Source organism: Asticcacaulis endophyticus (assembly GCF_014652575.1).
In the GTDB taxonomy this organism is placed as follows: Bacteria; Pseudomonadota; Alphaproteobacteria; order Caulobacterales; family Caulobacteraceae; genus Asticcacaulis; species Asticcacaulis endophyticus.
This window is the reverse complement of record NZ_BMZB01000001.1, coordinates 920582-978252: the sequence shown is the minus strand read 5'-3', so window position 1 is coordinate 978252 and position 57671 is coordinate 920582. Positions and strand designations below refer to the sequence as shown.

Below are 57671 nucleotides of genomic sequence, written 5' to 3'. Positions count from 1 at the left end.
TATGCCAAGGCCCACCGCCACGCAGAGACCATTGAGTTGGAAGCCGAAGCGTTTTCGATGTGCCCGTCAATCTCCATCGACTATGCGGTCATGGAAAACACCGAAAAAGCCGCGGTCGCCCCCTGCTATATCGGCTGGGCCGATGTCGGCGGCTTCAGCGAACTGTGGCGTCTGGGCGCCAAGGATGAGAGCGGCAACCACAGCATGGGGCCCAAAATCCTGATCGATGCCGAAAACTGCCTGATCCGCGCCGAAGGCCCGCCGGTGGCCGTGATCGGCATGCGTGACACCATGATTATCTCGACGCCCGCAGGGGTGCTGGTCGCACCTTTGTCGCTGGCGCAAGAGGTCAAAAAAGCCGCCGAAGCCGCCAAAAACCTTCCTCAAGTCTGAGACCACCCATGTCCGCCTTAACCGACACCCAAAGCCGCCTGAAATCCTGGTTATTCGACCATGCCTTGCCGATGTGGTGGGAGGTCGGGGGCGACACCGAAAAAGGCGGATTTTTTGAGAAGCTGGGGCTGGACGCAAAGCCGGTTGATGATCCGCGCCGCACCCGTGTTGCCGCCCGTCAGGTCTATTCTTATGCACTGGCCCAACGCATGGGCTATATGGGCGAAACGGATGCCGCCATCGATCAGGGCCTTAAGTGGCTGTCCGGCCCCGCGCGCACGCCGGAAGGCCTGCTCTATGCCGTGCTGGCCCCCGACGGCAGCGTCATCAAGGGTGAGTTTGACTTTTACGACCACGCCTTTGCGCTTTTGGCCTACGCCTCGGCCTTTAAGGTGCGCCCGCACGATACATCGCTGGAAGCCGCCGGTGTGGCCATTCGTGACCATTTGCTGACCCACTATAAGCACCCGGTGCGCGGCTTTGAAGAAGCCAATCCCCGTACCCTGCCGCTCAAGACCAACCCGCACATGCACATGTTTGAGGCCTGTCTGGCGTGGATCGAAGCCGGGGGCGATCACAAATGGCATGAGGTTGCCGCAGAGATTTCGGCCCTTTGCCTCGATAAGTTTTTGCATCCTGAAACGGGATCTCTGCGCGAATATTTCGACGGCGACTGGAACCCGATCGACGGTGAGATGGGCCAAATCATTGAACCCGGTCATCAGTTTGAATGGGCGTGGCTGCTGATCCGCTGGGCCGGAATTACCGGTGACACCCGCTTTATCGCGCCCGCCAAACGCCTGATCGAAATTGCCGAAAACCACGGCACTGACCATTACCGCAACGTCACCATTTTTGAGCTATGGGACGATTTTTCACCCAAGGATCAAAAGGCCCGTCTGTGGGCCCAGACCGAACGCATGAAGGCCTATGTCGCCCTTTATAGCGTGGCCGAAACCGACGGGGATAAAGCTTTTGCAGTTGATAAGGCGGTAACCGCCGCCAAGGGGTTGGAGCTTTATCTGAACACCGATATTGCCGGTCTTTATCTCGATAAGATGAACCCCGATGGGTCGTTTGTCGATGAACCGGCCCCGGCGTCGAGCCTTTATCACATCATCTGCGCGATCGATGAACTGCACCTTTTGGCGGATTAATCATTATTTTTAGTCCCTTGCCGGGCGGTGGCTACGCCACCTTGGCCGCCGCCTTCAGTGGCGGCTTGAGCGGAAATCGCTCCGCTCTAATCCACTCCAAACCAGCGGCTGAATATATTGCGGGCCGGCGGTGTTTCGGCGACTTGTTCAAAGATCGCCGCCGGTTTTGAGGTCGCTTTAATACCCCCCTCGCCGTGAAGTATGCGCTCGCCCCACGGCGTCAAGTGGCGGGCATTGAACTTCACCGTCATGTCCAGATTGCGTGCCTTTGGGCCATTGCCCGACCATGACCAGCCCAGATAGCCGATACCGTGCTGGTTCGTCAGGTCAAAGATCGTCGCCTCATCGACCGGATCGCCCTCATGATCGGGGCCAAATTCCCCGACCACCAGAGCCAGCCCTTGCGAACGGAACCCGTCGATATAGCCCCGGATCACGTCGGGTCGGTCGTAGACCTGATACATGTGGACGCTGAATAGGGTGTTCTTCAGCGGGTCAGCTTCAAACACTTCCCGCGCCCGCCGCAACATGGTTTGCGATCCGTCCTGCCCCCAGTTGGGACCATCGACCATGATGACGTTTTTTAAGCCCGCCGCCCGCAGGCGGACAATGGCGGCCCTATGTTCATCCACCCAATAGCTTTCCGCCACATCGTTGCCTGATGGCTCATTGGCGATGTTGAGGATGACATAATCCTCCTGACCGATCAGGGCGTCCTTGATGCCGATCCAGTAGTCCGTGGCCTGGGCGATGGTGGCGGCATCTTTGGGCGCACCGTCTCCGGTCTGGCCGTAGCCGGTCGTGTCATGGACCTCCAGCACGGCAATCAGACCGGCGGCCTTTGAGCGCGCAATCAGTTGGCGCACCGTCCGCTCAGACGTCCGGTTCCAGCGCACACCATTGCCGAGCACGATCCGCACCGTATTAGCCCCCGTTGCGGCAATATCTTTGAGCGCCCGCTCCGTCCGGTTTGGAAACCACAGATGGGCGTGATTGATGCCGCGCATGACAAACGGCGCACCTGAAGATTCCACCACCTGTCCGTCGCGGATCATCATATCGGCGTGAGCGGGCACGGCCAGAACTGCGGCCATCACTAAAGCCGTCCCACAGGATTTCAGCATTGTTTTCATTGCGGCACTGTCCATGCAGTTATTTAATAAATCAAAATATTTATTTCACATCCCGTATCTTTGGCCTGAAACCTCCTCTTTGAACAGGCGTGAATTGACGAAGCCCGTAACATGGCTTAGGCGAAAGGTACGATTTTCACAGTATTATTCAGGACTTCGCGCGTGACCACTTTTTACCATGATGGCGACCTGCCGGACGGCCTTGACCTTGGGGCGGTTGTGGCCATTGACTCTGAAACCATGGGCCTGCGCTTTCGGCGCGATGACCTGTGCGTGGTGCAACTGTCGTCCGGTGACGGCCATGCCCATGTGGTACGGATGCAGCGCCCGGCCTATCAGGCCCCGAACCTCAAAGCCCTGCTGACCGACCCGAAGGTTTTGAAGCTGTTCCACTATGGCCGCTTTGATATCGGCATGTTCCAGCTTCATCTGGGCGTCATAACCACACCTGTCTATTGCACCAAGATCGCCTCCAAACTGGCGCGCACCTATACTGACCGCCACGGTCTGAAAGATCTGGTGCGTGAATTGCTGAGCCTTGACCTATCCAAGGCCCAGCAATCGTCCGATTGGGGCGCGGATACCCTGACGCCCGAACAACTGGCCTATGCGGCTTCGGATGTGCTGCATCTGCATGCTTTGCGCACCAAGCTCGATCTGATGCTGGCCCGCGAAGGCCGCACCGAACTGGCGCAAAAATGTTTCGACTTCCTGCCGCACCGGGTCGCCCTTGATTTGGCAGGCTGGGAAGATTGCGATATCTTTGCCCATTCGTGGTCTTAAAACCCCATTTCTGATCTTAAATCTTTGAATGGTCTTAATCTAAGCTCTATATAGGCAGCATGGCTCTGAACCCGATGACATCTGCGTCTCCTGTCGCGCCGGATACCCTTGATCCGGTGATGGTGACCTATGACCCGGTTGGCGCGCTCAAAGAGCGAAGCGTTAGCGCAAATGAAGACGCGCAAGGTCAGAAACAACGTCTGCTGAAACAGGCACAGGCCTGGCGCAGCCGCTCCCGCCGTATCAAGCTGCTGCGGCTGGTGTTTCCGGGGCTGATTGTCGCCACCCTTATTGCCATTGTGGGCTGGGTCATCGTCCAGAGCATCCTGAATTCGCTCAACGTCTATCAGGCCAGTCAGGCTGATATCCGCATGACCAACCCGCGCTTTTTCGGCCAGACGACGGGCGGCGACCGCTATATCATCAGCGGCCTTGAGGCTATCCGGCGCGGCAATAGTGCGCCGGTCATTTCGGTCAATGCCCCCAGCATGGAACTGAAAAGCGACAACAGCAAACCGACCCTGCTTAAGGGCTTAAAAGGGGTCTATAACGAACCCGATAAGACCTTTACCGTCGAAGGCGATGTGGTCTTAAATGGTGGCCCGAACGATTTCAGTTTCCGCACTCAGGAAGCGATTGTCGACCTTAACACCTCGACCGTCAGGGGTAATAAACCTATTGAAGGTTTTGGCCCCACCGGTCATATTAAGGGTGAATCCTATATTATTTCTGACAATGGCCGCCATATCGCCATCAAAGGCAAGGGCTCAACTCAGGTCAGGGTTACGATTAACAATTGATGCATACGCTATTTACAAAGGCACCTGACATCATGTCACGCAAACACACCTCTACGCTTATGATCATGGCCGCCCTTAGTCTGGGGGCCGTAGCCCCGCAAGCCTGGGCGCAGTTGTCACCGAAACGCGGCCCCATCTCGATCGGCAGCGATGATTTTGCCGCCTCCGAGCCTGAGCGGTTGCAGACCTATACCGGCCGCGTCGAGATCCTGCAGGACAATACCCGCCTGCGCGCCGACAACGTCAAGATGTTCCACGGCACCAAGCCCGGCGGGACCGGCTGGGGTGAAGTCGACCGCATCGAGGCCAATGGCAATCTCTATTTCGTCAATGGCACTCAGGTCATCAAGGGCGATAAGGCCGTTTACACCAGCGCGGATGACACCATGGTCGTCACCGGAGACGTCATCGTCACTCAGGGCGAAAACGTCATGACCGGCAACCGTCTGGTCTATAATGTCGCCGCCGGTCGCACCACTATGGATGCCACACCGGGCACCCAGTCCAAGGGCCGGGTCCGCGCCGTGCTATATCCGGACAGCAAACCCGCGCAGTAGGCGGCCCTTAAGGCACAATCCCGCAAAAGATGCGGTTATTTTTCGCCTGTTTAGGGTAATTTTAAGAGGCATGAGGGATAGTGCTACCGTGATTGAACACCTGGACACCATGACGGACACTTCCGACACGACCTCTGATGGCCTCAGCGTCGACGGCATAGGCAAGACCTATGGCGAGCGTACCGTCGTCAAGAGCGTATCCTTGCGCGTCGGGCGTGGCGAGGTCGTGGGGTTGCTCGGCCCGAACGGCGCCGGGAAAACCACCTGCTTTTACATGATCACCGGTCTGGTTGAGGCCGACTACGGCACCATCATGCTGGACGGTCAGGACATCACCTCCCAGCCCATGTACCAACGCGCCCGCATGGGTGTCGGCTATCTGCCGCAAGAAGCCTCCATTTTCCGCGGCATGACGGTTGAAGAAAACCTCAAGGCCGTGCTGGAACTGAACGAAAACAATCCCTCCGTGATTGCCGATGATGTCAGCCGCCTGCTTGAGGAACTGCGCATCACCCATATCCGTACCTCTCCGGCCACAGCCCTGTCGGGCGGTGAGCGTAGGCGCGTCGAAATCGCGCGCGCCCTGGCGGGGAAGCCCTCATTTATGTTACTGGATGAACCCTTTGCGGGGATTGATCCACTGGCGATTGCCGACATCCGCGAAGTCATTACCTATCTTAAGGCGCGCGGCATCGGCATACTGATTACTGACCACAACGTCCGTGAAACGCTTGATATCATTGATCGCGCGTCGATTATCCATAGCGGCGAAGTCCTGTTCGAGGGCTCGCCGGAGGAAATCCGCAACGATCCGGAAGTCAAACGCGTTTACCTGGGCGAGGCATTTCATTAACCATTGGCGGGCATCATCACGGCATGGCACTCGGGCAAAGGTTAGAACTCAAACAGGGACAGGGGCTGGTCATCACGCCCCAGTTGCAGCAGGCGATCAAGCTGCTGCAATTGTCAAACCTCGAACTCGAAGCCGTGGTTGAGGCCGAGTTAGAAAAGAACCCCCTTCTGCAACGCGAAGACCCGGAGCCTGTAGCCGAAACCGGCCAAGACTCTGAGCGCGAAACCTTTGAAACTGATGGCCGCGAACTGGAACTGGGCGACGGCGATTCACTGCGCGCCGGCTCAGACCTTGATGCCTCAAACTCTGATCTTTACGGCGACGAAGCCCCGACCGTGCGTGAACCTGATAGCGCCGCGTCGTCTGCCGATATGTCCGACGGGCCGATGGTCGACTGGTCCAAGGCCGGTAAGGGCGGCGGCAGTTTTGACGGCGATGAGGACATGGAACGCGCCCTCACCCGCGAAAAAACCCTGCAGGAACATCTGACCGATCAGGCCCTGATCGCCGGGTTCAGCGCCCCCGAAATGGCCATCGCGCAGGTTCTGATCGACGGGGTCGATGAGGGTGGTTACCTGCGCGCTGACCTCAGCGAAATCTCCGACCGGCTGGGCTGCGATCCGGCGCTGATTGAGGCGGTGCTGGCCACCTGCCACGGCTTTGAGCCGACCGGCGTTATGGCCCGCAGCGTCCCTGAATGTCTTAAGCTGCAACTGATTGAACGCAACCGCTTCGACCCGGCTATGGAAGCGTTGATCGATAATCTTGAACTGTTGGCCAGACGTGACCTGAGCGCCCTGCGTAAGGTTTGCGGTGTCGATGACGAAGACCTGAGCGACATGATCCGTGAGCTTAAGGCCCTGACGCCGCGCCCCGGTGCGGCCTTTGGCTCCGAGCCGTCGCAGACTGTGGTGCCGGACGTGTTTGTACGTCAGGATGCGACCGGCGGCTGGCGGGTTGACCTCAATACCGACACCCTGCCGCGCGTGCTGGTCGATCAGAAGTACCATGCTCAGGTCGTGGGCGGCGCCCGCTCCAGCGAAGAAAAATCATACCTCAGCGAATGCCTCAACCAGGCCAACTGGCTGATCAAAAGCCTCGATCAACGGGCCCGCACCATCCTTAAGGTGTCGTCCGAAATCGTGCGCCAGCAGGATGCGTTTCTGGTTTACGGCGTCGAACACCTGCGTCCGCTGAACCTCAAGACCGTCGCCGATGCGGTGGGGATGCACGAATCGACCATCAGCCGGGTGACCTCAAACAAATACGTCTCGACTCCGCGCGGGGTGTTTGAGCTGAAATTCTTCTTCACCTCCTCCATCCAGTCCAATGACGGCTCCGAAGCCCATTCCGCTGAGTCGGTGCGTCATAAGATTAAGAACCTTATCGACGGGGAGAAGTCATCGGGGGAAATCCTGTCCGATGACCGGATCGTCGAAATCCTGAAAGAGGCCGGGGTCGATATCGCCCGCCGCACGGTCGCAAAATACCGCGAAGCCCTGCGCATCCCCTCATCGGTAGAGCGTAAGCGCCAACTTAAGTAGGCCCCGGCCCCAGAGCGTTTTCCCATCAAATGTACTCATTTGATGGATGAGAAAGAGCGACCACATAAAAATTAGAGCATTTCACCTGATGCAATCAGATGAAATGCTCTAACCGCGGCGCACTCTACAGGCTTACGCTTAATTTCACGTAAGGATTCAACCCTTAAGCGGCAAATCGTCGCGGTTTTAGCGCACACATTTTAGTGACTTAACAGGGCCGCCAAAGAGCGTAAGGTGAGGGTGCGCGTAACCTCCACGCGCGGTCCTCGCCCCACTCCCATGAGGTCACCATGCGGCACAAGCCCATGATCTGCAAAGAGTTTTACAACTCGCCCGGCATGTTCCCTATGGGGCCGGACAGGGGCGCGGACACCTAACCCTCTAAAAATGGAGCGTAGATCAAGCTATGCAAATACAAGTCAACGGAAAACAGGTTGAAGTGGGTGATGCGCTGCGTGAGCGCATCGAGCAGGAGCTGTCGGCGGGCATCGCTAAGTATTTCGATCGTGGCGGTGAAGCCGAGGTGACCCTGTCGAAGCAAGGCCATCTGTTCAAGGCCGACTGCTGGGTCCGCCTCGCCTCCGGCCAGACGCTCGTGTCGAGCGGCACTGGCGGCGACGCCCATTCCGCCTTTACCGGCACCCTTGATCGCATCGAGACGCGTGTACGCCGCTATAAGCGCCGCCTGAAAAACCACCATAACCCGTCGCCGTCGCAGGAACTGGCGTCCATCACCGTGCTTAGGTATGACAACACCGGTGACGACCCGCTTGAGGATTATGATGACGGTCAGGCCGTCAATGGCTGGGATCATGACGCCCCGCCGCAAGCCATGGTTATCGCCGAAACCGAAGCGCCCTTACGCACCATGACGGTATCGGGCGCCGTGCTTGAGATGGACATGTCGAACTACCCGGTGCTGATGTTCCGTAATGCCGCCCACGGTGGCCTGTCGGTCATCTATCGCCGTCCGGATGGCAATATCGGTTGGATCGATCCGGAACGCACCCGCGCCCGCTCGGTCGCCTGATCCTTGTCCGCTCTATAGCTGCCCTTATAGGGACGCCCGCGCACATTAAAGTGTAACCGCTTAGCGGTTGACGTGCCGGTGGCGTCCCTATAAGGCACATCTCGCCCGCCTTTAAGTGCGGGGGACTAAAATACCGGTGCCGTCTTTGGGGGCGCATCGTCTTCAGGTCTCTTAACATGGGGGCTTGGCCTGATAAATCCGGCGCAGGTTTTGCAGGGGAGGTTTCTCCCTGCCTCGCGCTCAACTTGGAAGTATAATGTCTCTCTTCGGGCTTTTGGATCGTCATTCGATTAACGGTCATGTCAGTGTAAATTCTAAGCGTCAGGCCTTGCAGGCGGTGGCCGAGCATGCCGCCAAGCTGTTCAAGATGGACGCCGACGTTATTTTCAATGCGCTGGTCGACCGCGAAAAGCAGGGTTCTACCGGTGTTGGCTTGGGCGTGGCTGTGCCCCATGCGGCGTTAGCGGGCCTGACCCAGATGCGCGGCATTTTCTTGCGGCTGGAAACCCCGATCGATTATGATTCGATCGACCATGTGCCGGTCGATCTGGTGTTTGCGTTGTTTGCGCCGCCGGAGGCGGGTTCCGAGCATCTGCGCGCCCTGGCCAAGGTCTCGCGCGCCCTGCGCCAGAAATCGATGCGTGAGCAACTGCGCGCACTTGATACCAATGATGCCCTCTATGCGCTTCTGGCCGACAGCGGTGCCCACGCGGCCTGATCAAGCGGGTGGCTTTGGCCTGCGCGTTTGCCCTCCCGATCATGGATTGGGAGGCGCAATTCGTATCTTCCGTGAATTTTAAGAGCCCCCACCACCACATCTCATCGCTGCGCGATTTCGTGCGGTTCCCCTCCCCGATAAGTCGGGGAGGTAAAAGTAAGAGATATCTCATTACCTTATACTCCCCTGGCTTGCCGGGGGAGGTGGCAGGGCGCGAAGCGGCCTGACGGAGGGGGGCCTTGCGGACTTTTGGGCCTTAACTGCTATCAGTGATGCCAGCGGTGATGCTATCCGGCAAGACCAGTTTCACCTCACCGCGCGCGACCCGCCAGTACATCTCGCCACCTTCGGCTTCAAACCACGGCGGATGCTGAGTGGCCAGAATCGTCCGCTCATCCAGCCACAACAGGCCGGTCTTCGGATCGAGGCGCGGCGGGCTTTTCGGCACCTCCTCTGCCTCGTCCAGCAGATCGTCATCAAGATCATCATCGAACACGTCATCAATCCCGAAATCGGGTTCCGACAAATCAAGCCTCTTGATGCGCTTGATCAACTCATCAGGCGTCAGGGTTTCCGCTTCCGAAAGAGGGGCGATTTGGGGGCTGAGTTTTGGGGCCAGTTTCGCGCTCACCGCCTCATGATTTTCGCGCAAAGCCGCCAGTTTCAGGCCGAACTCTTCGCGGCTGCGGGCGGCCTCTTCAGGGGTGAGTTGCTTTGACGCCGTGCGCTCTGACGCATCAACGCGGGCGTAGATGCGCTCGATCAGGAGCCCTGCGCGCGCCATCTGCTCAAGTTCAGGGGCATCATACGGCGATGGCAGATCACCCAGCCGCTCCAGCATCCGGTCGGCAAAGGCCCGCAACCGCGCCCGCCGCTCGTCCGGCGTGAAGCGTTCTTTTGGGTCAAAAGAGGTGGGCGCATCGGCAGTCATCTCCTCAGCATGGGGCAAAAGAGGCGTGAGGGGATAAGTTCTCTTTCTCCTCCCTGTGCCTGCGCTCAAGCAGCGAACGGGGCCGCCCGTGCGGCGGTAGCGCACTAAAATGCATGGGGAGGTGGCGCGGCGAAGCCCGCGACGGAGGGGGATGGCTGATAGATTGTCACCGCGCTGCCTTTAAGGTGTTATTCCTACTAAAGCGGGGAGGCATTAATCGCAGCGCAGTCCCCCTCCGTCATTTTCGCTTCGCTCAATGCCACCTCCCCACGCAAGCGTAGGGAGGAGGAAGGGCACCGGCCTGTCCGCTGGCTCCCAGTTCAGGGTGCAGGGGCACGCGCTCAAGCAGCGAACGGGGCCGCCCGTGCGGCGGTAGCGCACTAAAATCACCCTGCCTAGCGGCTGACGATGGGGATATTGCGCACCTTATCGTCAGGTTCAGGGCGTTTCAGGTCGATATGCAACAGGCCGTATTCCAGAATCGCCGCCGTCACTTCCATGCCGTCGCCGATGACAAAGCTGCGGGTAAAGCCGCGCTGGGCGATGCCGCGATGGAGGAAATCACGCGCCTCGGCGTCTTCGGGTTCGCCGTCCTTATGGGCAGTGAGGGTCAGCAACTGACCGGTCAGGGCCAGTTTCAGATGATCAGAGGTAAAGCCCGCCACCGCCACGCTGATGCGGATATGATGGTGAGACAGGGCCTCGACATTATAGGGCGGATAATTTTCCGAAACACGGCTCAACCGCTCGATCAAGGCACGCGTATGGTCAAAGCCTAACAGATAGGGACTATCAAAAATAACCGTGCGCGCCATCGACCCATATCCACTTGACCCATTTTTATATATGGGTTCGGCCCGCGACCTTTCAATAAAGCTACGGCAAATCCTGCAAAAATTCCAGAACGGCGGCCTTTGATGAGGCTTCGGTCAGCATAGGGGCATGGCCTACCCCCTCCACATCGACGCGCGTCAGGTCCGGTGAGATGCCCTGCATCACCTTGACCTCATGATCTTCGATCAGGTCGGACAGCGCCCCGCGCACCAGCAGCAACGGCCTGCCGGTGCTCAGCGACATATAGAGCGGCATCATGTCATAGACGGCCGGCGACGTCGGCGCAGAGACGGGAATGGTAATCGCCGGATCATAGGCCAGCTTAAGCCCGTCATCGCCCTCACGAAACAGGCGGCGGGCAAAGGCCATCCAGTCCTTATGGCCATAGTCCGGAAACGCGATTTCATTATGCAGGCGGGCGTAGTCGGCGGCCTCATGCCAGGACTTAATCTCAGAGCGGTTCTTACCGGCGTAACCGGCGATGCGCGTCAGGCCCTTAGCCGATAACACAGGACCAACATCATTGAGCACGGCGGCCTTGATCAAAGCGGGCCGCAGGGTCGACAGCACCATAGTCGTTAAGCCGCCCATCGACGTGCTAATGAAAATTGCGCGCGCGATCCCTAAGCCATCGCATAAATCCAGCACATCCTTGGCATAGGTCCACAGATGATAGTTTTTCGGGTCAGTGTCATAGTCGGATAAGCCCCGCCCGCGGATATCCGGCACAATCACGCGCCGGCCCGTAGCGGCGATATAGGGCGCCACCCCTTCGAAATCGGCGCTGTTGCGGGTCAGGCCATGCAGGCACACGACCGGCAGATGGATGCCCCCGCCCGCACCTGCATAGTCGCGCGCATAAAGGCGCAGGCTGTCATCGGATGACCACCAGCGCTCCTCGAAAGGGGGGGCGGTATTCGCAGGCGATCTGTGCAAAGACAACATTACCGGAATCCTCTCTGATGGTGGGGTCAACTGAGCCACAAATAGGCGTGGATTACGACGAAAATAATCGTTACAGCAGAAGATATGAATCTAAGACCGTCTCAGCCCCATGCGCTCACTGAACTTTACTGGAGCGGCAGCGTGCTCAACAGCTATACGATTGCGCTTTTGATCGCGTCCCCGTTTATGACTGGGCTGATGCTGGCCAAGGGACAGGGGCTGGCCATGCTGGTGATGTGGGTGGCTTTGGGCGGCATGATCGCCCTGAGCGTCATCGAAAAACCCCTGTTCGCCTATGATCCGGCGCGTAAGGTTTTCGTAGCCCCCGACGGCCAGGAAATACCGCTTGAGGCCATACATAGCATCGAAATGGACGCCCGCGATATCTATTTCATCCCCAAATCACATACGATTGAAGGCTGGCACCTGTCGCAACGTGTCTGGGTTTTGTCCCCGCGCAGGGTGCTTAAACGCGCCGCCGCCGAATATGACTGGCCGCTCAAGGACATCACCCACCCGGTCCTGCGGTTTGGATTCTGGATCGCACCTTAAGCCTGTGTTTGGGAAAAACCTTTCGCTGCACACACTCCAAATAAACCTTTATGTAGTAATGGCTATGAGCAGACTTGCCGATCTGGCACAGTCGTGTTTTAAGCCATCAACTGTCTGAAAGGGGCGTCAGGTTACCGTATATGAGACAAAACCACACGCCAAACCCTTCCGATGCTAAGCCCGCAAATACGCGCCCCGCAGCCACACTGACCGGCCGGATTAACGCCATCATTACCCGTGACCTTGGCTTATTTAAGGGTCGCTCCGGCCCGGAGGTTGCGCCTGGCTCTTTCGATGTCCGCAGTGTTCTTACCTCGGCGCGTAAGCCCTTTATCTCGGCGGCGGTATTCAGTGGTGCCATAAACATTCTGGCCCTGACCGGGTCGTTGTTCATGCTGCAGGTCTATGACCGCGTCCTGCCCAGCCGCAGCCTGCCCACCCTAATGGCGCTGGTCGTTCTGGTGGTCGTGCTTTATATGTTTATCGCAGCGCTTGAGACGGTCCGGTCGCGTTTATTTGCCCGCATTGGCCGCTATTTTGACCTCAGCCTGCGCGACGGCGTGTTTACCCTGAATACCCATTCAGGCCTGCCCGCGTCGCAGGTGAGAGGCGCCTCGCCGTTCTCTGACCTGTCGCATATCCGTAATTTTCTGGCCGGTGGTGGTCCTGCTGCAATCTTTGACCTGCCGTGGATGCCGCTCTACGTCGTTCTGCTGTTCATACTGCACCCGGCTTTGGGCCTGTGCGGGGTGGCGGGCGTACTGCTCCTGACCGGCGTTACCTGGCTCAGCGATCGCTCGACTAAGGCCTATCAGCAACAGGTGATCCGCGTGAACACTGAGGCTTCGGAATGGGCCGATGCCGCGCGCAGGGCGGCCGAAACGGTCGTCCCCATGGGGATGACCTCAGCCCTGAAACAACAGTGGCGCGTCAAAAGCGATGCCGCCGGGTTGGCCATATTGCAAAACAGCGACGTCCTGAGCTTTTACGCCAGTGTGTCGCGGTTTATCCGCATGATCCTGCAGTCTTTGGTGCTGGCTCTGGGGGCCTATCTGGTGATCGAAGGCGATGCGACTGGTGGCGTGATGATTGCGGCTTCCATTCTTTTGGGGCGCGCTCTGGCCCCGGTCGAACTGGCCATAAGCCAGTGGCGCGGGTTCGTGGCCGCGCGTCAGTCCTATCACCGGCTGGAGACGACGATGAAGACCCCGCCGGCAGAGCCAGACACTAACCTGCCCCGCCCAACGCAAAATATCACCGTTCAGGACCTGCACATCGTCTCTCCGCTGGACCCGTCAAAGCTGTTGCTGAACAACATAAACTTTGAACTGAGCGCCGGTGATGCGCTGGGTATCATCGGCCCCAGCGGCTCCGGTAAATCGACCCTGGCGCGCGCCATCATGGGGGTATGGCCCATTGCCAAGGGCGCCATCCGGCTGGATGGCTCAACCCTCAACCAATGGACTTCGGACGATCTGGGCGCATTCTGCGGCTACCTGCCGCAGGGGGTTGATCTGTTTAGCGGCACGGTGGGCCAAAACATCGCCCGCTTTGCCCCGGACGCTTCGTCAGAAGACATACTGCGCGCCGCCCGCATGTCCGGGATAGATGACTTTATCCGCCACCTGCCGCAGGGCTTTGATACCGACATAGGTCATGATGGGTCACGCCTGTCTGCCGGTCAGCGGCAGCGGCTGGCCCTGGCGCGCGCCCTGTACAAAGACCCGTTCCTGGTGGTTCTGGATGAGCCGAATTCTGCCCTTGATACGGATGGGGAGGCCGCACTGGTGCGCGCCGTCGCCCAGATCCGCAAACGCGGCGGCATTGCCATAGTCTTTGCCCACCGCCGCAGTGTGCTGCAATCGGTCAATAAGATGCTGGTTCTGGCGGATGGCGTTCAAAAAGCCTTTGGCCCACGCGACGAAGTTCTGAAACGCCGGTTGCCGCCCGCCGCCGCCAATAGCGCCACACCGTCTGATGCAACGGCTTCTGGCACACCGGCCGCCCGCATTGTGCCAACGCCTGCGGGCAATGGCGGAGGTCAGCCATGAGCGCTCAGGATATGAAACCCTTTAATTCCAGCATGGCCGCTCAGCAAAAAGCGGGCTTTGCCATCATAGCCCTGCTGGCCGTATTCATTCTGGGCTGGGGCGGACTGGCCACCCTGTCGGGGGCGGTTATCGCCACGGGGCGCGTGACCGTGGAATCCAGCCAGAAGCGGATTCAGCACCGCGAAGGCGGCATTGTCTATGATATCCTTGTGCGGGATGGCGATCAGGTCAAGACCGGTCAGGTGCTGGCCCGGCTTGACAGCACCGTCGCCGGTGCCAATGCCGCCATTGTCCAAAGCCAGATATGGCAACTCACCGCCCGTAAGTTCAGACTGGAGGCCGAGCGTGATGGCCGCACCAGCTTCAGCGTCCCCACAGGCCTCACTCAGCCCTCGGCAGAATTTGACCGGATCATCGCGGCGGAACGCGCCCTTATGACCACCCGCAGATCGGCGCGCGTTCAGAAAAAATCCCAACTGAATGAGCAGATTGCCCAAAGCGCCCATGAAATCGACGGCCTTGCGGCGCAGGTAAAGTCACAGGGCCAGCAGGCCCGGCTCATTCGCGAAGAACTGGTGTCGGTGCGTGATCTGCACGCCAAAGGCTATGCCTCAATTACCCGCCTTAACCAGCTTGAGCGCGAAGCTGAACGCCTGCAGGGCGAAAAAGGACAGTTGGAAGCCACCATCGCCCGCACCCGCACCCGCACCTCAGAGATCCGGCTGGCGATGCTTCAGATCGACTCGGAAAGCCTGAGTGAGATCATGGCTGAACTCAAAGATACCGAGACCAAGCTGTCGCAACTCAATGAGCAGCAGGTCACCACCACCGACGCCATGAACCGGGTGGAAATCAAAGCCCCGGTTGACGGCACGGTGCAACAGCTTCTGATCCATACCCGTGGCGGGGTCGTGGCGCCAGGTGAGACCCTGATGCACATCGTGCCCAAGGCTGATGATCTGGTCGTCGAAGCCCGCATCGACCCCCAACATATTGATCAGGTCGCCTCTGGCCGAGCGGCCTATATCCGCTTTACGTCTTTCGCCTCTCAGACCACGCCCGAAGCCCGCGGACGGGTGGATATGGTATCCCCTGATGTTGAAACCGATGAAAAGACTGGCATCAGCTACTATAAGGCCAGACTGACCCTGAAAAGTGTTGATCTGCCCAAATCGCTGCGTGAAGCTCTGATATCAGGCATGCCGGTTGAGGTGCATATCGAAACCACGCGCCGCAATGCGCTCAGCTACTTCATGAAGCCGCTGACCGATCAGATGAACCGCACATTTAAAGAAGACTAAAACCGCGAAATAATGCGGTGGACCTTGCCTTTTGGGCGGGCGGTCGGCAGGCGGTCGAGCTTGATCAGGCCTTCGGGTTCGCCGTAGAGGTCAAAGGCATCAGCGCGGATGACCTTGGCTCTGGCGAACTCACCGACCTTAAGACCCGTGAAACCTTTGAGAAAGATGTGACCGTCGATTTCCGGCGCATCGCCCTTCGTGCGGGCCACGCCTGTGCCATCGGCGCGGATGTTATCGACCAGCACGTCCACGACCTGACCCACTTTGGCTTGCAGCTTTTGGGCGCTGATGCGCGCCGCCACCGACATGAAGCGGGCCAGACGATCCTGCTTGACCTCTTCCGGCACATGGTCGGGCAGGTCTTTGGCGGGCGCGCCATCGACGTTCTCATAGGCAAAAGCCCCGACGCGGTCCAGTTGCGCCTCTTCCAGCCAATCCAGCAGGAAGTTAAAATCGGCTTCGGTCTCTCCCGGAAAGCCAACCACAAAGGTCGAGCGGATAGTGATATCGGGGGCAATTTCGCGCCACGACCGAATACGTTCTAACGTGCGGTCCTGATTGCCAGGCCGCTTCATGGCCTTAAGCACCTTGGGCGAGGCGTGCTGGAACGGGATATCGAGATAGGGCAGGATCTTGCCCTCGGCCATCAGCGGGATGACGCTGTTCACATGCGGATAGGGGTAGACATAGTGCATGCGCACCCAGATGCCCAGTTCGCCTAACCCACGGGCCAGATCTTCAAACGACGCATCCCATGTCTGGCCGCGCCATTCTCCTTGGGCATATTTGATATCAAGGCCGTAGGCCGAGGTGTCCTGCGACACCACCAGCAGTTCCTTGACACCGCTTTGGGCCAGAATCTCGGCCTCACGCAGCACATCCCCGATGGGCCGCGAGGCCAGATCGCCACGAAGCTGCGGGATGATGCAGAAACTACAGCGGTGATTGCAGCCTTCGGAAATCTTGAGATAGGCATAGTGTTTGGGCGTCAGGCGCACGCCCGGATCGTTGGCGGGGATCAACTCGCGGAACGGATCGGGTCTGGGCGGCACGATATTGTGGACGGCGTCCATAACCGCGTCATATTGGTGCGCGCCGGTGATGGCCGCGACATTGGGAAAGCGCGCGCGGATCATATCGGCCTCAGAACCCATGCAGCCAGTGACCACGACCTTACCGTTTTCGGCCAGAGCCTCACCGATGGCGTTCAGGCTTTCTTCCTTGGCGGAATCCAGAAACCCGCAGGTATTGACGACCACCACATCGGCACCGGCGTAAGACGCGGCGGTGTCATAGCCTTCATGGCGCAGCTTGGTCAGGATGCGCTCAGAGTCGACCAGCGCCTTGGGGCAACCCAGCGAGACAAAACCCACCTTGGGGGCATCGGTTTTTAAGGATGTGGACATTTACGTGCGTAATACAGATTTTAGCGCATAAGGCAAGACAATCACGACGGGGCATCCTATAAGCCGCGCGTCCATACAGTCCATAAAGGCCACTTATGCACGTCAGGCATTTTGATATTAAAGGCCCCGCCCTGATCCTGCCCAAACGGCACGAAGATGCGCGTGGCTATTTTTATGAGGCCTTTCGCGATGACGCGTTTCGCCAGACGGTGGCCGATGTCACCTTCGTACAGGACAATCAGGCCTTGTCGAAAGATCGCGCGACCTTGAGAGGCCTTCACTATCAACGGTCTCCCGCCGCGCAGGGCAAGCTGGTGCGTTGCCTCAAAGGCTCGATCTTTGATGTCGCGGTCGATATCCGCAAAGGCTCAGACACCTTTGGGCGCTGGCTGGGGCAAACGCTGACGGCATCAGGCGGCGAGCAGTTGTGGGTGCCTGAAGGCTTTGCCCACGGCTATGTCACGCTGGAAGACGATACCGAGGTCTTTTACAAGGTGACCCACCCCTACAGCCCCGAACATGAGGCCGGTATCGCCTTTGATGACCCTGATATCAGTGTGGCATGGCCATTTGATCCGGCTTTGGTTATATTATCTGCGAAAGACAAAGCGCAGCCCCGGCTGGCTGAGATGATTTGAGGCTTAATATGCGAATTCTGGTCACCGGCGGCGCCGGCTTTATCGGATCGGCGGTCGTAAGGTATCTGATATCGGAAATCGGCGCAGACGTGCTCAATCTCGATAAGCTGACCTATGCCGGTAATCTGGAGTCTCTGGCCCCTGTCGAAACCTCACCTCGTTACCGCTTTTTGAAAGCCGATATTTGCGACGCTCAGGCGGTGAGTGCCGCCCTCACCAGCTTTCAACCCACCCACATCCTGCATCTGGCCGCCGAGAGCCACGTTGATCGCTCGATAACCGGTTCCGGTGATTTCGTGCAAACCAATCTGGTTGGCACCTTCACCCTGCTGGAGGCGGCGCGAAACTACTGGTTGTCGCTCAAGGATGAGGCCCGGCAGCAGTTCCGCTTTTTGCATGTGTCCACCGATGAGGTGTACGGCTCACTGGGCGATGAGGGCAGCTTCACCGAAACCTCACCCTATAGCCCGTCGTCGCCCTATTCGGCCTCCAAAGCCGCGTCTGACCATCTGGCCATGGCCTGGCACCGCACCTATGGCCTGCCGGTAATTATCACGAACTGCTCCAATAATTACGGGCCCTATCATTTTCCGGAAAAGCTGATCCCGCTCAATATCCTCAACGCCATGGAGGGTAAGCCGCTTACGGTTTACGGCGATGGCTCGAACATTCGCGACTGGCTCTATGTCGAAGATCATGCCCGCGCCCTCTACCTCATCGCCATGCGCGGCCGAACGGGGCAGACCTATAATGTCGGTGGCCGCAATGAGTGGACCAATATAGACGTTATCCGCCGCGTCTGCGCGCTCATGGATCAGCGCCGCCCCCGCAGCGCCCCGCATGACCGCCTGATCAGCTTTGTGCCGGACCGGCGCGGCCACGACTACCGCTACGCCATTGACGCCACTAAGCTTGAGACCGAACTGGGCTGGCGCGCACAGGAAACCTTCGACAGCGGTATTGAGAAAACCGTCGACTGGTATCTTAACAACGAAGCGTGGTGGGGGCCGCTACGCGAACGCGTCTATGCCGGGGAACGCTTAGGCATGCTCAGGTCATAACCATGCGCATAGCCGTTACCGGAACGGGGGGTCAGGTCGTAAACGCCCTGATCGCCGCCGCACAGAGCCACAGCGATATAGAGATCATCCCCATCGGGCGGCCGCAGCTTGATCTTAGCCGTCCTGACAGTATCGCCCCGGCCATAATCGCGACCAAGCCAGATGTCGTACTTTCCGCCGCCGCCTATACGGCGGTCGATCAGGCGGAATCCGATACGAACATGGCCGAACAGATCAACGCTATGGCCCCCGCACTATTAGCGCACACCGCATCCGCCCTGAACATTCCGCTGATTCATCTGTCGACCGACTATGTCTTTGACGGCCTGAAAACCGGTGCCTACGACGAGACGGATACCCCCGGCCCCATCAATGTTTACGGGCGAACCAAGCGGGCCGGAGAGCAGGCCGTCCTTGCTGCAACGGGACATGTCGTCCTGCGCACTTCGTGGCTTTATTCGCCCTATGGCCATAATTTTGTGAAGACCATGTATTGGCTGGCCCAGACCCACGACGAGGTCAGGGTGGTGGATGACCAGTACGGCGGCCCGACCTCAGCCCTTGATCTGGCAAACGCCCTGCTGACTGTCTGCGCACGGCTGCACAACGACCGCGACCCCGCCCTGCGCGGCCTGTTTCACCTCACCGCCCCCGGCAGCGCCAGTTGGGCGGATCTGGCCGATGCCGTATTCACCGATCTGGCAGCACGGGGCATGCGCCGTCCACACCTTATCCGCATCCCAAGCGCTCAGTTTCCCACAGCCGCGCAACGGCCGCCCAATTCACGCCTTGATTGTCGTAAAATATCACAGGCTTATGGCCTTGCGCTTCCACCCTGGCGTCACAGCCTCATGACGTGTCTGGATGAAATGATGTCTGGCGAACCCCATAGAAAAGAGACGGCATGAAGGGTATTATTCTGGCAGGCGGCACGGGCACGCGTCTGCATCCGATGACACTGGCTGTCTCGAAGCAGATGATGCCGGTTTACGATAAACCCATGATCTATTATCCGCTGACGACGCTGATGCTGGCGGGTATTCGCGATATATTGATCATCACCACACCGCACGACCTGCCCCTGTTTGAAAAGCTGCTCGGCGACGGCAGCCAGTGGGGTATTAAGCTGTCCTACATCCCCCAGCCTCAGCCGCAGGGCATTGCTCAGGCCTTTGTCATTGGCGCCGATTTCATTGACGGTAAACCGTCCTGCCTAATCCTCGGCGACAACATATTCTACGGCTCAAATCTGGCCACTATTTTGGAGCAAACCACCAAGCTCACCCACGGCGCCTGCCTGTTTGCCCATCAGGTGTCTGACCCAAATCGTTATGGTGTGGTCGAGTTCGATAAGGCCATGCGCGCCGTCTCGATCGAGGAAAAGCCGCAAAATCCCAAATCCAACTGGGCGGTTACCGGGCTATATTTTTATGACCATAAGGTGTGCGATATCGCATCCACCCTAACACCTTCTGCACGCGGTGAGTATGAAATCACCGACATCAACCGCGCTTACCTTGAGCGCGGCGAGTTGGACATCAAGACCGTTGGCCGCGGCTATGCCTGGCTTGATACCGGCACCCCTGAAAGCCTGCTGGAGGCGGCGGAGTTCGTGCGTATCCTCGAAAGACGTCAGGGCTTTAAAATTGCCTGCCCCGAAGAAGTGGCCTGGCGGCGGGGCTATATCGACTCTCAGGCCCTGGCCGCACTCGCTCAAAATTTTAGCGGCAGCCTTTACGGCAAATACCTGTCCGGCCTTAAGGATGCCTTCCCGCTGTAAAGAAAACTCGATTACGTCATAAGTGCCGCGATTTGCGGCCAGTGCGGGCCATCGGGTCGAACGAAAAGATAATCACCCGCAATATCTTGCAAGATCGCATCGCGATCAAGTTTAACAATTGTAAGATCTGATCTCAGCGCCAGTGCCAGATACCCTTTGCCCGCAAACAGATCATAGATTTCAGCAATAGGATCATAGCCCAAGACCGAACAGGTCAGAGCCTTTTCATACTCTATGACGTAGCATGTCCGGTTTGATGTCCCAATCGTATCACCGGCACCTTTCAGGGCGAAAATCTCAAAGCCTTCTATGTCAATTTTGATCAGATCCGGTTCAATATCATGAGCATTGATAAGGGCCTCTATGGTGGTGGTGTTAACCTTTATCGTCTGTACATCGCCATGAAACTTTTCCAGCCGCTCTGCCGAGACCTTAAATCCTGACATGGCCGGGTGCTGGGTGAAATATTCAAAATCGAGGACCTGTCCGGCCACATCCGATACCGCCTCATCAAACAATAGAACCCGCTCCAGCAAGCCATTTATCTCCAGGTTTTCGTGGCATATGGCATAGGTCACCGGATGCGGCTCAAACGCTATGCACTTACCCGATGGCCCAACAAGATGGCCGGCATAAAGCAGATGGACGCCAATATTGGCCCCGATATCAATATAGGTGCCGCCAGGGGTGAGTATAGCGGCCATAACCCGCCGCAGATGATCCTCCCACTGGCCATGCTCCAGCAGATGCAGCGCCATGAACTTTTCCTTCATGTCGAGGATCAGTCTATGGCCATCGTTCGTATGCATGAACACACGGGCCGATTGGGTAAGCGGCAGGGCCTGCGGGCGCGCCAAAAGCCGATCAAGCTTATGATCAATATGGGCCAGAATTTCACGTTTCAGGCTATGGGAGAAATCTTCCCGAAAGGCCCGCTCACGCTCCAAAAGCCCGTCGATGTGCGCCAGAAGCTTATCGGAGGTATTGGCTTCATTTGACATTCATTGCACCCTTAAACCTGTCGCAGACCGCGACACAAACGACTATAAAATAACACCGCAGACGCCCTGACTGGCTTTGCACATCAAGACTAAAGCAATTCTGCAACTGCGAACAGACTTCGTTAAAAAGGGGTTGAACCCCACGGAAAAACATTATAATTCACTAAATTGATTTTCAATCGTAAGTTTGGGGCGCCCGGTTTGCAAAGAAAAAAACTCGCCATTATAAGTACATATAATGAAAATTGCGGCAATGCTTCATATACACACGTACTAAAAGTTGCCTTTTCTGAAATATTTGACGTTGATGTTATTCCACTCGACTTATTTCTACTGCAAAAGCCACAGCCTTTTATAAACATTCATGCTGATGCACACATTAAAAGCATTTGCGCCAAGCTGAAAAATTACGACTATGTGAACATTCAGTTCGAAGCCGGCCTTTATGGGGCTACGGCCGGGGCGATCCTGCGACGCATGAAGTGGCTTATTGACGCCGCGCCCAACCTGATCCTGACCATGCACCGCGTGGATGTGGCCGAAACGACCAGCCTCATCGAAGCGATTGGCAAATCAGTGCGCGCCTTACGCGCCGGGCCTTTGTTTCATCACTTCCGCAACAAGGAATTTTCGGTTCTTTACCACAACATCGTCCTGCATTGTAAAGAACAGTCGGCGCGCAAAAATGTGTGGATCAAGGTCCATGCCAAGCGTGAGCACCGCGTCATCCGCGACGTGTTCCGCTTTAAAAACGTCATCCATTATCCTCTGGCCTTCCTGAACAAGGAAGAGCAGAAAAAGGTCAAGGCCTTGCCCAAGGCCGATCTTGCTGCCCGTTTCGGCCTGCCGCAAGGCTCTAAGCTGTTTGGCGTGTTCGGCTATATATCAAATTACAAAGGCATCGAGACGGCCATTAAGACCGTAGCGCAACTGCCAACGGACTGGCATCTGGTCATCGCAGGCAGCCAGCACCCCCAGTCCATCAAGGCCTATAAGGATGTTGACCCTTATCTGGAAAGCATCCTTAACCTGATCGCCAATGAAGATGCCGAGCGTGAGCGTAAGCTGGCCAAGCTTGCCCGCGTCAACCATTACCTCGAAAAAACCGAAGTGGTTGATGAACGTCTGACCAAGCCGATCACCGACCGGATCAAGTTCATCGGCAGCCTGGACGATGATGATTTTGTCCACGTTCTGCGCGATATCGACGCCGTCGTTTTGCCCTATATCGAAGTGGGCCAGAGCATGTCGGGCGTGATCGTGCTGGCCATGGAGGCCGGCGGCCGCGTCCTGGGGGCCAACAACCTGTCGTTCGCCGAAACCCGCAAATATTTTGGCGACACATTTGAACGCTTTGATATCGGCAACCACATAGAACTGGCCCAAAGATTACAGGCTGAACCGCTTGAGGTTGAGGCCGCCCGTACAGCTATTTTTGAAACCTATAATATCCGCAACAGTGTCGCCTTACAGGCACAAGTATTTGAGGGAACCTATAAGAATGTCTAAGATTGCGTTGATCACCGGCGTAACCGGTCAGGATGGCGCCTATCTGGCTGAACTGTTGCTTGAGCAAGGCTACACCGTGCATGGCATGCGTCGTCGCGCCTCGCACTACAACGAATTCCGCCTAGAGCAAATCCGCAACAACCCTAAAAATGCCGGGAAATTCTTCCTTCACTATGGCGACCTGACCGACTCTATGTCGATCTTCCGTCTGGTGGAAGCTATCCGCCCGACAGAAATTTATAACCTTGCCGCCCAAAGCCATGTGTCGGTCAGCTTTGAAACGCCGGAATATACCGCCAATGCCGATGGCGTCGGCACGACACGTTTTCTGGAGGCGATCCGCCTTTTGGGCCTGATCGATACCTGCCGCTTCTATCAGGCGTCGACCTCAGAGCTTTACGGCCTGGTTCAGGAAGTCCCGCAGAGCGAAACCACGCCCTTTTATCCGCGCAGCCCCTATGCTGTCGCCAAGCTTTATGCGTACTGGATAACGGTGAACTACCGCGAAGGTTACAACCTGTTTGGTTCAAACGGCATTCTGTTCAACCATGAAAGCCCGAACCGCGGCGAAATTTTCGTGACCCGCAAGATTACCCGTGCGGTCGCCCTGATCGCCGAAGGCGAAGACATCATCCTGACGCTCGGCAACATGGACTCTCAGCGCGACTGGGGTCATGCCCGTGACTATGTCGATGGTATGCACCGCATCCTTCAGCACGATCAGGCCGATGACTTCGTGCTCGCGACCGGTGAAACCCACACCATTCGCCACTTCGTCAATCTGTCGTTCGATGCCGCCGGCATTACGGTGCGCTGGGAAGGCGAAGGCGTCAATGAGCGCGGTTACTGCGCCAAGAGCGGCAAACTGCTGGTGCAGGTCTCAGCCGATCTGTTCCGCCCCGCCGAAGTCGAACTGCTTATCGGCAATCCGGCCAAGGCCAAGGCGCTGCTGGGCTGGGAAGCCACGGTCAAGATCCATGAACTGGCATCGGAAATGGTCAACGAAGACCGCCGTCGCTATAAGGATGGTACACTGTTCTGGAACAAGCAGAGCGTACTCTGGTAACGGTTAAGGTATCACCATGTCGTCTCCCCTGTTAACGCCGGACCTGTCCGGTGAGCGAATTGTTGTTACCGGATCGGGCGGCGTGCTGGGCACGGCGGTCAAGGCACGTCTGTCTCAATTGACGCAGGCTGAAAGCTTTTTCCCCACCCGTGACGACTGCGACCTTTTGGATCGCGCTCAGGTCGAAGCCTATTTCGAACGGGTCAAGCCGACCATGGTGTTCCATCTGGCCGGACGCGTCTATGGCGTGCAGGGCAATATGGATTTCTGCGGCCTGTCCTATTTCGAAAACGCCTCGATGAACATCAATGTCATCGAAGCCGCCCGCCTTAGTGGGGTGCGCAAATTCGTCGCCGCCGGCACGACCGCGATCTATTCGGATCTGGCCACCTTGCCCATGAAAGAAGATGATTTCTGGTTGGGGGCGCCGCACGGGTCTGAGGCCGCCTATGCCCATGCCAAGCGCGGCATGCTGGCTCAGCTTGAGGCCTATAAGGTTCAGTACGGCATGGACTTCGCCTATCTGATACTGACCAATCTTTACGGGCCCAACGATCGCTTTGATCCGGTTCGCGGTCACGTTGTCCCTTCTCTGGTGCATCGTTTCTGCCAGGGCGTCATCAACGCAACCGACCGGATCGATGTGTGGGGCGATGGCTCACCGACCCGCGACTTTTTGTTCTCAAGCGATGCGGCCAATGCCTTTGTATTTGCGGCGGCCATGGGCAGTGGCGTCTACAACGTAGCCACCGGTGACGCTGTGCCGATCCGGACTTTGGTTGAAACCGTTGAGGCCGTGACCGGGTTTAAGGGCGAATTGCACTGGGATACGACCAAGCCGCTGGGTCAGCTACAGCGCAGCTATGACGTATCACGCATCAAATCTCTGGGGTGGCGTCCGGAAACGTCGCTGTTTGAGGGTATTTCGCAGACGGTCGACTGGTATCGCGCCAATCTTGCCACTATTCGCGTTTAGTCGGTTAGCGGTGAACTTTTTTAAGTGAGGATGTAATGGCGAGCATTGATGTCAATGGTTTGACCATAGATTACCCGGTATATGGCGTCAGCGCCCGCAACATACGGTCGACTGTGGCCAATCTGTTTCTGGGCGGCACTATCCTCAAGAACAAGTCCGACACGATTTTTGTCGAGTCGCTGGCCAATGTCAGTTTTTCTCTGAAGTCCGGGGATCGTCTGGGCGTCATCGGGGAAAATGGCGCGGGCAAGACGACGCTTCTGCGGGCCATTTCCGGTTTCCTGCCGCCCTCACGCGGCAGCGTGACCACCAAGGGCAGCCTCGCCAGCCTGATCAATGTCGGCGCGGGCCTAGACCCCGACCGGACCGGCCGGGAAAATGCGGTGATCATGTCCCTGATCCTGGGGGCCCGCAAAAAAGACCTTGATGCCATTATTGTGGATATTATTGCCTTTGCGGAACTGGGCGCCTTTTTCGACATGCCGGTGCGCGCCTACTCTGCCGGTATGATCCTGCGCCTCAGCTTTGCCGTATCTACCGTCATTGACCCGAATATTCTGGTGCTTGACGAAGGTATTTTGGCCGGTGACCAGCACTTCATCGGTAAGGCCAGAGACCGCATGGACCGCATCTACCGAAATACGGACATTATCGTTCTGTCTTCTCATTCCATGGAGCTGATCGACAGCGTCTGCAATAAGGTGCTTTTGCTCAATCGCGGCAAGGTGGCTTTTCTGGGCGATGTCAAGACGGGCATACAGCTCTATAATGACCGCTCCTACATTTCCGGGCACGCCGCTTAAAGTCCGGCAAACACTACCTCTCAAAGCCAAACTTACTCATGAGCTGTGCCCGCGTAAACATCTGCGGTGGCTGTTGCGGGCCACGCCCCCTCGGTGGGACATACTCGTAAAGATCAGCCCCGACAGGACGGTAATAGGCCCGCCCGCGTGTCCCCATAACCTTAAGATGGGCCAGATAGGCATCCAGAGTGTCAAACTGACGGGGGTCGGTCTGCGAAGCTTGCATTTTACCCAGCCTGGCGTTTGTCTCAGGTTCCACAGAGGCAGCCTTTGGATGTGAAGCGCCTGCGAATCCCGGCATGGCAAGGGTGCCGTAAAGCCCCAAAACCGCAGGCAACATAATGCCGCACCACTTCATATTTATCGTGGTCATTGAAACTCCCCATGCATACCCCACTCTATTTTAGCGATTATAATGCCCCGCAGCAATATTAACCACAAATGATCGTTGAACCCCGGCATGATCCAGATTATTGGATTTATGTATAGTATCAGGGGGGCTACATTATGTCGGCAACGAAATCAGATCTGGAAATATCGCGCTCAAAGCCCAATCCGATCGCGGGCGTTGATAATGTCGGCGGCGACCGCCTGACAAACAGCACGGTAACCCCCGGCACCACGACCAGTGGCGAAATCGATTCAACCACAGATGCCGACTGGTACAAAATAAATTTCACCGCCGGCCAGACTTACGAAATTTCCTTGTCGGCAACAGGATCGTCGTCAGCGCTTGACACTATTTTGTCCCTCCACAGCAGTTCCGGCTTTGTCATTGCCACCAATGACGACCGCTCACTTTTCAGTACGGACTCGTTCTTAACTTACACGGCCTCTTCAAGCGGAACTATGTTCATATCCGCCGCCAGCTATGGCGGATCGACCGGGCAATTCAGCCTGACGGTATCCGAAGGATATACCCCCACCACGGACACCGTTCCCGGTAATATCGCAACCAATGTGGGACTAAGCCTTGGCGGATCACAAAGCTCGACGATAGATAGCGCCGGGGACTTAGATTATTTCTACATCGATCTGGTTGCCGGGCAATCCTATCAGTTCACCCTGACCGGGTCGGGCGCATCCCCCATCAGCGATCCCTTTCTTCAGATCCGTAGTGCATCCGGGTTAGCCATCGGCATGGACGACGACGGCGGCGATGGCACCAATTCAGTGCTGCACTTTACCGCGGAAACGACCGGCCGATATTACCTGTCCGCAGAACAGTTCGATTCCACCGGCCGCGGCGGCTACACAATTACGGCAGCCACCGGACCGGCACCTCAGCCCGTCGACTCCATTTTGTGGGGCACAAAGATCACCCCCTCCGATGGCTACATAGATGTCTATTTTGCCGCCGCCGGTGAAGTGCACGAAACGCTCACGGCACTTGAATGGAACACTTACGAAATCGGGCGGGTTATGGCGGCCCTTGGCACCTACGCCAATGTTGCCAACATCAGATTTCGCCAGACCACCAATGCCGCAGATGCCGATTTCCGCTTTGTGGTTTCAACCAACCTCGATGAAGACGGCACGTTAGGCTATTTCAACCCGCCGGGAACTGAAAATGCCGGTCTGGCTGTTTTCGACCGCAATGGCAGTGGCTGGGATGAAGGCGGTAATGGCGGGCTGGAAGCCGGGGGCCTTGGGTTTGCGACCCTCGTGCACGAGATCGGGCACGGCCTGGGTCTGGCCCACCCGCATGATAACGGCGGCACTTCCACCATCATGCAGGGCGTAACCTCCGCTTTTGGCAGCTACGGCCGTTATAATCTCAATCAGGGCGTCTTTACGACCATGAGCTATAACGACGGCAGGCCGTCGCAGCATTACTACCCTTACGACCTCACAAACTATGGCTATCAGGCCACGCCGATGGCGCTCGATATCGGTGCCCTTCAGTCGCTATATGGTGCCAACACCAGCCATAATGCTGGGGATACGGTCTATGTCGTACCGGCCTACTCCAATCTTGGGGCGTCATTTCAGGCGATCTGGGATACGGGCGGCATCGACACCATTCAGGCGCTTATCGGGGCGGTGACTATCGATCTGCGCTCAGCGACCCTGCAATATGATGCGGGCGGCGGCGGATATGTGTCCTCGAACCCCATAGTACCGGCGGGCTTTACCATCGGTTACGGCGTCATCATCGAAAATGCCACGGGCGAGCAATATAACGATACCCTCACCGGCAATGGCTATGACAACGTCCTGACCGGCAAGGGCGGCAACGACAGTCTTTATGGCCTGAATGGTCATGACACGCTGCTGGGGGATGACGGCAACGATTTCCTGAGTGGCGACGGGGGCAATGACACCCTGCGCGGTGGCACAGGCGACGACACGCTTCAGGGCGGCGACGGTGATGATACGCTGCAAGGCGGTGCCGGCCGCGATACGGTACAGGGCGGCGCGGGTACGGACACGCTGATTCTGGAAGGTAATCGCAAATCCTACACCTTCGTCGCATCCGGAGCGGGCTATACCGTAACCGGCGCCGATGGCTTCACAGATACCATCGATGGCATCGAGTATGTGCAATTCGCCGATGGTACATGGACCATGGCCCTGGCTATGAATCAGGCTCCGGTAATAGCGGGCGACCTGATCGGCACGGTGGTCGAAAATATGTCGACCACCCTGACCCTGAACGACCTGTCTTTCAGCGACTATGACGATACCACGACCACGTTCCGCGTCAGCAACCTGTTGAACGGCGTCATTCTGCTCAATGGCGCCTTGGCGGCAAGCTTCAGCAACGCCGATGTCGCCGCGGGCAGGGTGACGTTCCAGCACGACGGATCAGGCGATACCTCGGCGGGTTTCAATGTCACCGCCTTTGATGGTCAGGCCGCGTCAACGGTGGCTAATCTGACGCTCACCCAGATACCGGGCGGGCCTGCGGACAACCTGATCGGCACCAGCGCCACAGATAGCCTTAACGGGTGGGGTGGCAATGACACCTTAAACGGCAAACGCGGCAATGACACCCTGTTTGGCGGCACGGGCAATGACACCCTGTACGGCGAAGATGATAACGATGTCCTCTATGGCGAGGCCGGACATGACACCTTAGTCGGCGGCTTTGGCAATGATACCCTTTATGGGCAGGCCGGTGTTGACGCCCTGTTCGGGGAGGGCGGCGAAGACACTCTGGTGGGGGGCGCTGGCAATGACCGCCTCTATGGGCAGGACAATATTGATGCCCTGTTCGGCGAAACCGGTGAGGATCTGCTGGTTGGTGGCCACGGCGATGACCGCCTTTATGGGCAAGACGACGCCGACCTGTTGTACGGCGAATTCGGGGATGATCTGCTGGTCGGCGGCCATGGCGATGACCGCCTTTATGGACAGGCCGGTGCGGATCGGCTGTACGGCGAATTCGGCAATGACACCCTCGAAGGCGGTGATGGCGACGACTGGCTTTATGGTCAGGACGGCCATGACCTCCTGTTTGCCGAGGCGGGCAATGACCGTCTCGAAGGCGGCACCGGCGATGACCAGCTTTACGGGCAGGATGGCAACGACGCTATATTTGGCGAAATGGGCAACGATCTGCTGTCAGGTGGTCTCGGCAATGATGCGCTCTATGGTCAGGACGGCAATGATACCCTTTATGGCGATGAGGGCGATGACGTCCTGATCGGCGGCGCGGGCAATGACGAGCTGATCGATTATGCGGGCCTCAACACATTGATGGGCGAAGGCGGCGACGATACCTTACGCAGCGGCGCGGGCGTCTCCACGCTTGATGGCGGCGACGGGGTGGATACCTTCTGGGGAGGTTCCGGCAATTCCACCTTCATGGGCGGGGCCGGTGGCGACATTATGAACGGCGGCAGCGGCCATGAGACCTTTATCGGCGGCGCAGGCAGTGACGGTATTTTCGGTGGTACTGGCAATGACACGGTCTTTGGCGAAGACGGCGATGACTATATTCTCGGCAATGACGGCGACGATGTCCTCTATGGTCAGGTTGGCGTAGATAGTATCTACGGCGGCAATGGCAACGACATCCTCGTGGGCGGTGACCAAACGGACTACCTGCGCGGAGAAGCTGGCAATGATGTGCTTCTGGGCGAAGGCGGCAACGATATGCTGCTGGGCGGTGGCGGTGTAGATTACCTGACCGGCGGCACAGGCGCGGACAACTTTTACCTGCAGCCCGGCATAAATGCCTATTCGACCATAAGCGACTTCAATCGCGCCGAAGGCGACAAGATCGTCCTTAGCGGATATTACTTTGGCACTACCGGATTAGTCGTAGGTCAGAACTTGTTTGTGGGCGCAGCCCCCGCCCCTCAGACACCGGGTGCCACGGTGTATCTGAATACAACGACCTTTAAGCTCTATTATGATCCTGACGGGGTCAACCCAACGCCAGCCACGGAACTGGCGACCCTGTCGGGTATAACGGATCTGGTCGCTTCGGATTTTCTGATCTATTAACAAGCAAATGGCGGTCATTGATAATGACCGCCATTTTATTTTGCCTATACGATCAGAAAATCCGAGGCCGCAAGCGTCGGGGTATTGAGCAAGAAGGCAATCACATGCGCATTGCCCGCACCGGTTCCGTCGGAATCAAACCATAATGCCCGCGTCTGGGTATCGAAGTAAAAGCTCGCAGTCGCGGCCACCGGCATAACGCCCGCCCCCGACAGGAAGCCCACACCCTGGGTCAACTGGAAACCCGCCGGCGCGCTAAAGCTTGAACCATTGATGATAAAACGGTCGCCTTCGGCCCGGTTGAAATCGGTGATGAAATCAGCCGGCATCAACGGCGAGTCGAACTGGAACATATCCGCCCCAGCCCCACCGGTCAGCCAGTCGCCCTCAGCGCCGCCCGACAGGAAATCATTGCCGTCACCGCCCAGCAGGGTATCAACCCCTGCCTGACCATAAAGCGCATCATTGCCCGCACCGCCACTTAGGGTATCGTCGCCAAATTCACCAAACAGGGCATCGTGGCCATCTTCGCCGTACAGGCTGTCGCGACCATGGCCACCGATCAGGCGATCATCGTCAGCACCGCCGTAAAGGCCGTCGTCGCCGTCTTCACCGCTCAAGGTATCAAAGCCCGCCTGACCGTACTGCAGATCGTTGCCACTGCCGCCGACCAGGGTGTCGTTGCCCAACTCCCCGAACAGCACATCGGCACCGTCCTGACCCAGCAAGATATCATCACCCAGCCCGCCGATCAGGGTATCGTTGCCAAACTCCCCGAACAGAGTGTCATGGCCGTCTTCGCCATAAAGCTGGTCATCACCGAACCCGCCAATCAGGCGATCATCATCCGCCCCGCCAAAAAGCCGGTCGGTGCCGTCATCACCCGTAAGCGTGTCAAAACCTTCCTGCCCGTAAAGCAGATCATCCCCGGTGCCGCCCACCAGCGTATCATGCCCGGACTCACCAAACAGGGTGTCGTTACCGTCCTGCCCCAGCAGAATGTCATCGCCCGCGCCCCCCATCAGGGTGTCGTTGCCGACCTCCCCAAATAGCGTATCGCGGCCGGTCTCTCCATAAAGCGTGTCGTCGCCGTGGCCGCCAATCAGCAGATCATTGCCCTGACCCCCATAGAGCTTGTCCCGGCCATCGCCCCCATAGAGCTGGTCATTGCCAGAGAGACCATTGAGTTCATTATCTGCGGCATTGCCGGTGATGATATTATGGCTGCGATTGCCAATCCCTACCACAGCCTGACTGCCGATCAGATTGAGGATTTCAATATTTTCGGACAGGCGGTAGCTGACATAGGCATTGACCGTGTCGTCGCCATTTTCATCATTTTCGACAATGACGTCGCCCCCATTATCGACGATATAGGTGTCACTGCCATATCCGCCGGTCATGTTATCGGCACCCTGACCGCCATCAATAACATTGTCAGCAAAGCTGCCCACCAGCGTGTCATCAAAACGTGTACCAATCACGTTTTCATTGTTGGGCCCCAGACTATAGGTATAGACCCCACGGGTCATGCGCTCATAGGTAATGGTATCAATGCCGTCTCCACCATCAAAGCCGACATTGTCAAAATAAAGATAGATCAGGTCGTTCCCGGCACCACCGTAAATCGTATCCGCACCGTCGCGGCCATCAATTATATCGTTGCCAGCGCCGCCATTTATGAAATCCTTGGCGCCGGATGTCACAATGTAATCATCGCCCGCCGTGCCATTGAAAACCACGCCCGGCGCATGGATGACCACAAAGTTCATCGAGCCGGGATAGGAGTCGGCATAGGTTATGCCGTCAAAGGCCGTAAAGCTGAAATAGGCGGTGGGATCGGTATGTCCATCATGCCTGAAGCTGACCAGCCCGGCGGCCAGTTGATCGCTGGTGAAATTGCTGCTGGCCACGCCATTCACATAGACGGCACCGTGCGTAAGGCTGGTGACGGTATAGGTCAGATAGGCGCTGTCTTCGTCAACAAAGCGGATATCCTCAGTCGTCAGGACATAGCCGCTATTTTCGAGCATGATCGCGCCGAAATCGCCCTGAAGCTGAGGCTTGGTGTTTATAAGCTGGGCGGCCGTCAGGGTGCGATCCGCAAACTGGAACACCTCAAAGGCATCAATGTAATCCGTCCCACCAGTGGAACTGACAAAAGCGAACGCACGCCCATAGGCGCTGTACTGTTCGGTAATGGCGTAATCGGCATAGTTGCCCGTCAACACCAGAGTATCATTGCCAGCCCCGCCATTGGCCCGGTTGTCGGCGTTATTCAAGCGCAATGCATCATCATGTGACGAGCCGACAAACCGCTCAATGCTGCTGAGCGCGTCAGTACCATTGCCGGTGTTTTGCGCCGTGGTCAGAGACAGGTCGACGGTTACGCCCACAGCCGAGTCAGAGTAGGAAACCGTATCGGCACCGTCTCCGCCGGAGAGGGTGTCATCGCCCTTGCCGCCCTGTAAGGTATCATCGCCGGCATTGCCAGTCAGAATATTGTTGGCGTCATTGCCGGTCAGGGTATCACCCGACACGCCGCCGGTGGCGTTTTCAATCACCGTCCCGTTAGCGATAGTGTAGCCTACGAGCGCCGAGTACCCATTGTAAGGGCCTGAAATATATCCGCCGCCTCCGGCGGTATTGGTCAGGCTGGCCGGACGCAGATCGATCGTGATCGGGCCCACGCCTGAATAGCTGATGGTATCGATGCCGCCGGTATCCCATATGCCTACATAGGTAGCCGAACCTGAGAGTAAGGCTTCAATCGTGTAGGTGGTGTCCGTGGCATTATGGGCCACCGCCCCATATTTTTGCTGGAGCAGCGCAATATCCAGCGCCATGGGCGTTACCGGCGCGCCTGAATTTGACCCCGCAAGCTGCTGATAATAGCTCATGACCGTGTAGTACGGGTTGTTCAGAGCCGCCGTACCCGAATAGGCACCAGCCCCCGGCACACCTTCCATGGCCTCACCCGTTGGTGTCCAGACATAGGTTTGTTTCAGGCCCAGCGCCAGACCGGAGGCTTGCAGGAACGCCCAGTAGGCGGATGTTCCGGCCTGAACCCCATAGCCAAGACTTGCCGAATTCATCACCACGACATCAGGTGCGCTGCCCACCCCTTCGATCCGCGTGGCTTCACCGGGGCTTGAGTCCAGCATCACCACAAGATCAGCATCCTGCGCGTTAAGAACCCGCGTAAAGCCTATATTGGCATAGTCCGACCAGGTCCCGGCCGCCGCCATGAACCCGTCGATATCGGAGCCGCGCCAGGGTACATTGCCAGCTTCGCCACTAAAGCTTTCATTGGCTCCGGCGAAATAGACCTTAACTTGCGTACCCGCGACCTGAGTGTCGCCATCAATGGTATCGAGCGGGTTTTGGGGCGCCGCGGCCATGGTGCGAAGATTATATCCGCCGGTATCGCCGCTACGGCTCGATACGGCCAGATAAAACGTGCCGGGATAGGTGCCAGAATGCGAGGCCGTATAGCGCATGGCGGCGCCATCTTCGGTCGGGCCGAGAATGGCCGTTCTTATGATATTGCCGGAGCCGTCATAAAGTTCAAGCCTGAGATCCGTAAGGCCGGAACCGGCCTGCGGATCGGCACTAAACACATAACTCTGACCTTCCGCCAGGTTCAAGCGCACCCAATCGCGGTCTGTCGCGGTATCAAGCGTGCTTTCCAGACTGCCCCCGATCGTCAGAGCGGTATGGGTTTGTGTGGAATCGAAAATATCATTCGTGGTCTGCGCACTCAGCGTATAACCACCGGTCATTTGCGAGCCCGCCCCGCGCGCCGCCAGATAATAGGTGTCCGTGGCGCTGGCGATAAACTGCAGGAACGCATTGCCGCCGGCCTCATAATAATAGGTCGGGGCACCATTATCGTTAGAGGACAGGTAGTTGCCTTCGCTGTCGTATAAGGTCAGAAACGGGTCCAGAGCCAGACCGCTGGCGGCCTTATCCAGCTTAAAGATATAGCTTTGACCAGCGACCAGATCGATCCCATACCAGTCACTGTCCGCGACATTACTAATGTTATACTCGGACGCGAAGTCTATGGTACCGTTGATCGTCTGGCCAACCCCAATGACGCCGCGGGTGGTATTATTACTGGCAATGTCATCGATCAGAGCAGACAATAGCCGGTATCCGCCCGTTGACGCATCAGCGTTTGACTCGACGCTGATATAATAGGTACCGCCAGCCGTAGCCGTGAAGCGCGTATGTATCTCGGCAGCAGAAACGCTTCCCCCGCCCACAATCGTGCCATCTGCTGACTTCATAATAAGCCGCGGATAATTGATGGCATCCGGGCCGGTGGTATAGAGGTCAAAACTGTAGGTCGCCCCTTCAGCCAGCGTCACCGCGTACCAGTCCTGATCGCCGACATGATCCAGAGCCGCCGTTACCATTTGCCCGATGGACATGCCTGCGGCAGTTTGAGTGGTCTGGCCCGCGCCATCGCTCGTCCGCGCCGCACTGAGCAGGTACGTCCCGCCCGAATTACTGAAGGCACCGGCATCAAGATAATATCTGCCGGTTTGCGTGGCTGTGTAGACGATCTGCGCGTCTTTGACATAATCGCGGACATCATTATTCGTCGCCAGCACTACCCCCGCAGCGTTAACCAGACTCAATTGCGGGTCAATGAAGCGCGATACCGCATCCATGTTAAAAATATAGGATTGGCCAGCTACCAGATCGACGGCTACCCAGTCATGGTCAGTCGACGACGACAGATAACCGTAATAATCGTCGCCCCCGACGGCAATGGCTTGAGGCGTGGTTGTATTGGCGGGCAAGTTGGCGAGTTGAGCGGAATGGAGCGTATAGCTGCCGCCCCACCCTTTTGCGGCCACCTGATAAACGCCGGTCTGCGTCGCCTGAAAGGTAATTTCAGCCAGATTATCATTATAAAGATCGCCGCTGGAGGACAGGCGCGTGCCGGACGGCGGGTAGATGAGCAGTTCACTGCTGCTGACCGGATCATTTCCCGTCGGCAGTATGTAAAAGCTATAGGTCTGTCCGGCGAGCAGGCTTACACTGAAAGTGTCAACATCCGTCGTGGTTTCAAAACGGCTTGAGACCGACTGACCCGCTGTAAGCGTCACGGCCCCCTGCGCGTCAATATCGGCGGGCAGCACATTGGCCGTAAGGGTATAACCACCAGCATAGCGGTCGACCGGATTATACTGACCGCCCGCTGCCGTCGCCATGATATAATAGGTGTCAGTTGTTGTCGGCGTAAAGGTGACGGTCGTCAGATTGGCCACCGGCGAATAGACCGTCGTGGCATACTCAGGGGCATAACTGCCCGAAGCCATATAGGCACCAGGCCCGGTCAATATATTGAGCCCGCCGAAATCCATGCCGCCATAGTCAGCACCGTCCGTACCGCTTAGCGTAAAGATGTAGCTTACGCCCGCTGTCAACTGGATGGCATACCAGTCGCTGTCGGTTGATGTATTGGCAAGCCCCGTCAGGGTCTGCCCCACCATCATGGTTGCCGTCGTGGTGCGGTCACCGGCAATCGTATCTGCAGGTGCGGCTGCGGCTTTCAGCACATAGCTGCCGGTAGTCCCTGCATAGCCAGAGGCCGCCAGATAATAACTGCCGCTCATGGTCGCGGTAAAACTTATGAAGGCATTGTTGCCGGCACCGGCATCATTATTCCCGGCAACCAAAGAATTGAATGGCCCGTAGAGCTTGAGGTAGGCATCTGCAAGGCCAGAGGCCTCGGCACTATCCAGTGAGAAGAAATAGCTCTGCCCGGCGACGAGATCAATTTTATACCAATCAGAGTCGGACGTTGTGGCCACATTGCCCTGAACAGAGCCGCCCACGCCAACACTGACTGTCGTGCTTTGGTCGCCCGCCACATCGGTCCCGTTGATATCGATGAATGCCATATAAAGCCCCCCACAATTATCTTATTACCGCTTAACCCTGGGGTGGCCTCAGCACCAGACACCCACAAAAAGCGGCCTTAAAATACCACAAACTAAGATCTTCTTATTGCATTTATACAGGGCCACTAGCCATGAATGCAACCTTTTCGTGAAGATGGATTATTTTGTATACCTTATTTTATTCAAATTTATACAAAAATAACCAAAGAAAACAATATTCAATCAAAACCCACTCACCCCCTAACCCGAAACCGTTATAGCCTAGACAGCGCAGACCTATCGGTTTATGGATTTATGACAGCCCTCACTACAGCCGGTTAATTTATTTTCTCATCCGGTTTCAATTTACCGCCCACGGGTCCACACGGATAGTCCGCGGCTTCATTGAGAGACAGAGCACAGTGCCCAAGCTTAGAACCGCTTTTTACCACATCAACAAATGTGCCGGGACCACCATCCTGAACTATCTGTTGTCCATGACAAAAAGCGATTTTTGTCTGCGGCTGGAAGATTTTCCGACCAATGATTTCGGCCTGCGCAAATTGCGCCAGCTTGATCCGGTTATCAGAGCCCGTTTTATTCACGACCCCTCCGGCATGACGGACTGGAATGCCGCCCTCGGCAATACGCTGAACCTGACCTGGCTCCGTGATCCGGTTGACCGGGCGGCCTCACAAATCAATATGATTTCCCGCTGGACCGACGAAGAAGCCAGCAACGAAAAGCTTCGCACCCTGCGGGATGCAGCTAAAGACGGCATAGCCGCCTATCTGAACGCCGGCCTCGATCTCGGATATCAGAATATTTTCAACGGCATAACGGCTTATTTCCAGTTCTCCGACCCGTCGGCACGACCGTTGTGGCTGCAGTCAAAGTCAGCCGGACTTAATGCGCTGGAATCGCGCGCACTGGAAATTGCGCTCAGCAATTTTGAGAAAATGGATTTCATCGGCATCGTAGAGTCCTTTGACGCGCATTTTCAGCATATGTGCGCCGTGATGGGCGTACAGCCGCCGCAGTCACTTCAAGCTCACAATGTGAACCCGGCCAAATCGCGCTGCACAGACGAAGACCGCGAATTATTGCTGCCCTATGTGCAGCTTGATATGCAGATCTATAACCGCGCGCTCGAAAAAACAGCCGAACTCCCCTGGGTGCCCGCACCGCCAAAGGCTGAGTACCTCACACCCCCTCGCGGATATATACTTTCGGGTGAAGACTACCTAAGCGGCGACGGCTGGCATGTGTGTGAACGCAATGGCCACAAGATTTCCCGCTGGACCGGGCCGGGAGACTCGTCCGCCCTGTCCCTTATGATTGACAAAAGCGACGGCCTGTTTATGCGCCTGCATGTTGCCGATTTCATGCATCCGGAACAGGTTAACGCGCTCTACCTCATGGTCGATGGTGTTAAAACCGGCGTCAACATCACGCCGATCAATAACAATGGCTTTATCGTTGAGGCGTGGGCCACACCAGATCAGCTTGATCATTCGACGGCGCGTCTGGATATCGCCATCCATTACGGCTTTAGTCAAAAGTCGAAAAACTCAGGCGACGATCGTATCCTGGGGTTGGAAATATCTGAATTTGAGGTTGGGCCGCTGCCTGAATATCAGCCCGATTCGATTCTTAACCTTAGCCGCTGGGTTTACTAAAAAGCCGATCGCACCTTAGAGCCAGTAAACCGACTTGCGGCCGCACAGCGTGAATACCGTAAATGCGATAAACGCCAGAACGACGGTCGAGGTCACAACCACCGTGACGCTCAGGGCTTCAATAGGCTGACCGATCAGGGACGCCTTAATGACGTGAATATAGTGATACAGCGGGTTAACGTCTGCGATCCATTTTTTGTCGTCCGGTAAAAACTCCCGGCTCCATAAGATCGGCGTGACGATCGGGACGATCTGAAGCAATGCTGTTACGGCCTGCTGCAAATCGCGAAAGCGCGTGCACAAAAAGCATAGAATAGTCACAAGACACAGGCCGCTGAACGCGTACAGCATGAAAAACGGAATCGCCAACAGCACCTGCGGCGTAAAGCTGACGCCGAGCGCTACGATCACGATTGCCGGTATGACCAGATAGTGCAGGAAAAGAGCAACATTCTTCAGCAAAGCCCTTATGATATAAAGGCTTAACGGCATGTTGGTATTAAGAATAAAACTGCCGTTTGATTGCAGGAGCGTGACCCCTTCGTTAAGCAGGCCTACCAGAAAAATCCACAGCACCATGCCGACGGCGACCTGGGTGAAATAGTCCTTGAGGTCCGCGTTAAACAGAGCCATGCCGACGAAACCGGTCATAGACACCCATAAACCAATGCCGATAACTACCCAAAACGGGCCCAGCACGGTGCGGCGGTAACGCTGCTTCAGATCGTCAACCACCAGAGCCCAGATCAGATCGAATCTGTCGATGGAGGACTTTATATCGGTAATCGCCGACTTCATCATGCCCATCTAAATCACCTTAAAATATAACGGAAATCATAGTTAAAAGACGCCGTAATTGCGGCCCGGCACGGTCTTATTAGAGCGTTTCCCGGCAAAATGCCAGTCCCTTTAACCGTGTTGGGGGCCGCTTTTCAAGCCAAAAGCGCTTGGAAGTTCAGGCGGGAACCTATATACGCCCAAGGGAATTCAGGAGCCCAGATAATGCAATTATTCGCTGATACCGCCGACACCAAAGTGCTGGCTGAACTTATGGAAACCGGTCTGATCGACGGGGTCACGACCAACCCGACCATTATCGCCAAGTCCGGCCGCAATATGTTTGAGGTCATCAAGGAAATCTGCGACCTGGTGCCCGGCCCGATCTCAGCCGAAGTGGTATCTACCGACGCTAAGAACATGATCTTAGAGGGCGAAAAGCTGGCCAAGATCGCCACCAACGTCGTGGTCAAGGTGCCGCTGACGGTTGAAGGCCTGAAGGCCACCAAGGAATTGTCGGCGCAAGGGCTGATGACCAATGTGACGCTGTGTTTTTCGGTCTCGCAGGCCATGCTGGCCGCCAAGGCGGGCGCGACCTTTGTGTCGCCGTTCATCGGCCGTCTGGATGACCACGGCGCCGATGGCATGGGCCTGATCCACGATATCCGTCAGCTTTATGACATGCACGAGTTTGACACCGAGATTCTGGCCGCGTCCGTGCGCAATTCCAAGCATGTGGCTGATGCGGCTCTGGCCGGTGCGGATTGTGCGACCTTGCCGCCGTCGGTGTTTATGGAGCTGTTCAAGCATCCGCTGACCGATAAGGGCCTGGATGCCTTTATGAAGGACTGGGCCTCGACGGGTCAGTCGATTTTGTAGAATTATAAAGCCGCCTGAGACGATCAGGCGGCTTTATTTTTGACCTCATTAATCGCGGAAACCGTCGCTTCAAAGGCCAGTTGGGTTGAGGTGTGGCGGGCCGGGAAATCCTTGACCGATTTCAGGATCACCAGATCAGCAAAGCGGTCAGGAAATACGACCTCATCGCCTTTGAGCATGGCCTTGAGCGCATCGCGGGCGGCGGTGATTTCGGCAACAGTCGCCCCAATCACATGCTGGCTGAGGATGGCCGCACTGGCCTGCCCCAGGGCGCAGGCCTCTACGTCATGCGCGAAATCCGACACCATATCGCCGTCCATCTTTACGTCCACAACGATATGGCTGCCGCACAGTTTGGAGGTGCGCTCGGCGGTGCCATCGGGGGCGTCGAGCCGCCCGACGTGCATAAGCTGCGTGGTGCGTTTCAGGATTTCGCGGGAATAGAGTTCGTCGATCATACCTATAATATTTTACTTTCGACGCGGGTTTTCAAGGCCGTGGCCATGGCTTCGAAGCCTTTGCGCAGATGCGGACGGTAAAGCTTGCCCTCGCGTTCCGAAAAATAGCCGCCGAACAGGGCACCGACCGCAAAGCTGGAGCCGGTTTTCGACAGTTCTTCCATCTCGAAATAGCGGGTCAGGCTGCCTTCCCAAAAGCGTTTGGGCACCCCGACATGGATGTGCGACAGGGGCGACCAATCGGCAATAAAGCCCTTAATCTCCCAGTTGCCGAGCCCTTCGTAATGCTCCAGCACCTCGAACGCACCGCCGAATTTCAGGGTTGCCGTGGCTTGCTTATGGATCGGTGACCACTGCGGCCAGGCGTTGATGTCGGCAATGACCTCATAGACGTGATCGACCGGAGCGGCGATGCCGATGCGATATTCAACCTTAACAGCCACTGCTACACTCCTGCCTTAAGTTTCCAGGTAGCACCCGTGGGTGAATCCATCACCTCGATATTGAGCGCGTTCAGTTCATCACGGATGCGGTCGGCCTCGGCCCAGTTCTTTGCGGCGCGCGCCTCCGTGCGGGCGACCAGCAGCGCTTCGACCTTGGCGGTCAGATCGTCCGACGCACCGCCCTTAAACCAGACTTCGGGGTCGGTTTGAAGGATACCGAGCACTTTTGCGAGTAACAATAAGTCATGCTTTACAAGAGAAGCCGCCGTAGGCGCAACTTCAGCGGCATCTGCTGTTCTATCAACATTCGGGTTCGCCAGATGCTCAAGCTTGTGCGCCAAGTCGATGCCTTCGTCACCCTTCAAGTTAAAGAGCCTCGCTTTAGCATCAGATATGTTTAAGTCATCCAAAAGCGAACTGAGCAAAACACTCTCTCTCTTTTCGCGAGTTTGTTCGTCGCTTGGAGCCCATGCCACAACATTTTCGTGGCGTAGTAAAATGCCGTATAGGTAGTCCAATTCTTTACGGCTCTGCTCCAGCAGTTCCGTTGTCCAGTTGAGAGGCGAACGATAGTGGCCGCTTAACAAAGCCCAGCGGATCACCTCACCCGGATATTGCTGGGTCAGATCGTGAACCAGCACCACATTCCCCAGCGACTTTGACATCTTCTCGCCGGACATATCGAGGAAACCATTGTGCATCCAGTATCGCGCATAGGCCGCCGGATCGTCATGGCCGTGGGTCGCGCACGACTGTGCGATCTCATTGGTATGGTGCGGGAAGATCAGATCCTGACCGCCGCCATGAATATCAATCGGCAGGGTCAGCACCGCTTCGCTCATGGCCGAACATTCAATATGCCAGCCCGGCCGCCCCGGCAGAACATCTCCGGTCTCAGGGTTGCGCGGCCCCGGCCAGACCGGCTCACCGCGCTTTGACGGCTTCCACAACACGAAATCGGCGGCATCGTCCTTGTTTTCGGCGACCTCGACCCGCGCGCCGGCAATCATATCATCGAGCGAACGCCCCGACAGCTTGCCATAGCGACCCGATCCGGCATCATAATCGGCCACCCGAAACAGCACTTCACCATCGTCCGTGACATAGGCGGCTTTACGTTCGATCAGTTTTTCGATCATCGCCACCATGTCAGGCATGTGATCGGTCGCACGCGGTTGATAGGTCGGCGGCAGGGCGTTTAATGCGGCCATATCGGCGTTATAGATATCGGCAAATTTGTTGGTGATGACGGAGATATCGACGCCTTCATCCATCGCCTTTTTATTTATCTTATCATCGACATCGGTGATGTTGCGGGCATAGACGACATGGTCTTCGCCGTAGATATGGCGCAGCAGACGATAGAGCACATCGAACACCACGACCGGGCGGGCATTCCCTATATGGGCGTAGTTATATACCGTCGGGCCGCAGACATAGAGCGTAACCCGCTCCGGATTTTTCGGCTCAAATTCGCGCTTTTTCCGCTCAAGCGTGTCGTAGATCGTTAGTTTCATAAGCCAGACTTAAGTAGGATATAAGTATTTTTCGGTTGTAATAACCGCCATTCGCCCCATATAGACGCGGTTAGGTCATGACTGCACGCAAATTTTGGCGCTGATTTCATCTAAATGGGCAGCGTTAGCGTAAGTTCATAGACCGCAGAGGGATGCCACGCGTCATTCCGGGCCCGTCGGTCCGGCGCCACTCGGCCCTCATAGAGAGATGTAATGGACAGTTTTGACCCCAATCATGGCTCCGTTTCTGAAAACGCCGCCAATGATCTTACCCCGACCCCTAAAGCGCATCCCACGCGCCCCAGCCGCGATGAGGCTCTGGCCGCCGTGCGCACGCTTCTGGCGTGGGCCGGTGACGACCCCACGCGCGAAGGTCTGATTGATACGCCTAAGCGCGTCGTCGATGCCTATAATGAGTGGTTCCAGGGCTATACCGCCGACCCACGCAAAGAACTGTCGCGCACCTTTGAGGACGTGCAGGGCTATAATGACATGGTCATGCTGCGCGATATCGACGTCGAAAGCCACTGTGAGCACCACATGGCACCGTTTTTGGGCAAGGCCTATGTCGCCTATGTGCCGACCGATAAGGTCGTCGGTATCTCGAAAATCGCCCGCGTGGTCGAAATCTACGCCAAGCGCCTGCAGACTCAGGAAACCCTGACCAAGCAGATCACCGAAGCTTTGCAAGACTCGCTCAATCCGCAGGGAATCGCCATCCTGATCGATGCCGAACATCAGTGCATGACCACCCGCGGCGTGCACCATAAACATGTCTCAACCATCACCACCAGCTTTACGGGTGTGTTCGAGACCAATCTGGCGCTGCAGGAACGCTTTATCCGCCTGAGCCAGTCCCGGTAAGTTTGGCGAGATAATTATAAAGCTTTTATGAATTAACCGCCTCAGAGACATTTCTCTGAGGCGGTTCTAATTTAAGGGCTTGCGCACTTCGATTAAAATAATTTAATCTCATCACATGAGGTTACAGATATAGGGCTTTATGGGCTTTACAAACGCCTGTTAATTATCCTAAATCGCAAACCTGAGATTTACGACGCCCCGCAGGCTTAAGCCACACGGGCTTTTAGGGAGTGTGCATATGGGCGCGAAGCTCGGTGGCGGTGGCGGTTCACGCTATACTGTCCAACAGAATTCTGACATCAACGTGACTCCGTTCGTGGACATCATGCTGGTGCTGCTGATTATCTTCATGGTGTCGGCGCCGATGGCGACCGTGTCGATCAAGCTGGACCTGCCGCCCGCATCGGCGCCGGTCACTCAGGAAAAGCAAAAAGACCCGGTGTTCGTGTCCATTCAGGACAAGGACCTCTACTATATCGGCACCAAGCAAGTGACCATCGACGTCATGGCCGCTGAACTGGCCGCGGCCCTGCAAAGCGCCAACCCGACCGATGAGCGCGTTCTGGTGCGCGCCCAGCCGGACGTTGAATACGAAGAGTTCATGAAGGTTCTGAACGAGCTTCAGGAAAATGGTTACTTCAAGATCGGCCTGATCAACGAAGACATTTCGTAATTCATTCAGATCATTGAATGATAAGTTTAAGCGCCGGAAGCCATCTTCCGGCGCTTTTTCGATTAAGCTGCACATATGACACCCCAAGACGCCCAAGACGAAGACATTGATGATGATCTGCCGGAGGCTTCGGCGCAAAGCGACGGGCAGGTTGTCGACCTGAACCTCCCGCCCGATGCCGCCGGTGAACGGCTGGATCGTGCCCTGATGGCCGTTCTGGGTGAGGCCGCCCCCGACATTTCACGCGCGCGCTTACAGGCCCTCATTGCCGAAGGCCGCCTGACCTTTGAGAACCACATCATCACCGACGGCAAGCATAAGGCCAAGGCCGGTCAGTACAGCCTGACCATACCCGCGCCGATTGCAGCACTTCCGCAACCGCAAAACTTAGCCCTCGACATCCTTTATGAAGATGCCCACCTGATCGTGGTCGTCAAACCCTCTGGCATGGCGGCCCATCCCGCGCCTGGGACGCCAGACAGCACTCTGGTCAACGCCCTGCTTTATCACTGCGGCGATACCTTATCGGGCATAGGCGGGGTGTTGCGCCCCGGCATCGTTCACCGCCTCGATAAAGATACGTCTGGCGTTATGGTCGCCGCCAAGTCCGATGCCGCCCATCACGGCCTAAGCGCGCTGTTTGCCAAACACGACATCGGCCGCGCCTATCTGGCAATCGTGCGCGGTACGCCCAAGGCCACAAAGGGCACCGTCACCACCCAGATCGGCCGCTCCCACCATGACCGCAAGAAAATGGCGGTACTCAGGGCCGGTGGCCGCGAAGCCACGACCCACTACACGGTTCAGGCAAGCTTTGGCGGGGCAAAACCCGTCGCTTCGCTTATCCGCTGCGAGCTGGAAACCGGCCGCACCCATCAGATTCGCGTCCACATGGCCCATCTGGGTGCGCCCTGCCTTGGCGATCCGGTCTATGGCTCCGGCGCCCCGGCCGCCCCCGTGCAGGCCCTGCTGCGGGAACTGAACTTCACCCGTCAGGCGCTGCACGCCACCCATCTGGCCTTTATTCACCCCATAACGGGCGAGGCTTTGAGCTTTGACGCCCCGCCACCGGATGATTTTCAAAGCCTGCTCAATGGGCTCACAGAGTTGTGATCTGGCCAAAAAGCTGAAAACACCTGTTATGCATCGACTTTTTATCGTATAAGATGTGGAGATTACGGATGATACCTACCTTAAGCCGATGACTTTCGCCCCTTAATTTCTATTTTATGCAGCTTCGCATAAAAATAATTCCTCATTGCGGGGATTACCCCTTTTAATTCATTTAGCCGATACCTACATCTGGATTTGATCATTGATCGTATCTTCTGATGCACGCCATGTAATTGCCGCGAGGTTCCTATATAACCAAGGCTATTACCGGGGGCTGGCTTTAAAGGACACGCATCATGGCAGACACAAACGAGGCCCAGATCACCTATGGCGACGGGCCGGTCAAGGATACGCAGATGAGCACTTCCGTAGCTATTCCAAACCCATCGGTATTGTCACCTGATGGCGGCCTGAACCGTTACCTGTCCGAGATTCGCAAGTTCCCGATGCTGGCCAAGGACGAAGAGTTCATGCTGGCCAAAAGCTGGCAGGAGCATCAGGATTCCAAATCGGCGCACCGGCTGGTGACCTCGCACTTACGTCTGGTGGCCAAGATCGCCATGGGCTATCGCGGCTATGGTCTGCCGATGGGCGAAGTCATCAGTGAAGGCAATGTCGGCCTGATGCAGGCGGTCAAGAAGTTTGATCCCGATCGCGGCTTTCGCCTTGCGACCTATGCTATGTGGTGGATCAAGGCCTCGATCCAGGAATATGTCCTGCGGTCATGGTCGCTGGTCAAAATGGGCACCACCGCCGCGCAAAAGAAGCTGTTCTTCAATCTGCGCAAGGTGAAGTCCGAAATTTCTGCTTTGGAAGATGGCGACCTGAAATTCGATCAGGTTGAGCAAATCGCCACCAAGCTGGGTGTCTCGAAAGATGACGTGATCAGCATGAACCGCCGCATGTCGTCGCCCGATTCTTCGCTCAATGCGCCTCTGCGGGCCGCTGAGGGCGACAGCGAGTGGCAGGACTGGCTGGTTGACGATAAACAGGTCAGTCAGGAAACCGTCCTGGCGGATTCCGAAGAACATGGCCTGCGTATGGGCCTGCTCGAAGAAGCTATGGGTGAACTGAACGACCGTGAGCGTGAAATCCTCACTGCCCGCCGCCTTAAGGATCAGCCGATCACCCTCGAAGAACTGGCGGAACGGTTTGGCGTGTCGCGTGAGCGGGTCCGCCAGATTGAGGTACGCGCGTTTGAGAAGCTGCAAAAGGCGATGATGGAAGCGGCGCGTTCACAACAACTGGCCTAAACTCGATAAAACAAAAGCCCGGAGACATCTCCGGGCTTTTCTGTGTTTACGCGACCGCTTCGCTTTTGGGCGGGTCATCGATGCGGAACAGCTTGGCCAGCGTCGCGACCGGCCCGCGCAAACTATCGCCGCTTAAGGTGCCGCCCTTATAGGCCATGAAAATTTCCGTCACCGCCCCTTTGAAGCCGGGATCGCTGATCGCCTTGCACGCCGGGACCAGCACTTCAAGCTGTGCCACGATCGCGCGATTGGCCTGTTTACGGTCAACATCAAACTGATCGGCGGCAGCGCGCAAAATACGCACACTCTGCTCAATTCGCTTCATGCCGTCGGACATATTATCCGGCGCGCGCTTACGCGGTCCGGCGCCTGAGTTAAAGCGCCTGCGATCAGGGCCGACATACATCACCGCCTCAATCCACGGCGGCGACTTTGTGACGGCATGTTCAAGCCGTTTCAGCAAATCACCCGACGCGAACGGCTTTTTCATGATCTCATCGGCGCCGCAATCGCGCGCCTCTTTGAGCGTTTCCGGCAAGTCGTTCGACGCCATCATGATGATCGGGATCTTGCGGCATTTCATTTCGGAGCGGCGCACGGCCGTGACGAACTTCGCCCCTTCAAGATTTTGCGCCCGAAGATCGCAAAAAATCAACTGAGGGTCCATGTCTTCGCAGATCATCATGGCGCGCCGGTCATCGGTCTCAACGATCGTTTTCTCAGTCCCCAGAACCCGGAGCATATCCGTGAGAATACGCGCATAGGCCTGGTTGCTTTCCAGCACCAGCACCCGCTTGACGTGGGGTTTAATTTTGGCTTCGAGCTTTGGGTCGAGAGAAAACACAGTGTTCCAGCCGCAGTGAATATGACGGCACTCTAAGCCTTATTAGTAAAAATAGATTTTATGCCAGCGCTGTCTTTGAAAAGAAAAAGGCCCTCATCTCTGAGGGCCTTTTTCTTTTAGTCAGGTTTAATCCTGAAACGGATCACGCATCAAAATGGTGTCTTCGCGCTCAGGCGAAGTCGACAGCAGGGCCACCGGCGCCCCGATCAGCTCCTCGATCCGGCGGACATATTTGACCGCATTACCGGGCAGGTCTTTCCAAGAGCGCGCCCCTTGGGTCGATTCCGACCAGCCCTCTAAGTCTTCATAGACCGGCTCGATCACGCTCTGGGCTTTGATACCCGACGGCAGATAGTCGATGACCTCGCCGTTCAGTTTATAACCGACGCAGATTTTCAGGGTCTCGATCCCGTCCAGCACATCGAGCTTGGTCAGGGCAATGCCGTCAATGCCGTTAATGGCAATGGATTGGCGGGCCAACACGGCGTCCAGCCAGCCACAGCGGCGGGCGCGGCCCGTGACGGTGCCGAACTCATGACCCACGCGGCCAATGCGCTCACCGATGTCATCAAACAGCTCAGTCGGGAACGGGCCGGAGCCGACGCGGGTAGTATAGGCCTTGAGGATGCCCAACACATAACCGGCTGAGCGCGGGCCCATGCCGGAACCGGCTGCCGCCTGCCCCGCCACAGTATTGGAGGAGGTCACAAACGGATAGGTGCCGTGGTCGATATCGAGCAAGGCCCCTTGCGCCCCTTCAAACAGGATACGCTTGCCGTCCTGCTTGGCCTTATCAAGCACGTACCAGACCGGCTTGGCGAACGACAGCAGACGCGGCGCAATCTCTTTCAGGCCGGCCAGAAGTTCGGCCTTATTGACTTCGGCCAGATCGAGCCCGCGACGCAGGGCATTATGGTGCGTCAGCAGACGATCGAGCTTGGCATCCAGCGCCTCAAAATCCTCAAGGTCACCGACGCGGATGGCACGACGCCCCACCTTGTCTTCATAGGCCGGGCCGATACCACGGCCAGTCGTACCGATCTTGGCGGCACCGGCAGCAGCTTCACGGGCTGCATCCAGTTCGCGGTGGATCGGCAGGATCAAACAGGCGTTGTCGGCCAGCACCAGCAATTCGTTGGTGATCTTCAGGCCTTGCGCTTCAACGCGGGCAATTTCATCAAACAGCGCCCACGGGTCAACGACTACGCCGTTGCCGATGACCGACAACTTACCCTGCACCACGCCCGATGGCAGCAGTGAAAGTTTATAAACCTTACCATCGACCACCAGGGTATGACCGGCATTGTGACCGCCCTGAAAGCGCACCACGACATCAGCGCGATTGGACAGCCAGTCAACCAGCTTACCCTTACCTTCGTCGCCCCACTGGGCGCCCACAACGGTCACATTGGCCAAGGTTCACGTTCTCCGCAAAAAAGCCCGCCGGAGAGCATAACACTTCCGGTGCGGGCACATACATAATTCAAGCGGTTGCAGGCAATTGATCAGACGCGCATTTATCCGAAACGAAGTTCGGCGCAGCCAAAACCGCTCACACTTTTCGGCATGCGCTTTAGACCATAACGGGGCGCAATGAAACCGCTAATTGGCTCACAAATCCGTTTGGAGTGGGGACGGATGGCTTTTCCGCCAACTGCGGTTTACAGGCACAAAAAACCCATATCGTTACAAAAGAAACAATATGGGTTCTGATGGTTTAGTTTTAGTTGCCGAGTTTATAGCTAACCCGCAGGCCAAGATCATCAAGGCCCTGATTCTTGCCCTGACCCAGAATCTGGCCGTTCGAGAGATGGATATAGGCCAGTTCAATCGAGGTGCGCTCGCTCAGGTCATAACCCAGCGCAATATTAGGCTGGAACAGGAACTTTGAGCCAAATTCGATATGGTCGTCACGCATGGCGACCCGGCGAGCGATTTCTTCCTGCGACAGACCCGGTGTGCGGAAATCCGGCAGTTCATCGTAGCCATCAGTGTAGGCCAGTCCAAAACCCGGACGCACAAACCACTTTTTAGTCTCCCCGAAATTGACCTTCCAGGTCAGGCCCGTGGCGATATGGCTGGAATCGCCCTGAGTGTTGACGGCGGCCATCACATAGACGCTGGGGTGACGCAGGAAATCCCAGTTTTCCTTTTTATCGGAGCGCCAGCCGAGCTCAATATCGGCTCCGCCTTCGCGACCCGCCGCCCCGATACCGAGCGCTTCGCCCAGAAAGGTCACGTCATGGGCATAGGCCCCGCCGTAAATCTCGCCCGCCGAGGCCGATCCGGCCAGCGCCACAACACCCAAAGCCAATGCGCCCACAAAACCCGATTTGATCATGAAATGATTCCCTGAAAATACAGCCGCGCTGTTATCACCTGATTGGGGCATTGGCGCCATAGCCCTAACCCAAACCAGCAAGATTTCGCCCGTCTGCGCCTTTTAGGCTACAGACAGTTCCAATTGGTTTAATGCTTCAGCGTAAGCCCATTCCAGCCATGGCAGCAGCGCGCAGATATCATCGGCATCGACCGTGCAGCCGCACCAGATACGCAGGCCCGGAGGGGCGGCGCGGTAGCCGGTGATATCGTAAGCGACCCCCTCAGTTTCCAGCAAAGCATTGATTTTAGCTGCCAGTTTGGCCTGCATATCGGCCGGTTGGCCGACAATGGCCGGATCAACAAACTTCAGGCATACCGAGGTGGTGGAGCGGGTCTCAACCTTTTCGGCCACAAAATCGATCCACGCCGTCGCCTCAACCCATTCGCGCAGATAGTTGAAATTCTGCTCGCAGCGCGCAATCAGCCCCTCAAGCCCGCCTTCGCGCAAACCCCATTTCAGGGCATCGAGATAATCCTCAATGACCAGAAACGAATAGGTGTTGATGGCATCGCCGCCCAGAATGGTCATGTCGGCGGCATCACCTTTGCGCAGGCGGATGACCTTGGGGATGGCGCGGCCCGGATCGAAGGTATTGAGCCGCTCAACCGCCTTCGATGACAGGATCAGCACGCCAATGCCCGCTTCGCCGCCCAGCGCCTTTTGAAACGAGAAGGTCGTGACATCAAGCTTTTCCCACGGCAAATCCATGCAGAACGCGGCGGACGTCGCATCGCACATCACCAGCCCTTGGTGGCTATCGCTGATGAAGGATGCGTCCGGCACCTTGACGCCGGAGGTCGTGCCGTTCCACGGAAAGATAAGATCGGCCTCGGCATCAATCCGGCTTAAGTCCGGTAACTGACCGTAAGGTGCCGACAAAACCTCGGCATCCAGTTTCAGGTGCTTTACGGCGTCATCGGCCCACAATTGCCCAAAGTTTTCAAAGGCGACCACCTGAACTTTGCGCAGTCCCAGCAGATTCCACATCGCCGCTTCGAACGCGCCGGTATCCGAGGCCGGGGTCATGAAGACCTGATAGTCAGCTGGTATGCCTAAGATATCGCGGGTCAGTTCCAGCGCTTCCTTGATCCGACCGACCGTGATTTTTGAGCGATTGGAGCGGCCCACAGGTGCGGCACTTAAGGCCTGCGGCGTCCAGCCGGGGCGCTTGGCGGTCGGGCCGGAGGAGAACCACGGTCTTTCGGTAAAGCGGGCGGGTTTGGCGGTCATATTTGGCACCCCGGATATATAAAAACGGTGAGCGCCTTGTGCGACCAAAGCCCGCCAAACACAAGGGGTCTTATCCCAAAATCATTTACGCTCATGAACCGAAGATGAACCTTACCGTTCAGGTTCGGCTCAGGGGCGGTATGTTTATATGGCTTCAACGCTGAGATTAAGCGCTAATCTTTTTTAAGGAGAGCCAAGTTATGAAAACGATCAAGACCTTCACCGCCGCTGCTTTGGTTGCCCTGTCGATGGGCGCCGCCTCTACCGCCGCTTTGGCCGACTCGCCCCGTTCGCACGTTCGCGAAAACAGCGTCGAGCGCCGTCTCGATACGCTTGATGACCGCATCGATCGCGGTGTCCGCACCCGCGAACTGAACCGTAACGAAGCCAGCCGCCTGCGCAACGAATTGCGCGACATCGAAAAGCTGTCGAACAAGTTTGAGCGTTCCGGTCGCGGCTACGACCGTCAGGAAATGAACATCCTGACCTCACGCATCGATCGCTTGTCGCAAAAGGTGGCGTACAACAACCACGACCGTCAGACCCGCCGTTTCTAGGCTCTGACGATCTGAAACTGGCCCTTAGTCTGCGCGGGCCGCCCGTCCCTTATCCCCCACGGCCCGCGCAGATAAGCCAACAAAAACCAGAACCTCCTTCGGGAGGTTTTTTCATGTCTAAAGCCCCACCGCCATTCATCTGGCTGAACTGAATATGAACCGCACCGTTCAGGAACGGCTCAGGTGGCGGGTGCTTAAATGATCTCAACGCTGAGAGACAGCGCCCACCCACAATAGGAGACGTAAAATGAAGACCTCGATTAAGACCTTTGCCATTGCCGCGTTTGCTTGCGCGGGTATGGCCGCCGCCTCGGTTCCCGCTATGGCTGACAGCCGCTACGATCACAACCTCCACGACTACCGCGAAGACCGTCATGATCACCGCGACGACCGTATCGATTACCGCCTTGATCAACTGGATCGCCAGATTGACCGCGGCGCGCGCCACGGCAATCTGAGCCGACGCGAAGAGTACCGCCTGCGGGCCGAACTGCGCGATCTGGAGCGCCTGTCGCACCAGTTTGAGCGTAGTGGCCGCGGACTTGACCGCCGCGAGTTGCATATCCTCAACCAGCGCACCCAGGACCTGTCGCGCGCGGTGGCCTATAACAGCCGCGACTATAATGGTCGTCGTTATTAGATATTAAACGCCCAGTTATGTTTTAACGGGCCGTGGCCGCCCCCCAGACCGGGGGCGGCCTTTATGGCGTTCAGCACATAGGCCCGCGCCTTATCCACCACGCTATCAAGAGCCATATCCTCGCGGTAAAGGGCGGCACAGGCACTGGCCAACGTACAGCCGGTTCCGTGAGTATGGCGGGTCTCAATGCGCTGAGCCTCAAAGCGCGCCACGCGGTTCCCGGTCATCAGCAGGTCGCAGACGATATCACCTTCGACATGTCCGCCCTTCATCAGCACCGCCTTGGCCCCCATTTTCAGCAGAGCTTCACCCGCCCGTTGCAGGTCGTCGTGATTCTCAACAGCCATGCCGGTCAGAACGGCGGCTTCCGGCGCATTGGGGGTCAACAGATCAGCGCGCGGGATCAGCAGATGGCGAATGGCGTCAATTGCGGCTTCGGGCAGAAGGCGGTGCCCACCCTTGGCCACCATGACCGGATCAATGACGCGAAAGGCATCACCGGCCAGATCCAGTACGCTGGCCACGGTTTCGACCACGCCGATGGAGCCCAGCATACCGGTTTTGACGGCATCAACGCCGATGTCTTCGATACAGGCCATGGCCTGGGCGGCAATAATTTCTTCGGGGATCGGAAACACGTCCGTCACCCCCAGCGTATTTTGCACGGTCAGCGCCGTGATCGCCGTCATGCCGTAAGCGCCCAGACAGGTGACGGTTTTCAGATCGGCCTGAATACCCGCCCCGCCAGAGGGGTCAGAGCCAGCGATAATAAGGACGCGGTGCATGATTAAAGGCTTCACTTTGAGTTTCGTTGTCTATAATCCCCCCGGTTCATATAGGTAACATATATCATGACTGAGACCGCTTTCGATACGGGCAAGCCGTTTGCGGCCAATTTTTACGCAAGCACCATAACGCCGGGCCGTTACCGCCACTATAAGGGCAAATATTACATCGTGTTCGGCACGGTTACCCACTCAGAGACCGAAGAGATCATGGTATTATACGCCCCAGAGGCCCAGACGGCGGGAGAGGCACGGTTGTGGGTCAGACCGCTTTCCATGTTCATAGAATCCGTTCAGACTAAGGATGGAACCGTGCCGCGTTTCGCCTATACCGATTAACTTATTTCCGGATGCGTCAGCGACTGAAAAAACACTTGCCCCCTGAACCCGCCAAATCGTTGTGGAACGAGCTGGCGCCGGAGGTGTTTGCCGAAAGTCATGACCCCATATTGACCGCCATGCGCGGTGCCATGGTGATCGTGCGCCTGAACGACATTGACGCCCATGATGAGTTGATGGGCTATGAGATTCTGGCCGGACGGCTGATCCGCGCCAACCGCGAAGAAGGGTTTGTTCTGCAAATGGCAGGCACTAAGGCCGGCGAAACGCTCAACCTGCCGCTGGTGCCGGGGGCCTTCAAACTGATCCCGCCGGGCCGCTATGGCCTCAGTGATGACACCATCGTCACCGACCCTGATTTTCAGGTGGCGTTCGATATTTATCGGCCGAACAATTAGGTCGCTCTTTCTGATCCATCAAATGATTCCATTTGATGGGAAAACGCTTATAATTGACGCCATGTCCAATGGGGGCCTATAACGCCCTCCATATTCACAAGGCGGTGCAGATGCCAGACAAACTGTTTTATCCCGTAATGGCCGCCGTGGCGCTGATCATGATCGCGCTTAGTCTGGTGTGGCCGCAAGGGATCGGATCACGCTCACCCGCACCGTTTGGCAAGGCCGTCGAACTGCCCGACGTGGTGCGTATGGAACGCGACCGCGCCACCCGCGAAGCGAACAAGCAGGCTGAGACCGCGCGCCTTGCCGCTGAAAAAGCCGCTTTGAAAGCTACCGAAGCCCAAACCGCGGCCGATCCCGCCGCCGCTCAATAATTTCCGAGATCTTATGTCCGATAGCCTGTACGCCGCCCGCAATGTTCTGAAAATCGAAGCCGATGCCCTGATGCAGATGGCCACCGCTCTGGAGCACGGCCCGCTGGCCGATAATTTTGAGCGGGCCATCGACACCCTGTTTGACCACAAAGGCCGCGTTATATTGACCGGTGTCGGTAAATCCGGCCATGTGGGTAAGAAAATTGCCGCCACCTTTGCGTCGACCGGCACCTCGGCGTTTTTTGTCCACGCGACTGAGGCCAGCCACGGCGACCTTGGCATGGTTGGGCCTGATGATGTCATCATGGCCCTGTCGAAATCGGGAGAAACCAAGGAACTGGCCGATGTCATCGCCTATTCCAAGCGCTTTGGCATTACCCTGATCGGCATCACCGCCCGTGCGGACAGCGCCCTGGGCAAGGCCGCTGATATTCCGCTCATTTTCCCCAATGCCCCCGAAGCGTTTGACGGCGTCGATGCCCCAACGACCTCAACCACCCTGCAAATCGCGCTGGGGGATTGTCTGGCGGTAGCGTTGATGAAAAAGCGCGGCTTTACGGCGCAGGATTTTGGCACCTATCACCCAGGCGGCAAGCTGGGGGCGGCGCTGAAAAACGTGTCCGATCTTATGCATGGTATCGATGAAGTGCCGCTGGTCGCGCAATCCGCCCCCATGCCTGTGGCGCTGATCACCATGACAGAAAAGCGTTTCGGCGCGGTCGGTGTGGTGGACGGCGATGGCCGCCTGATCGGAGTCGTCACCGATGGCGATCTACGTCGTCATATGAACGGCCTGATGGACAAGACTGCCATTGAGGTTATGACCGCAAAACCGCTGACCGTATCGCCGTCCATGCTGGCCGCCGAAGCGCTCAAGATCATGAACGAAAAGCGCATCACCGTGCTGTTTGTAACCGACAACGAAATCCCGGTCGGTATATTGCATGTCCATGATGTGCTGCGGGCCGGCGTTGTATAAACACGCGCTCATTTTCGGCTATGGCTTTATCGGCGCGGCCTTTGCCGAGGCTTTACGGGCTGACGGCTATGGGATTTCAGCCACCGCCCGCACGGCTAATAAACGCGCCGAATTGACGACGCAGGGCATCATGGCGATTGATCCTGCCGATCCCGCAGCGCTTAAAATCGCAGCGGATCAGGCCACGGTCATACTGCTGACCGCCGCCCCAAATGACGAGGGTTGCCCCGCCTTCACCGCCCTTAGCCCCATTTTGGTTTCGGCAGCGGCGCCTCGCCGCCGCTGGATTGGATATTTGTCGACGACGGGGGTTTACGGTGATCGCAGCGGCGGCTGGGTGTTTGAAGATACCGCGCTCAACCCCATTTCCCGCGAAGGCCAGCGCCGAGCGGATGCGGAACAACAGTGGCTGGGACTTGGGCAACAAACCGGCGATTGCGTTACCGTGTTTCGCTTGCCCGGACTCTATGGCCCTGGCCGCAATGTGCTGGAACGCCTCAAGGATGGCACGGCACGGCGCATTCATAAGCCGGGTCAGGTGTTCAGCCGTCTTTATGACAGCGATTGCGCCACCGCCCTGATGGCCAGTGTCCGCCGCCCGCGTCCCGGCGGCATCTATAATCTGTGTGATGATGAACCCGCCCCCGCCGATGACGTGCTAATCTACGCCGCCCGCACCTATGGGTTTGACATGCCGCCAGAAATCGCCTTCGATGATCCGAACCTGTCGGGCGGCATGAAGCGGTTTTATGCCGAAAACAAACGCGTTTCCAACGCTTTGGCTAAGGCCGAATTGGGCTGGCGACCGCAATATCCGACATACAAAGACGGACTAGCTGCTATCTATGCGTCAATAAGTTCCTGAACCATTGCGGTCAGAAGTTTAAGATCCTCTGGCCCCGACAGGCGGTGATCACCGTCCTTGATCAGGGTCAGGCGCACATCACCGCTAGAGATATGTTCGGCCAGTTTCACGCCGTGCGACCACGGCACGACATCGTCTTTCATGCCGTGCAGGATACGCACCGGCCCGTCGAAGGTCAGCGGCGCGCCGAATACCAGATGATCTTTGGCCTCATCGAAAAAGGCCTGCGACATCGTCACACCCTGATCATAGCCGGTCATGACAAAGGCCCCGGAAACCGTCAGCGCGTGGCGTTCTTCCGGGTTTAAGTTCGGCAACATCAGCGCGTGCGTAAAATCCGGTGCAGGCGCGATAAATCCCGCACCCTTGATCCGTTCAGGCCGATCCTTGATCAGCAGGGTCGTCATCCACCCGCCCATGCTGGAGCCCACGACCACCAGCGGCCCTTTGGTGAGGTTATCAACCACCTCAAGCACATCTTGGCGCCACAGGCCGATGCGGGCCGCGTTCCAGTCTCCGCCAGTTGCGCCATGACCGAAATAGTCAAAGCGCACAAACCCGAACCCTGCGCGAACCGCCATATCCGCCAACACTTGCGCCTTCGTGCCGGTCATGTCGGATTTGAACCCGCCCAACCACAGCACGGTCGGGCCAGCGCCCGTGATTTGGCGATAGGCGATATCGTGGCCGCTCTGCGTTCGCCAAACGCGCACTTCATCTTGATTATCATCAGGCTTCATGGTCATAAGGTCGCCATATCAGACTTAATACCCTTCCTGAAAGATCAAAATGGCGGATACGCCGGACAACTCCTTCCCCCACTGCGTGCTACAGGTCGTGCCCAACCTCGACACCGGCGGGGTCGAGCAGACAACGCTCGACATGGCCGAAGCCATCGTCAAGGCCGGTGGTCGGGCGATCGTCGCCTCAAAAGGCGGGCGCATGGAAGGCCGTCTTAAGGCCGCTGGGGCCGTCCTTATCCCTTTGCCGGTGCATTCCAAAAACCCGCTGAAACAGCTTAAAAATTATTTCCGCCTGAAGAAAATCATCCGCGCCTTTAAGGTCGATATCGTCCACGTCCGCTCACGCGCGCCAGCACTTGCCGCCATCAACGCCGCCAAAGCCTGCAAGGTCAAAAGCCTCACCACCTATCACGGCATCTATAAGGCCAAGGGCAAGCTGAAACGCTGGTACAATTCGTGGATGGTGCGCGCCGATGTGACCATTGCCAATTCCGAATTTACCCGCCGCCATATCCTCAGCCATTACCGTATAGGTCCTGATAAGGTCATAACCGTCCCGCGTGGGGTCGATATTCAGCGCTTTGACCCTGCCCGCGTCACAGGAGAACAGGTCGAAAGCTTACGCAAAGCCTGGGATCTGCGTGCGGACGATACCCGCCCTCTGTTTGTGCTGGCCGGGCGGTTGACGCGCTGGAAAGGCCATGAGCTGATCCTGGAAGCCCTGCACCGCCTGAGACAGCGCGGCCTCACGGATGTGCGCGTCGTATTTGCGGGTGATTCCCAAGGGCGCGTTGACTATGAGCGCCACCTTAAGGGTCTAATTGATACCTATAGCCTGAACGATCAGGTCTATATGGTTGGCCACTGCGCCGATATGCCCGCCGCCTTTACGCTGTGTGACTTTGCGCTGGCCCCTTCCGTAGAGCCCGAAGCGTTCGGGCGCACGGCGGTTGAGCCGCAGGCTATGGCCAAGCCCGTTCTGGCCGCCGATCATGGCGCGACCTCTGAGACCGTGATTGACGGAGAAACCGGCTGGCTGATTGCGCCCGGTGATGCTGACATATGGGCAAACGCCATCGAGCGCGTCCTGAATATGCCGGAAACCGAGCGGGCCGCTATGGGCGCCAAAGGCATGGCGCATGTCCGGGCTCAGTTCACTTTAGAGGCCATGTGTGCGGCAACCCTTGACATCTATCGCCGTCTGCTGTCTTGAAACTCTTCAGCTGACTGCCCACATGTCACTCAAGGGCTTAATATCCGAAAATTAACCGATTGCGCCTATTTTCCGGCGGCAGGGGATTGATCGGCAGCCCTACTATAGTCCATAATCGCGCGCGTGACGCGACCCTTAAAATTTCGCGCAAACCGTATAAACAATATCAGGAGACTTAACTATTCGTCGCCCCATTCAAACACCGCCCACTAAGGACGGCCCCCGTATCAATCAGGACATCAAGGTTCCGCGCGTTCTGTTGATCGACCACAATGGCGAAAAACAAGGCATCATGCCGACCTCCGCAGCCATCGAAGCTGCCGAAGAAGCCGGTCTTGATCTTGTCGAAGTGTCTCCGACTGCTGATCCCCCCGTTTGCAAAATTCTCGACTACGGCAAGTTCCGCTTCCAGGAGCAGAAGAAAAAGGCCGAAGCCCGTAAGAAGCAAAAGGTTGTCGAAATCAAGGAAATCAAGCTGCGCCCCAATA

54 protein-coding genes (2 of these 54 running past the window's edge) are annotated in these 57671 nt (G+C 57.0%); 36 read left to right on the top strand and 18 right to left on the bottom strand.

Features of this window, described 5'->3' with window-relative positions:
• A protein-coding gene (locus IE102_RS04445) for a mannose-1-phosphate guanylyltransferase/mannose-6-phosphate isomerase (protein WP_189485159.1) crosses the window boundary here: on the top strand, positions 1-393 show its 3' end. It extends 669 nt beyond the left edge of the window; the window shows 393 of its 1062 coding nt (coding positions 670-1062); its start codon lies beyond the left edge, outside the window; its stop codon occupies positions 391-393.
• Between the two features lie 8 nt (positions 394-401).
• Entirely contained in the window at positions 402-1550 is a 1149-nt protein-coding gene (locus IE102_RS04440) for an AGE family epimerase/isomerase (RefSeq protein WP_189485158.1), read from the top strand.
• An 86-nt stretch (positions 1551-1636) separates the two neighbouring features.
• On the opposite strand, the gene IE102_RS04435 is transcribed toward IE102_RS04440, so the two are convergent.
• Complete coding sequence (locus IE102_RS04435; protein WP_229807556.1) at positions 1637-2644, bottom strand: glycoside hydrolase family 5 protein; 1008 nt, start codon at positions 2642-2644, stop codon at positions 1637-1639.
• Positions 2645-2845: 201 nt separating this feature from the next.
• Between IE102_RS04435 and IE102_RS04430 the strand changes: the two genes are divergently transcribed.
• From IE102_RS04430 to ptsN, 7 genes are all read left to right on the top strand, one after another.
• Positions 2846-3466 carry a ribonuclease D gene (locus IE102_RS04430; protein WP_189485156.1) on the top strand — a complete coding sequence of 207 codons (621 nt, stop codon included), beginning with the start codon at positions 2846-2848 and terminating at the stop codon, positions 3464-3466.
• 74 nt (positions 3467-3540) lie between these two features.
• Positions 3541-4266 carry an LPS export ABC transporter periplasmic protein LptC gene (gene lptC, locus IE102_RS04425; RefSeq protein WP_189485155.1) on the top strand — a complete coding sequence of 242 codons (726 nt, stop codon included), beginning with the start codon at positions 3541-3543 and terminating at the stop codon, positions 4264-4266.
• A 32-nt stretch (positions 4267-4298) separates the two neighbouring features.
• Positions 4299-4823, top strand: a complete 525-nt coding sequence (gene lptA / locus IE102_RS04420) for a lipopolysaccharide transport periplasmic protein LptA (RefSeq protein ID WP_189485154.1) — start codon at positions 4299-4301, stop codon at positions 4821-4823.
• 109 nt (positions 4824-4932) lie between these two features.
• Positions 4933-5676 (top strand): LPS export ABC transporter ATP-binding protein, encoded by a 744-nt coding sequence (gene lptB, locus IE102_RS04415; protein WP_189485996.1) that lies wholly within the window; start codon positions 4933-4935, stop codon positions 5674-5676.
• A gap of 23 nt (positions 5677-5699) precedes the next feature.
• On the top strand, positions 5700-7220 hold the full coding sequence (gene rpoN, locus IE102_RS04410; protein ID WP_189485153.1) for an RNA polymerase factor sigma-54: 1521 nt from the start codon (positions 5700-5702) through the stop codon (positions 7218-7220).
• Positions 7221-7626: 406 nt separating this feature from the next.
• A complete protein-coding gene (gene hpf, locus IE102_RS04405; protein WP_189485152.1) occupies positions 7627-8250 on the top strand; it encodes a ribosome hibernation-promoting factor, HPF/YfiA family in 624 nt (207 codons plus the stop codon).
• A gap of 256 nt (positions 8251-8506) precedes the next feature.
• Complete coding sequence (ptsN, locus tag IE102_RS04400; protein ID WP_189485151.1) at positions 8507-8968, top strand: PTS IIA-like nitrogen regulatory protein PtsN; 462 nt, start codon at positions 8507-8509, stop codon at positions 8966-8968.
• 256 nt (positions 8969-9224) lie between these two features.
• Here ptsN and IE102_RS04395 read toward each other — a convergent pair whose 3' ends face one another.
• The 3 genes from IE102_RS04395 to IE102_RS04385 all read right to left on the bottom strand — a co-directional run bounded on the left by IE102_RS04395 (position 9225) and on the right by IE102_RS04385 (position 11678).
• Entirely contained in the window at positions 9225-9899 is a 675-nt protein-coding gene (locus tag IE102_RS04395) for a hypothetical protein (protein WP_189485150.1), read from the bottom strand.
• A 395-nt stretch (positions 9900-10294) separates the two neighbouring features.
• A complete protein-coding gene (locus IE102_RS04390; RefSeq protein ID WP_189485149.1) occupies positions 10295-10714 on the bottom strand; it encodes an Hsp20 family protein in 420 nt (139 codons plus the stop codon).
• 61 nt (positions 10715-10775) lie between these two features.
• On the bottom strand, positions 10776-11678 hold the full coding sequence (locus IE102_RS04385) for an alpha/beta fold hydrolase (RefSeq protein WP_189485148.1): 903 nt from the start codon (positions 11676-11678) through the stop codon (positions 10776-10778).
• Positions 11679-11762: 84 nt separating this feature from the next.
• On the opposite strand from IE102_RS04385, the gene IE102_RS04380 reads away from it, so the two are divergent.
• The 3 genes from IE102_RS04380 (at position 11763) to IE102_RS04370 (ending at position 15582) form a co-directional block, all read left to right on the top strand.
• Positions 11763-12230 (top strand): hypothetical protein, encoded by a 468-nt coding sequence (locus tag IE102_RS04380; protein ID WP_189485147.1) that lies wholly within the window; start codon positions 11763-11765, stop codon positions 12228-12230.
• Positions 12231-12370: 140 nt separating this feature from the next.
• Complete coding sequence (locus IE102_RS04375) at positions 12371-14281, top strand: type I secretion system permease/ATPase (protein WP_189485146.1); 1911 nt, start codon at positions 12371-12373, stop codon at positions 14279-14281.
• Entirely contained in the window at positions 14278-15582 is a 1305-nt protein-coding gene (locus IE102_RS04370; protein WP_189485145.1) for an HlyD family type I secretion periplasmic adaptor subunit, read from the top strand. Before IE102_RS04375 ends, IE102_RS04370 begins: the two co-directional genes overlap by 4 nt.
• Here the strand turns inward: IE102_RS04370 and rimO are convergent.
• Complete coding sequence (gene rimO, locus IE102_RS04365) at positions 15579-16988, bottom strand: 30S ribosomal protein S12 methylthiotransferase RimO (protein WP_189485144.1); 1410 nt, start codon at positions 16986-16988, stop codon at positions 15579-15581. The genes IE102_RS04370 and rimO overlap by 4 nt on opposite strands.
• A gap of 95 nt (positions 16989-17083) precedes the next feature.
• On the opposite strand from rimO, the gene rfbC reads away from it, so the two are divergent.
• The 4 genes from rfbC to rfbA are packed head-to-tail and all read left to right on the top strand — an operon-like array spanning position 17084 to position 20467.
• The gene (rfbC, locus tag IE102_RS04360) at positions 17084-17626 is read left to right on the top strand and encodes a dTDP-4-dehydrorhamnose 3,5-epimerase (RefSeq protein ID WP_189485143.1); all 543 of its coding nucleotides are present in this window, start codon (positions 17084-17086) and stop codon (positions 17624-17626) included.
• A gap of 8 nt (positions 17627-17634) precedes the next feature.
• Positions 17635-18687, top strand: coding sequence for a dTDP-glucose 4,6-dehydratase (gene rfbB / locus IE102_RS04355; protein WP_189485142.1), 1053 nt, complete (start codon positions 17635-17637; stop codon positions 18685-18687).
• Positions 18688-18689: 2 nt separating this feature from the next.
• Positions 18690-19595 (top strand): dTDP-4-dehydrorhamnose reductase, encoded by a 906-nt coding sequence (gene rfbD / locus IE102_RS04350; protein WP_189485141.1) that lies wholly within the window; start codon positions 18690-18692, stop codon positions 19593-19595.
• On the top strand, positions 19592-20467 hold the full coding sequence (rfbA, locus tag IE102_RS04345) for a glucose-1-phosphate thymidylyltransferase RfbA (protein ID WP_189485140.1): 876 nt from the start codon (positions 19592-19594) through the stop codon (positions 20465-20467). Before rfbD ends, rfbA begins: the two co-directional genes overlap by 4 nt.
• A gap of 11 nt (positions 20468-20478) precedes the next feature.
• On the opposite strand, the gene IE102_RS04340 is transcribed toward rfbA, so the two are convergent.
• A complete protein-coding gene (locus tag IE102_RS04340; protein WP_189485139.1) occupies positions 20479-21468 on the bottom strand; it encodes an FkbM family methyltransferase in 990 nt (329 codons plus the stop codon).
• A 417-nt stretch (positions 21469-21885) separates the two neighbouring features.
• On the opposite strand from IE102_RS04340, the gene IE102_RS04335 reads away from it, so the two are divergent.
• From IE102_RS04335 to IE102_RS04320, 4 genes are read left to right on the top strand one after another with little or no spacing between them, the layout of a single operon-like run.
• Positions 21886-22977 carry a glycosyltransferase gene (locus IE102_RS04335; protein WP_189485138.1) on the top strand — a complete coding sequence of 364 codons (1092 nt, stop codon included), beginning with the start codon at positions 21886-21888 and terminating at the stop codon, positions 22975-22977.
• Positions 22970-24043, top strand: a complete 1074-nt coding sequence (gene gmd, locus IE102_RS04330; RefSeq protein WP_189485137.1) for a GDP-mannose 4,6-dehydratase — start codon at positions 22970-22972, stop codon at positions 24041-24043. Before IE102_RS04335 ends, gmd begins: the two co-directional genes overlap by 8 nt.
• 16 nt (positions 24044-24059) lie before the next feature.
• Positions 24060-25019 carry a GDP-L-fucose synthase family protein gene (locus tag IE102_RS04325; protein WP_189485136.1) on the top strand — a complete coding sequence of 320 codons (960 nt, stop codon included), beginning with the start codon at positions 24060-24062 and terminating at the stop codon, positions 25017-25019.
• Between the two features lie 35 nt (positions 25020-25054).
• Positions 25055-25822: an ABC transporter ATP-binding protein gene (locus tag IE102_RS04320; protein ID WP_189485135.1), complete on the top strand. Its 768-nt coding sequence runs from the start codon at positions 25055-25057 to the stop codon at positions 25820-25822.
• Positions 25823-25835: 13 nt separating this feature from the next.
• Here IE102_RS04320 and IE102_RS04315 read toward each other — a convergent pair whose 3' ends face one another.
• Complete coding sequence (locus IE102_RS04315) at positions 25836-26195, bottom strand: hypothetical protein (protein WP_189485134.1); 360 nt, start codon at positions 26193-26195, stop codon at positions 25836-25838.
• A gap of 134 nt (positions 26196-26329) precedes the next feature.
• Between IE102_RS04315 and IE102_RS04310 the strand changes: the two genes are divergently transcribed.
• Positions 26330-30277 carry a cadherin-like domain-containing protein gene (locus IE102_RS04310; protein ID WP_189485133.1) on the top strand — a complete coding sequence of 1316 codons (3948 nt, stop codon included), beginning with the start codon at positions 26330-26332 and terminating at the stop codon, positions 30275-30277.
• Positions 30278-30321: 44 nt separating this feature from the next.
• On the opposite strand, the gene IE102_RS04305 is transcribed toward IE102_RS04310, so the two are convergent.
• Positions 30322-36195, bottom strand: coding sequence for a cadherin-like domain-containing protein (locus tag IE102_RS04305; RefSeq protein ID WP_189485132.1), 5874 nt, complete (start codon positions 36193-36195; stop codon positions 30322-30324).
• 401 nt (positions 36196-36596) lie between these two features.
• On the opposite strand from IE102_RS04305, the gene IE102_RS04300 reads away from it, so the two are divergent.
• Entirely contained in the window at positions 36597-37853 is a 1257-nt protein-coding gene (locus IE102_RS04300) for a sulfotransferase family 2 domain-containing protein (protein WP_189485131.1), read from the top strand.
• Positions 37854-37868: 15 nt separating this feature from the next.
• On the opposite strand, the gene IE102_RS04295 is transcribed toward IE102_RS04300, so the two are convergent.
• Complete coding sequence (locus IE102_RS04295) at positions 37869-38660, bottom strand: ABC transporter permease (protein WP_189485130.1); 792 nt, start codon at positions 38658-38660, stop codon at positions 37869-37871.
• A 195-nt stretch (positions 38661-38855) separates the two neighbouring features.
• Here IE102_RS04295 and fsa point away from each other — a divergent pair, with 195 nt between their 5' ends.
• Positions 38856-39509, top strand: a complete 654-nt coding sequence (gene fsa, locus IE102_RS04290) for a fructose-6-phosphate aldolase (protein ID WP_189485129.1) — start codon at positions 38856-38858, stop codon at positions 39507-39509.
• Positions 39510-39532: 23 nt separating this feature from the next.
• Here the strand turns inward: fsa and IE102_RS04285 are convergent, their stop codons facing one another.
• The 3 genes from IE102_RS04285 to cysS are packed head-to-tail and all read right to left on the bottom strand — an operon-like array spanning position 39533 to position 41927.
• Entirely contained in the window at positions 39533-39967 is a 435-nt protein-coding gene (locus IE102_RS04285) for an iron-sulfur cluster assembly scaffold protein (protein WP_189485128.1), read from the bottom strand.
• 2 nt (positions 39968-39969) lie between these two features.
• Positions 39970-40410, bottom strand: coding sequence for an SRPBCC domain-containing protein (locus IE102_RS04280; RefSeq protein WP_189485127.1), 441 nt, complete (start codon positions 40408-40410; stop codon positions 39970-39972).
• Between the two features lie 2 nt (positions 40411-40412).
• Complete coding sequence (gene cysS, locus IE102_RS04275) at positions 40413-41927, bottom strand: cysteine--tRNA ligase (protein WP_189485126.1); 1515 nt, start codon at positions 41925-41927, stop codon at positions 40413-40415.
• 213 nt (positions 41928-42140) lie between these two features.
• On the opposite strand from cysS, the gene folE reads away from it, so the two are divergent.
• The 4 genes from folE to rpoH all read left to right on the top strand — a co-directional run bounded on the left by folE (position 42141) and on the right by rpoH (position 45830).
• Entirely contained in the window at positions 42141-42791 is a 651-nt protein-coding gene (folE, locus tag IE102_RS04270) for a GTP cyclohydrolase I FolE (RefSeq protein ID WP_189485125.1), read from the top strand.
• A gap of 238 nt (positions 42792-43029) precedes the next feature.
• A complete protein-coding gene (locus IE102_RS04265) occupies positions 43030-43464 on the top strand; it encodes an ExbD/TolR family protein (protein WP_189485124.1) in 435 nt (144 codons plus the stop codon).
• A 75-nt stretch (positions 43465-43539) separates the two neighbouring features.
• Entirely contained in the window at positions 43540-44577 is a 1038-nt protein-coding gene (locus IE102_RS04260; protein WP_189485123.1) for an RluA family pseudouridine synthase, read from the top strand.
• 356 nt (positions 44578-44933) lie between these two features.
• A complete protein-coding gene (gene rpoH / locus IE102_RS04255; protein ID WP_189485995.1) occupies positions 44934-45830 on the top strand; it encodes an RNA polymerase sigma factor RpoH in 897 nt (298 codons plus the stop codon).
• A 46-nt stretch (positions 45831-45876) separates the two neighbouring features.
• Here rpoH and IE102_RS04250 read toward each other — a convergent pair whose 3' ends face one another.
• The 4 genes from IE102_RS04250 to IE102_RS04235 form a co-directional block, all read right to left on the bottom strand.
• The gene (locus IE102_RS04250) at positions 45877-46674 is read right to left on the bottom strand and encodes a response regulator (protein ID WP_189485122.1); all 798 of its coding nucleotides are present in this window, start codon (positions 46672-46674) and stop codon (positions 45877-45879) included.
• A gap of 126 nt (positions 46675-46800) precedes the next feature.
• Positions 46801-48090 carry an adenylosuccinate synthase gene (locus IE102_RS04245; RefSeq protein ID WP_189485121.1) on the bottom strand — a complete coding sequence of 430 codons (1290 nt, stop codon included), beginning with the start codon at positions 48088-48090 and terminating at the stop codon, positions 46801-46803.
• 307 nt (positions 48091-48397) lie between these two features.
• Positions 48398-49015, bottom strand: coding sequence for an acyloxyacyl hydrolase (locus IE102_RS04240; RefSeq protein WP_189485120.1), 618 nt, complete (start codon positions 49013-49015; stop codon positions 48398-48400).
• Positions 49016-49117: 102 nt separating this feature from the next.
• Positions 49118-50287 (bottom strand): phosphoserine transaminase, encoded by a 1170-nt coding sequence (locus IE102_RS04235; RefSeq protein ID WP_189485119.1) that lies wholly within the window; start codon positions 50285-50287, stop codon positions 49118-49120.
• A gap of 200 nt (positions 50288-50487) precedes the next feature.
• On the opposite strand from IE102_RS04235, the gene IE102_RS04230 reads away from it, so the two are divergent.
• Complete coding sequence (locus IE102_RS04230; protein ID WP_189485118.1) at positions 50488-50844, top strand: hypothetical protein; 357 nt, start codon at positions 50488-50490, stop codon at positions 50842-50844.
• A 247-nt stretch (positions 50845-51091) separates the two neighbouring features.
• The gene (locus IE102_RS04225; protein WP_189485117.1) at positions 51092-51484 is read left to right on the top strand and encodes a hypothetical protein; all 393 of its coding nucleotides are present in this window, start codon (positions 51092-51094) and stop codon (positions 51482-51484) included.
• Here IE102_RS04225 and thiD read toward each other — a convergent pair.
• Positions 51481-52269 carry a bifunctional hydroxymethylpyrimidine kinase/phosphomethylpyrimidine kinase gene (gene thiD / locus IE102_RS04220; protein WP_189485116.1) on the bottom strand — a complete coding sequence of 263 codons (789 nt, stop codon included), beginning with the start codon at positions 52267-52269 and terminating at the stop codon, positions 51481-51483. The genes IE102_RS04225 and thiD overlap by 4 nt on opposite strands.
• A gap of 66 nt (positions 52270-52335) precedes the next feature.
• Between thiD and IE102_RS04215 the strand changes: the two genes are divergently transcribed.
• From IE102_RS04215 to IE102_RS04195, 5 genes are all read left to right on the top strand, one after another.
• Positions 52336-52608 carry a DUF1653 domain-containing protein gene (locus IE102_RS04215; protein WP_189485115.1) on the top strand — a complete coding sequence of 91 codons (273 nt, stop codon included), beginning with the start codon at positions 52336-52338 and terminating at the stop codon, positions 52606-52608.
• 35 nt (positions 52609-52643) lie between these two features.
• The gene (locus IE102_RS04210; protein ID WP_229807555.1) at positions 52644-53006 is read left to right on the top strand and encodes a hypothetical protein; all 363 of its coding nucleotides are present in this window, start codon (positions 52644-52646) and stop codon (positions 53004-53006) included.
• Between the two features lie 110 nt (positions 53007-53116).
• On the top strand, positions 53117-53383 hold the full coding sequence (locus tag IE102_RS04205; protein ID WP_189485113.1) for a hypothetical protein: 267 nt from the start codon (positions 53117-53119) through the stop codon (positions 53381-53383).
• Positions 53384-53396: 13 nt separating this feature from the next.
• Positions 53397-54362 (top strand): KpsF/GutQ family sugar-phosphate isomerase, encoded by a 966-nt coding sequence (locus IE102_RS04200; RefSeq protein WP_189485112.1) that lies wholly within the window; start codon positions 53397-53399, stop codon positions 54360-54362.
• Positions 54328-55227: an SDR family oxidoreductase gene (locus IE102_RS04195; RefSeq protein WP_229807554.1), complete on the top strand. Its 900-nt coding sequence runs from the start codon at positions 54328-54330 to the stop codon at positions 55225-55227. The genes IE102_RS04200 and IE102_RS04195 overlap by 35 nt, the downstream gene beginning before the upstream one ends.
• Here IE102_RS04195 and IE102_RS04190 read toward each other — a convergent pair.
• A complete protein-coding gene (locus IE102_RS04190; RefSeq protein WP_189485993.1) occupies positions 55206-55967 on the bottom strand; it encodes an alpha/beta hydrolase in 762 nt (253 codons plus the stop codon). The two genes, IE102_RS04195 and IE102_RS04190, sit on opposite strands and share 22 nt — an antisense overlap.
• 49 nt (positions 55968-56016) lie before the next feature.
• Between IE102_RS04190 and IE102_RS04185 the strand changes: the two genes are divergently transcribed.
• Both IE102_RS04185 and infC read left to right on the top strand, forming a co-directional pair.
• On the top strand, positions 56017-57183 hold the full coding sequence (locus tag IE102_RS04185; protein WP_189485111.1) for a glycosyltransferase family 4 protein: 1167 nt from the start codon (positions 56017-56019) through the stop codon (positions 57181-57183).
• A gap of 193 nt (positions 57184-57376) precedes the next feature.
• Positions 57377-57671, top strand: partial view of a translation initiation factor IF-3 gene (gene infC / locus IE102_RS04180; RefSeq protein ID WP_189485992.1) — the 5' portion only. The gene runs 227 nt beyond the window's last position; 295 of the gene's 522 nt are visible here — the first part of the coding sequence; the start codon lies at positions 57377-57379; its stop codon lies off the right edge, out of view.

Bases quoted from the DNA above. Each gene is read 5' to 3' on its own strand.
- IE102_RS04440 (WP_189485158.1), top strand. From the start codon at position 402: ATGTCCGCCTTAACCGACACCCAAAGCCGCCTGAAATCCTGGTTATTC.
- IE102_RS04435 (WP_229807556.1), bottom strand. From the start codon at position 2,644: ATGGCCGCAGTTCTGGCCGTGCCCGCTCACGCCGATATGATGATCCGC.
- lptC (WP_189485155.1), top strand. From the start codon at position 3,541: ATGACATCTGCGTCTCCTGTCGCGCCGGATACCCTTGATCCGGTGATG.
- lptA (WP_189485154.1), top strand. From the start codon at position 4,299: ATGTCACGCAAACACACCTCTACGCTTATGATCATGGCCGCCCTTAGT.
- lptB (WP_189485996.1), top strand. From the start codon at position 4,933: ATGACGGACACTTCCGACACGACCTCTGATGGCCTCAGCGTCGACGGC.
- rpoN (WP_189485153.1), top strand. From the start codon at position 5,700: ATGGCACTCGGGCAAAGGTTAGAACTCAAACAGGGACAGGGGCTGGTC.
- hpf (WP_189485152.1), top strand. From the start codon at position 7,627: ATGCAAATACAAGTCAACGGAAAACAGGTTGAAGTGGGTGATGCGCTG.
- ptsN (WP_189485151.1), top strand. From the start codon at position 8,507: ATGTCTCTCTTCGGGCTTTTGGATCGTCATTCGATTAACGGTCATGTC.
- IE102_RS04395 (WP_189485150.1), bottom strand. From the start codon at position 9,899: ATGACTGCCGATGCGCCCACCTCTTTTGACCCAAAAGAACGCTTCACG.
- IE102_RS04390 (WP_189485149.1), bottom strand. From the start codon at position 10,714: ATGGCGCGCACGGTTATTTTTGATAGTCCCTATCTGTTAGGCTTTGAC.
- IE102_RS04385 (WP_189485148.1), bottom strand. From the start codon at position 11,678: ATGTTGTCTTTGCACAGATCGCCTGCGAATACCGCCCCCCCTTTCGAG.
- IE102_RS04380 (WP_189485147.1), top strand. From the start codon at position 11,763: ATGAATCTAAGACCGTCTCAGCCCCATGCGCTCACTGAACTTTACTGG.
- IE102_RS04375 (WP_189485146.1), top strand. From the start codon at position 12,371: ATGAGACAAAACCACACGCCAAACCCTTCCGATGCTAAGCCCGCAAAT.
- IE102_RS04370 (WP_189485145.1), top strand. From the start codon at position 14,278: ATGAGCGCTCAGGATATGAAACCCTTTAATTCCAGCATGGCCGCTCAG.
- rimO (WP_189485144.1), bottom strand. From the start codon at position 16,988: ATGTCCACATCCTTAAAAACCGATGCCCCCAAGGTGGGTTTTGTCTCG.
- rfbC (WP_189485143.1), top strand. From the start codon at position 17,084: ATGCACGTCAGGCATTTTGATATTAAAGGCCCCGCCCTGATCCTGCCC.
- rfbB (WP_189485142.1), top strand. From the start codon at position 17,635: ATGCGAATTCTGGTCACCGGCGGCGCCGGCTTTATCGGATCGGCGGTC.
- rfbD (WP_189485141.1), top strand. From the start codon at position 18,690: ATGCGCATAGCCGTTACCGGAACGGGGGGTCAGGTCGTAAACGCCCTG.
- rfbA (WP_189485140.1), top strand. From the start codon at position 19,592: ATGAAGGGTATTATTCTGGCAGGCGGCACGGGCACGCGTCTGCATCCG.
- IE102_RS04340 (WP_189485139.1), bottom strand. From the start codon at position 21,468: ATGTCAAATGAAGCCAATACCTCCGATAAGCTTCTGGCGCACATCGAC.
- gmd (WP_189485137.1), top strand. From the start codon at position 22,970: ATGTCTAAGATTGCGTTGATCACCGGCGTAACCGGTCAGGATGGCGCC.
- IE102_RS04325 (WP_189485136.1), top strand. From the start codon at position 24,060: ATGTCGTCTCCCCTGTTAACGCCGGACCTGTCCGGTGAGCGAATTGTT.
- IE102_RS04320 (WP_189485135.1), top strand. From the start codon at position 25,055: ATGGCGAGCATTGATGTCAATGGTTTGACCATAGATTACCCGGTATAT.
- IE102_RS04315 (WP_189485134.1), bottom strand. From the start codon at position 26,195: ATGACCACGATAAATATGAAGTGGTGCGGCATTATGTTGCCTGCGGTT.
- IE102_RS04310 (WP_189485133.1), top strand. From the start codon at position 26,330: ATGTCGGCAACGAAATCAGATCTGGAAATATCGCGCTCAAAGCCCAAT.
- IE102_RS04305 (WP_189485132.1), bottom strand. From the start codon at position 36,195: ATGGCATTCATCGATATCAACGGGACCGATGTGGCGGGCGACCAAAGC.
- IE102_RS04295 (WP_189485130.1), bottom strand. From the start codon at position 38,660: ATGGGCATGATGAAGTCGGCGATTACCGATATAAAGTCCTCCATCGAC.
- fsa (WP_189485129.1), top strand. From the start codon at position 38,856: ATGCAATTATTCGCTGATACCGCCGACACCAAAGTGCTGGCTGAACTT.
- IE102_RS04285 (WP_189485128.1), bottom strand. From the start codon at position 39,967: ATGATCGACGAACTCTATTCCCGCGAAATCCTGAAACGCACCACGCAG.
- cysS (WP_189485126.1), bottom strand. From the start codon at position 41,927: ATGAAACTAACGATCTACGACACGCTTGAGCGGAAAAAGCGCGAATTT.
- folE (WP_189485125.1), top strand. From the start codon at position 42,141: ATGGACAGTTTTGACCCCAATCATGGCTCCGTTTCTGAAAACGCCGCC.
- IE102_RS04265 (WP_189485124.1), top strand. From the start codon at position 43,030: ATGGGCGCGAAGCTCGGTGGCGGTGGCGGTTCACGCTATACTGTCCAA.
- IE102_RS04260 (WP_189485123.1), top strand. From the start codon at position 43,540: ATGACACCCCAAGACGCCCAAGACGAAGACATTGATGATGATCTGCCG.
- rpoH (WP_189485995.1), top strand. From the start codon at position 44,934: ATGAGCACTTCCGTAGCTATTCCAAACCCATCGGTATTGTCACCTGAT.
- IE102_RS04240 (WP_189485120.1), bottom strand. From the start codon at position 49,015: ATGATCAAATCGGGTTTTGTGGGCGCATTGGCTTTGGGTGTTGTGGCG.
- IE102_RS04235 (WP_189485119.1), bottom strand. From the start codon at position 50,287: ATGACCGCCAAACCCGCCCGCTTTACCGAAAGACCGTGGTTCTCCTCC.
- IE102_RS04230 (WP_189485118.1), top strand. From the start codon at position 50,488: ATGAAAACGATCAAGACCTTCACCGCCGCTGCTTTGGTTGCCCTGTCG.
- IE102_RS04225 (WP_189485117.1), top strand. From the start codon at position 51,092: ATGAAGACCTCGATTAAGACCTTTGCCATTGCCGCGTTTGCTTGCGCG.
- thiD (WP_189485116.1), bottom strand. From the start codon at position 52,269: ATGCACCGCGTCCTTATTATCGCTGGCTCTGACCCCTCTGGCGGGGCG.
- IE102_RS04215 (WP_189485115.1), top strand. From the start codon at position 52,336: ATGACTGAGACCGCTTTCGATACGGGCAAGCCGTTTGCGGCCAATTTT.
- IE102_RS04205 (WP_189485113.1), top strand. From the start codon at position 53,117: ATGCCAGACAAACTGTTTTATCCCGTAATGGCCGCCGTGGCGCTGATC.
- IE102_RS04200 (WP_189485112.1), top strand. From the start codon at position 53,397: ATGTCCGATAGCCTGTACGCCGCCCGCAATGTTCTGAAAATCGAAGCC.
- IE102_RS04195 (WP_229807554.1), top strand. From the start codon at position 54,328: ATGTCCATGATGTGCTGCGGGCCGGCGTTGTATAAACACGCGCTCATT.
- IE102_RS04190 (WP_189485993.1), bottom strand. From the start codon at position 55,967: ATGAAGCCTGATGATAATCAAGATGAAGTGCGCGTTTGGCGAACGCAG.
- IE102_RS04185 (WP_189485111.1), top strand. From the start codon at position 56,017: ATGGCGGATACGCCGGACAACTCCTTCCCCCACTGCGTGCTACAGGTC.